55 protein-coding genes and 1 pseudogene are annotated in these 56857 nt (G+C 64.3%); 24 read left to right on the plus strand and 32 right to left on the minus strand.

The window, feature by feature from the left end; genetic code table 11:
- A partial coding sequence (locus tag JGU72_RS28975; RefSeq protein WP_307828652.1) for a carboxyl transferase domain-containing protein occupies positions 1-738 on the plus strand: 738 nt, incomplete at its 5' end.
- Between the two features lie 54 nt (positions 739-792).
- On the opposite strand, the gene JGU72_RS28980 is transcribed toward JGU72_RS28975, so the two are convergent.
- Together JGU72_RS28980 and JGU72_RS28985 are read right to left on the minus strand one after the other, a co-directional pair.
- A complete protein-coding gene (locus tag JGU72_RS28980) occupies positions 793-3309 on the minus strand; it encodes an ABC transporter permease (RefSeq protein ID WP_199687839.1) in 2517 nt (838 codons plus the stop codon).
- A 26-nt stretch (positions 3310-3335) separates the two neighbouring features.
- Positions 3336-4091, minus strand: a complete 756-nt coding sequence (locus tag JGU72_RS28985; protein WP_307828653.1) for an ABC transporter ATP-binding protein — start codon at positions 4089-4091, stop codon at positions 3336-3338.
- Positions 4092-4280: 189 nt separating this feature from the next.
- Here JGU72_RS28985 and JGU72_RS28990 point away from each other — a divergent pair, with 189 nt between their 5' ends.
- Positions 4281-5648 carry a DUF445 domain-containing protein gene (locus JGU72_RS28990; protein WP_199687772.1) on the plus strand — a complete coding sequence of 456 codons (1368 nt, stop codon included), beginning with the start codon at positions 4281-4283 and terminating at the stop codon, positions 5646-5648.
- Between the two features lie 108 nt (positions 5649-5756).
- Here JGU72_RS28990 and JGU72_RS28995 read toward each other — a convergent pair whose 3' ends face one another.
- Positions 5757-6947: a lipase family protein gene (locus JGU72_RS28995; protein ID WP_199687773.1), complete on the minus strand. Its 1191-nt coding sequence runs from the start codon at positions 6945-6947 to the stop codon at positions 5757-5759.
- Between the two features lie 157 nt (positions 6948-7104).
- On the opposite strand from JGU72_RS28995, the gene JGU72_RS29000 reads away from it, so the two are divergent.
- A complete protein-coding gene (locus JGU72_RS29000; RefSeq protein ID WP_199687774.1) occupies positions 7105-7875 on the plus strand; it encodes a deoxyribonuclease IV in 771 nt (256 codons plus the stop codon).
- On the opposite strand, the gene JGU72_RS29005 is transcribed toward JGU72_RS29000, so the two are convergent.
- Positions 7872-8102 carry a hypothetical protein gene (locus JGU72_RS29005; RefSeq protein WP_199687775.1) on the minus strand — a complete coding sequence of 77 codons (231 nt, stop codon included), beginning with the start codon at positions 8100-8102 and terminating at the stop codon, positions 7872-7874. The genes JGU72_RS29000 and JGU72_RS29005 overlap by 4 nt on opposite strands.
- Positions 8103-8376: 274 nt before the next feature.
- Between JGU72_RS29005 and JGU72_RS29010 the strand changes: the two genes are divergently transcribed.
- The gene (locus JGU72_RS29010) at positions 8377-8781 is read left to right on the plus strand and encodes a hypothetical protein (protein WP_199687776.1); all 405 of its coding nucleotides are present in this window, start codon (positions 8377-8379) and stop codon (positions 8779-8781) included.
- Between the two features lie 3 nt (positions 8782-8784).
- Here the strand turns inward: JGU72_RS29010 and JGU72_RS29015 are convergent, their stop codons facing one another.
- Positions 8785-9912, minus strand: a complete 1128-nt coding sequence (locus tag JGU72_RS29015) for an acyl-CoA dehydrogenase family protein (protein WP_199687777.1) — start codon at positions 9910-9912, stop codon at positions 8785-8787.
- A 9-nt stretch (positions 9913-9921) separates the two neighbouring features.
- A complete protein-coding gene (locus JGU72_RS29020; protein ID WP_199687778.1) occupies positions 9922-11097 on the minus strand; it encodes an acyl-CoA dehydrogenase family protein in 1176 nt (391 codons plus the stop codon).
- A gap of 96 nt (positions 11098-11193) precedes the next feature.
- Here JGU72_RS29020 and JGU72_RS29025 point away from each other — a divergent pair, with 96 nt between their 5' ends.
- The 4 genes from JGU72_RS29025 (at position 11194) to JGU72_RS29040 (ending at position 14425) form a co-directional block, all read left to right on the plus strand.
- Complete coding sequence (locus JGU72_RS29025) at positions 11194-11748, plus strand: histidine phosphatase family protein (protein ID WP_199687779.1); 555 nt, start codon at positions 11194-11196, stop codon at positions 11746-11748.
- Positions 11749-11763: 15 nt separating this feature from the next.
- Positions 11764-12252, plus strand: coding sequence for a RidA family protein (locus JGU72_RS29030; protein ID WP_199687780.1), 489 nt, complete (start codon positions 11764-11766; stop codon positions 12250-12252).
- A 41-nt stretch (positions 12253-12293) separates the two neighbouring features.
- Entirely contained in the window at positions 12294-12896 is a 603-nt protein-coding gene (locus tag JGU72_RS29035) for an AMIN-like domain-containing (lipo)protein (protein WP_199687781.1), read from the plus strand.
- A gap of 65 nt (positions 12897-12961) precedes the next feature.
- Complete coding sequence (locus JGU72_RS29040; RefSeq protein ID WP_199687782.1) at positions 12962-14425, plus strand: flavin-containing monooxygenase; 1464 nt, start codon at positions 12962-12964, stop codon at positions 14423-14425.
- A gap of 4 nt (positions 14426-14429) precedes the next feature.
- Here the strand turns inward: JGU72_RS29040 and JGU72_RS29045 are convergent, their stop codons facing one another.
- Positions 14430-16298 carry a DEAD/DEAH box helicase gene (locus JGU72_RS29045; protein WP_199687783.1) on the minus strand — a complete coding sequence of 623 codons (1869 nt, stop codon included), beginning with the start codon at positions 16296-16298 and terminating at the stop codon, positions 14430-14432.
- A 76-nt stretch (positions 16299-16374) separates the two neighbouring features.
- Between JGU72_RS29045 and JGU72_RS29050 the strand changes: the two genes are divergently transcribed.
- From JGU72_RS29050 to JGU72_RS29060, 3 genes are read left to right on the plus strand one after another with little or no spacing between them, the layout of a single operon-like run.
- Positions 16375-17160 (plus strand): carbon-nitrogen hydrolase family protein, encoded by a 786-nt coding sequence (locus tag JGU72_RS29050; protein WP_199687784.1) that lies wholly within the window; start codon positions 16375-16377, stop codon positions 17158-17160.
- A 54-nt stretch (positions 17161-17214) separates the two neighbouring features.
- On the plus strand, positions 17215-17886 hold the full coding sequence (locus JGU72_RS29055; protein ID WP_199687785.1) for a phosphoribosyltransferase: 672 nt from the start codon (positions 17215-17217) through the stop codon (positions 17884-17886).
- Positions 17887-17938: 52 nt separating this feature from the next.
- Positions 17939-19729: an AMP-dependent synthetase/ligase gene (locus JGU72_RS29060; protein WP_199687786.1), complete on the plus strand. Its 1791-nt coding sequence runs from the start codon at positions 17939-17941 to the stop codon at positions 19727-19729.
- Between the two features lie 451 nt (positions 19730-20180).
- On the opposite strand, the gene JGU72_RS29065 is transcribed toward JGU72_RS29060, so the two are convergent.
- Positions 20181-20549, minus strand: coding sequence for a DUF1304 domain-containing protein (locus JGU72_RS29065; RefSeq protein WP_199687787.1), 369 nt, complete (start codon positions 20547-20549; stop codon positions 20181-20183).
- Between the two features lie 113 nt (positions 20550-20662).
- Between JGU72_RS29065 and JGU72_RS29070 the strand changes: the two genes are divergently transcribed.
- The 4 genes from JGU72_RS29070 to JGU72_RS29085 all read left to right on the plus strand — a co-directional run bounded on the left by JGU72_RS29070 (position 20663) and on the right by JGU72_RS29085 (position 26856).
- A complete protein-coding gene (locus JGU72_RS29070; protein WP_374101172.1) occupies positions 20663-22060 on the plus strand; it encodes an acyl-CoA dehydrogenase family protein in 1398 nt (465 codons plus the stop codon).
- 44 nt (positions 22061-22104) lie between these two features.
- Positions 22105-23337: an acyl-CoA dehydrogenase family protein gene (locus JGU72_RS29075; RefSeq protein WP_199687789.1), complete on the plus strand. Its 1233-nt coding sequence runs from the start codon at positions 22105-22107 to the stop codon at positions 23335-23337.
- Between the two features lie 143 nt (positions 23338-23480).
- Complete coding sequence (locus tag JGU72_RS29080; protein ID WP_199687790.1) at positions 23481-25103, plus strand: AMP-binding protein; 1623 nt, start codon at positions 23481-23483, stop codon at positions 25101-25103.
- Between the two features lie 121 nt (positions 25104-25224).
- Positions 25225-26856, plus strand: coding sequence for an acyl-CoA synthetase (locus tag JGU72_RS29085; RefSeq protein ID WP_199687840.1), 1632 nt, complete (start codon positions 25225-25227; stop codon positions 26854-26856).
- A gap of 93 nt (positions 26857-26949) precedes the next feature.
- On the opposite strand, the gene JGU72_RS29090 is transcribed toward JGU72_RS29085, so the two are convergent.
- Genes JGU72_RS29090 through galT form a run of 3 tightly spaced genes read right to left on the minus strand, consistent with a single transcriptional unit; the run spans position 26950 to position 30738 of the window.
- On the minus strand, positions 26950-28587 hold the full coding sequence (locus tag JGU72_RS29090; protein ID WP_199687841.1) for a long-chain fatty acid--CoA ligase: 1638 nt from the start codon (positions 28585-28587) through the stop codon (positions 26950-26952).
- 52 nt (positions 28588-28639) lie between these two features.
- Entirely contained in the window at positions 28640-29728 is a 1089-nt protein-coding gene (galK, locus tag JGU72_RS29095) for a galactokinase (protein WP_199687791.1), read from the minus strand.
- Positions 29725-30738: a galactose-1-phosphate uridylyltransferase gene (galT, locus tag JGU72_RS29100; protein WP_199687792.1), complete on the minus strand. Its 1014-nt coding sequence runs from the start codon at positions 30736-30738 to the stop codon at positions 29725-29727. Before galT ends, galK begins: the two co-directional genes overlap by 4 nt.
- 183 nt (positions 30739-30921) lie before the next feature.
- On the opposite strand from galT, the gene JGU72_RS29105 reads away from it, so the two are divergent.
- Together JGU72_RS29105 and JGU72_RS29110 are read left to right on the plus strand one after the other, a co-directional pair.
- Positions 30922-31329, plus strand: a complete 408-nt coding sequence (locus tag JGU72_RS29105; RefSeq protein WP_307828654.1) for a PAS domain-containing protein — start codon at positions 30922-30924, stop codon at positions 31327-31329.
- Between the two features lie 197 nt (positions 31330-31526).
- Positions 31527-32690 carry a globin domain-containing protein gene (locus JGU72_RS29110; protein WP_199687793.1) on the plus strand — a complete coding sequence of 388 codons (1164 nt, stop codon included), beginning with the start codon at positions 31527-31529 and terminating at the stop codon, positions 32688-32690.
- Between the two features lie 6 nt (positions 32691-32696).
- Here the strand turns inward: JGU72_RS29110 and JGU72_RS29115 are convergent, their stop codons facing one another.
- On the minus strand, positions 32697-32894 hold the full coding sequence (locus tag JGU72_RS29115; RefSeq protein WP_199687794.1) for a PspC domain-containing protein: 198 nt from the start codon (positions 32892-32894) through the stop codon (positions 32697-32699).
- Positions 32895-32985: 91 nt separating this feature from the next.
- Between JGU72_RS29115 and JGU72_RS29120 the strand changes: the two genes are divergently transcribed.
- Positions 32986-34080, plus strand: coding sequence for an LLM class flavin-dependent oxidoreductase (locus JGU72_RS29120; RefSeq protein WP_199687795.1), 1095 nt, complete (start codon positions 32986-32988; stop codon positions 34078-34080).
- A gap of 9 nt (positions 34081-34089) precedes the next feature.
- On the opposite strand, the gene JGU72_RS29125 is transcribed toward JGU72_RS29120, so the two are convergent.
- From JGU72_RS29125 to JGU72_RS29170, 10 genes are all read right to left on the minus strand, one after another.
- Positions 34090-35046 carry a hypothetical protein gene (locus JGU72_RS29125; RefSeq protein WP_199687796.1) on the minus strand — a complete coding sequence of 319 codons (957 nt, stop codon included), beginning with the start codon at positions 35044-35046 and terminating at the stop codon, positions 34090-34092.
- Positions 35047-35054: 8 nt separating this feature from the next.
- The gene (locus JGU72_RS29130) at positions 35055-35711 is read right to left on the minus strand and encodes a nitroreductase family protein (RefSeq protein ID WP_199687797.1); all 657 of its coding nucleotides are present in this window, start codon (positions 35709-35711) and stop codon (positions 35055-35057) included.
- Positions 35711-37087 carry an FAD-binding oxidoreductase gene (locus JGU72_RS29135; RefSeq protein ID WP_199687843.1) on the minus strand — a complete coding sequence of 459 codons (1377 nt, stop codon included), beginning with the start codon at positions 37085-37087 and terminating at the stop codon, positions 35711-35713. Before JGU72_RS29135 ends, JGU72_RS29130 begins: the two co-directional genes overlap by 1 nt.
- Before the next feature lie 48 nt (positions 37088-37135).
- Positions 37136-38458 carry an iron uptake transporter deferrochelatase/peroxidase subunit gene (efeB, locus tag JGU72_RS29140; protein WP_199687798.1) on the minus strand — a complete coding sequence of 441 codons (1323 nt, stop codon included), beginning with the start codon at positions 38456-38458 and terminating at the stop codon, positions 37136-37138.
- Positions 38439-39569, minus strand: coding sequence for an iron uptake system protein EfeO (gene efeO / locus JGU72_RS29145; RefSeq protein ID WP_374101173.1), 1131 nt, complete (start codon positions 39567-39569; stop codon positions 38439-38441). The genes efeB and efeO overlap by 20 nt, the downstream gene beginning before the upstream one ends.
- 35 nt (positions 39570-39604) lie before the next feature.
- Entirely contained in the window at positions 39605-40498 is an 894-nt protein-coding gene (gene efeU / locus JGU72_RS29150) for an iron uptake transporter permease EfeU (RefSeq protein WP_374101171.1), read from the minus strand.
- A gap of 116 nt (positions 40499-40614) precedes the next feature.
- Entirely contained in the window at positions 40615-41688 is a 1074-nt protein-coding gene (locus JGU72_RS29155; RefSeq protein ID WP_199687801.1) for an NAD(P)H-dependent amine dehydrogenase family protein, read from the minus strand.
- A gap of 9 nt (positions 41689-41697) precedes the next feature.
- Positions 41698-42489: an SDR family oxidoreductase gene (locus tag JGU72_RS29160; protein WP_199687802.1), complete on the minus strand. Its 792-nt coding sequence runs from the start codon at positions 42487-42489 to the stop codon at positions 41698-41700.
- Between the two features lie 30 nt (positions 42490-42519).
- A complete protein-coding gene (locus JGU72_RS29165) occupies positions 42520-42936 on the minus strand; it encodes an MmcQ/YjbR family DNA-binding protein (RefSeq protein ID WP_199687803.1) in 417 nt (138 codons plus the stop codon).
- A complete protein-coding gene (locus JGU72_RS29170; protein ID WP_199687804.1) occupies positions 42926-43429 on the minus strand; it encodes an SRPBCC family protein in 504 nt (167 codons plus the stop codon). The genes JGU72_RS29165 and JGU72_RS29170 overlap by 11 nt, the downstream gene beginning before the upstream one ends.
- Before the next feature lie 94 nt (positions 43430-43523).
- On the opposite strand from JGU72_RS29170, the gene JGU72_RS29175 reads away from it, so the two are divergent.
- Both JGU72_RS29175 and JGU72_RS29180 read left to right on the plus strand, forming a co-directional pair.
- The gene (locus JGU72_RS29175; protein WP_199687805.1) at positions 43524-44498 is read left to right on the plus strand and encodes a patatin-like phospholipase family protein; all 975 of its coding nucleotides are present in this window, start codon (positions 43524-43526) and stop codon (positions 44496-44498) included.
- Positions 44488-44883, plus strand: coding sequence for a DUF1801 domain-containing protein (locus tag JGU72_RS29180; RefSeq protein ID WP_199687806.1), 396 nt, complete (start codon positions 44488-44490; stop codon positions 44881-44883). Before JGU72_RS29175 ends, JGU72_RS29180 begins: the two co-directional genes overlap by 11 nt.
- Here JGU72_RS29180 and JGU72_RS29185 read toward each other — a convergent pair.
- Genes JGU72_RS29185 through JGU72_RS29200 form a run of 4 tightly spaced genes read right to left on the minus strand, consistent with a single transcriptional unit; the run spans position 44866 to position 49198 of the window.
- A complete protein-coding gene (locus JGU72_RS29185) occupies positions 44866-45774 on the minus strand; it encodes an SDR family oxidoreductase (protein WP_199687807.1) in 909 nt (302 codons plus the stop codon). The genes JGU72_RS29180 and JGU72_RS29185 overlap by 18 nt on opposite strands.
- Positions 45771-47231: a flavin-containing monooxygenase gene (locus JGU72_RS29190; RefSeq protein ID WP_199687808.1), complete on the minus strand. Its 1461-nt coding sequence runs from the start codon at positions 47229-47231 to the stop codon at positions 45771-45773. The genes JGU72_RS29185 and JGU72_RS29190 overlap by 4 nt, the downstream gene beginning before the upstream one ends.
- Positions 47232-47243: 12 nt before the next feature.
- Entirely contained in the window at positions 47244-48317 is a 1074-nt protein-coding gene (locus JGU72_RS29195) for a PDR/VanB family oxidoreductase (RefSeq protein WP_199687809.1), read from the minus strand.
- On the minus strand, positions 48317-49198 hold the full coding sequence (locus JGU72_RS29200) for a metal-dependent hydrolase (protein ID WP_199687810.1): 882 nt from the start codon (positions 49196-49198) through the stop codon (positions 48317-48319). Before JGU72_RS29200 ends, JGU72_RS29195 begins: the two co-directional genes overlap by 1 nt.
- Positions 49199-49302: 104 nt before the next feature.
- On the opposite strand from JGU72_RS29200, the gene JGU72_RS29205 reads away from it, so the two are divergent.
- Positions 49303-49950, plus strand: a complete 648-nt coding sequence (locus tag JGU72_RS29205) for a TetR/AcrR family transcriptional regulator (RefSeq protein WP_307828655.1) — start codon at positions 49303-49305, stop codon at positions 49948-49950.
- A gap of 156 nt (positions 49951-50106) precedes the next feature.
- Here the strand turns inward: JGU72_RS29205 and JGU72_RS29210 are convergent, their stop codons facing one another.
- The 4 genes from JGU72_RS29210 to JGU72_RS29225 form a co-directional block, all read right to left on the minus strand.
- Positions 50107-51072, minus strand: a complete 966-nt coding sequence (locus JGU72_RS29210; protein WP_199687811.1) for an ABC transporter substrate-binding protein — start codon at positions 51070-51072, stop codon at positions 50107-50109.
- Between the two features lie 60 nt (positions 51073-51132).
- Entirely contained in the window at positions 51133-51876 is a 744-nt protein-coding gene (locus JGU72_RS29215) for an ABC transporter ATP-binding protein (RefSeq protein ID WP_199687812.1), read from the minus strand.
- A gap of 9 nt (positions 51877-51885) precedes the next feature.
- Complete coding sequence (locus JGU72_RS29220) at positions 51886-52707, minus strand: ABC transporter permease (RefSeq protein WP_199687813.1); 822 nt, start codon at positions 52705-52707, stop codon at positions 51886-51888.
- Positions 52708-52773: 66 nt separating this feature from the next.
- Positions 52774-54069 carry a glycosyltransferase gene (locus JGU72_RS29225; protein ID WP_199687814.1) on the minus strand — a complete coding sequence of 432 codons (1296 nt, stop codon included), beginning with the start codon at positions 54067-54069 and terminating at the stop codon, positions 52774-52776.
- Positions 54070-54136: 67 nt separating this feature from the next.
- Between JGU72_RS29225 and JGU72_RS29230 the strand changes: the two genes are divergently transcribed.
- Positions 54137-55075, plus strand: coding sequence for a serine/threonine-protein kinase (locus JGU72_RS29230; RefSeq protein ID WP_199687815.1), 939 nt, complete (start codon positions 54137-54139; stop codon positions 55073-55075).
- Between the two features lie 103 nt (positions 55076-55178).
- Entirely contained in the window at positions 55179-55361 is a 183-nt protein-coding gene (locus JGU72_RS29235) for a hypothetical protein (RefSeq protein ID WP_199687816.1), read from the plus strand.
- A gap of 177 nt (positions 55362-55538) precedes the next feature.
- Here JGU72_RS29235 and JGU72_RS31485 read toward each other — a convergent pair.
- Positions 55539-55691, minus strand: a pseudogene (locus JGU72_RS31485) (hypothetical protein); the annotation flags it as partial.
- 63 nt (positions 55692-55754) lie between these two features.
- Between JGU72_RS31485 and JGU72_RS29245 the strand changes: the two are divergent.
- On the plus strand, positions 55755-56213 hold the full coding sequence (locus tag JGU72_RS29245; protein ID WP_199687817.1) for an FCD domain-containing protein: 459 nt from the start codon (positions 55755-55757) through the stop codon (positions 56211-56213).
- Here the strand turns inward: JGU72_RS29245 and JGU72_RS29250 are convergent.
- Entirely contained in the window at positions 56203-56784 is a 582-nt protein-coding gene (locus tag JGU72_RS29250; RefSeq protein ID WP_199687818.1) for a helix-turn-helix domain-containing protein, read from the minus strand. The genes JGU72_RS29245 and JGU72_RS29250 overlap by 11 nt on opposite strands.
- Positions 56785-56857 lie beyond the last annotated feature (73 nt).

Genomic DNA, 56857 nt, shown 5'->3' on the forward strand with positions numbered 1-56857 from the left:
GACGCCCACCTCGCCGGCTACCCCGTCACCGTCATCGGCATCGAATCCCGCACCATCAACCGCAAAGGCTGGTTCCCCGCCGACGGCCCCGACCTCTGGACCTCGGGCACCCTGTTCCCCAACAGCTCGAAGAAAACCGCCCGCGCCATCAACGCCGCCTCCGGCAACCGCCCCGTCGTCGTCTTGGCGAACCTGTCCGGATTCGACGGCTCCCCGGAATCACTGCGCAACATCCAACTCGAATACGGCGCCGAAATCGGCCGCGCCATCGTCAACTTCGACGGCCCGATCGTGTTCTGCGTGATCTCCCGCTACCACGGCGGCGCCTTCGTCGTCTTCTCCGGAGCACTCAACGACAACATGGAAGTCCTCGCCATCGAAGGCTCCTTCGCCTCCGTCATCGGCGGCGCCCCCGCCGCCGCAGTCGTGTTCTCCCGCGACGTCAACAACCGCACCGCCGCCCACCCCACCGTCCGCGGACTGGAAGAAAAACTCGCCGCATCCAAAGACGACGCCGAACGCGCCCACCTACGCGTAGAACTCTCCGCCGCCCGCGCCGCAGTCCGCTCGGAAAAACTCGGCGAAGTCGCCCAAGAATTCGAAGCCGTCCACAACATCGACCGCGCCCTCGAAGTCGGCTCCGTCCACCGCATCGTCCCCGCCGCAGAACTACGCCCCGGCATCGTCGCCGCCATCGAACGCGGCATGAAACGGACCCTGGATCGCCTCGGCAACTGACCGACCAAGCACGCCGAAAAGGCTCGGCCCTGCACCGCAGGGCCGAGCCTTTCGCTATACGTCGACGATCGCTTCCAGCGGCCTGGTGCGCGCCGCACGGACGGCGGGCCACAGTGCCGCTAGAACACCTACCACCGCCGAGCCGATCAACATCGCAACCACCTGGCCCCAGGGAACCGATATCTCACCGAGGCCCTCGTCGCGCAGTGTCCTGATGAACCCGGTGCCGAGTCCGAGTCCGAGGATTACACCCACAATCGCGCCGAACACGGCGATCAGCACCGACTCCAGGTAGATGATCCGCCGCACCTGTGAGCGCGCCATCCCGACCGCTCGCAGCATGCCGATCTCGCGGCGCCGCTCGACGACCGACAGTGCGAGCGTATTGACGATGCCGAGGACGGCGATGACGATCGCGAGCGCGAGGAGCCCGTAGAGCACGGCCAGGAGCGTGTCGATCTGCTTGCCCTGTTCACCCTTGAACTGCTCACGATCCATGACTTCGACGATCTTGGCCGGATCGGTGGCCTTCTCGAGGTTCGTACGCAGAGTCTCGAGATCGGTGCCCGCAGTGGCTTTGACCAGGACCAGGAAGTCGGGCGGTGGCGGTTGCGACGACAACGCCTGGTACGACCGCTCGGAGACCAACCAGTTTCCGAGCAACGGCGAATCTTCGTAGATGCCGGTGACTTCGACCGGCACTTCCTTGCCGTCGAAACTGGTCAGGCGGATGGTCTCGCCGACTGTCCAGCCTTTCTTGTCGGACTCGGTCTTCGACACGAGCATGCCGTTGTCGGGTACCTGCTCGCTTCCTTCGACCATGTCGATCCGCAGCACTGGATCGATCGGCCCGCTGAAGGCAACTCCGTTGCCTGCGAGGTCGTCGTCCACTTTCGCGAGCACGAAATGCAAGCTCACCGCGAGGTCGACGCCCGGAACCGTTTGCACGGCGGCCGCAGCGCCGGCCGGCACGCCGATCATCTGCGGACCGGTCAACACGAAGTCGGCTTTGACTCCCTTGTCGACCAAGGTGTCGACGCTGGCCTTCGCCGAAGCACCGAACATCGCGATTGCGGACACGAGCATCAAGCCGATCGTCAGCGCGAAAGCCGTTGCGGCGGTACGGCGCGGATTGCGTACCGCATTGTTTCGGGCCAGTCGCCCAATTGGGCCGAACGGTGCAGCCACGACCGCACCGAGTCCGCCCACGATCGGGCGAGACAACGACGGCGCTGCCAGCATTACTGCGAGAACCAGCGCAACCGCGCCGGCACCGACCGTGGACGCGGCGGGACCACCGGTCGATTGCGCGCCGAGCACGACCGCCACGATGCCGACCACGCCGAGGACGCTGCCGATGATCGTGCGGACCCGCAATGAGTCGCCGGTCGACGCAAACTCTTCGCGCATCGCCTCGACCGGTGGAATCTTCGCGGCACGACGCGCCGGCGCGTACGCACTCAACACGGTGACGACCACGCCGACGACGAAGGCCACCACGACAGTTCGCGGCTCGAGCTGCAACTTGCCGGTCGGCAATCCGACATCGAAGTTGTTCAGCAGGTTTCGGAGCCCGTAGGCGAGCGCAATCCCTGCCCCGAGTCCGAGAACGCTTCCGATCAGACCGACAATCAGTGCCTCGAGCACAACCGATCGGCCGACCTGCTGGCGACTTGCGCCGACCGCGCGAAGCAGAGCGAGCTCACGCAACCGCTGCGCCACGATCATCGAGAAGGTGTTGTAGATGATGAATGTGCCGACCAGCAAAGCGATCCCGCCGAAGGCGAGCAAGAAGTAGTTGATGAAGCTCAGTGCCTGCTCGATCTGAGATTTCGCGTCCTCGCGGACCTCGTCGCCGTTCTGCACCTTCAGGTCGGGAAAAGCTTCCTGAATCCGGTCCCGCAGCACGTTGTCCCCGACGCCGTTGCCTGCCACGTCGATCCACGCCACGTGGGATCCGTCGGTGAACAACTCGCGGGCCTGGTCCTGACTGAACAGTGCGCCGATGTATCCGCCCGTATCCGTCGGCGTCGAGTAGATCCCGGTCAGCGTCACGTCGATCGGGTTGATGCCCATGCGTGGCACGACGATCTTGACCCGGTCCCCGACCTTCATCCCCGCTTTCTCTGCCGCGCCCTCGTTCAGCCCGATCTCGCCCTCCTTCGCGGGCGGGGTGCCCTCGATGAAGGTTTGCGGCTTCTCCAGTGCCTCATCGGGCGGCAGGTACGACTGCCCGATGCTCGGCGCACCCCCGGTTTTGACGACGTCGAGGTTCTTGTCCAGCAGGACCAGAACACCGCTGACGCTCGGCGCAACCGCACGGACGCCGTCGATCTCGCGAATCTTGTCGACGTCTCCGAGCGGGACACCGCTGGACTGCAGCTCCTCCGGGCTCACCCGGACGTCGACGCCCTGCGCGACCTCGGAGAAGATTCCGTCGAAGGTCTTCTGCAACGTGTCGGTGAAAACGAACGACCCGGTGACGAACGCAGTGCCGAGGACAACAGAGAGCAACGTCAGGACAAGGCGAACCTTGTGCGCCGCAAGATTGCGCAATGACACTTTGCGCATCGGCGACGAAAAGACATTCGCCACCGTCAGACCGTTTCCAGCGACTTCATGCGGTCGAGCACCGATTCGGCTGTGGGCCCGCGCAATTCGTCGACGATCTTGCCGTCTGCGAGGAACACGACTCGATCGGCGTACGCCGCCGCCCGCGGGTCGTGGGTCACGATCACCACTGTCTGATGAAACTCGTCGACGGACGCCCGCAGAATCGACAACACCTCGCCGGACGAATGCGAGTCGAGGTTACCGGTCGGCTCGTCCCCGAAAATGATCTCGGGCTGACCCGCGAGTGCACGCGCGCAGGCCACGCGTTGCTGCTGACCACCGGACAGCTCCCCCGGCCGGTGCGTCAGCCGATCCTTGATACCGAGTCGGGTCAGTACGGTGTCGAGCCATTCCGCATCGGCCTTACGACCCGCGATATCGAGTGGCAGCGTGATGTTTTCGAGCGCCGTCAAGGTCGGCACCAGGTTGAACGCCTGAAATACGAAACCGACGCGGTCGCGTCGCAACTTCGTCATCTGCTTGTCGGACAGCGTCGTCAACTCTGTATCGCCGATCAGTACCGAACCCGATGTCGCGGTGTCCAGCCCCGCCAGGCAGTGCATCAACGTCGACTTTCCGGACCCGGACGGCCCCATGATCGCAGTGAACTCGCCCTTCACGAAGTCCGCCGATACTCCGTCGAGAGCCCGGACCTGCGTGTCGCCCGAACCGTACGTCTTGACGACGTCGATCGCGCGGGCAGCCAACGTGTGCGCATGTACATCCGTGGTGACAGTCACGCGCTCCATAGTGTCCGGTTTCCGCGAGCAGTGCCATCGGGGATGACCCTGATTACCCACGTTTTCAGGACAGCACCCAGCCATCAACGGCATGATCTTCATCGTGTAGCCGATACCGACGGTCACGTGGACTACTCGATGCGTTCACAGCGGTGAAACGATCGGCTTCAACTGCACCAAGGAGCGTGGATGGATACTTTGTCGGCGGGGTTCTTCGGTCTCCTGGACTGGGAGGAGATGACCGGTCAGTCGAAGTTCTGGGTAGACATGATCAGCATTCCGATCTTCAGCGCGGTCGCGGGTGTGATCACCAACTGGACCGGCGTGATCATGCTTTTCGCCCCGGTTCGATTCACCGGTTTCTACGTACCGGGGCTGAAGACGGCGTACGCGTTCTTCCCCCGCAAGGTGCAGATTCTGCCGACGTTCGCACCCGGCGGAATCCTCGGATTCCAGGGCTTCATTCCAGCTCGAGCCGAGAAGATGGCCAGCCTGATCACCGACAACGCCGTGTCCAAAATCGGTACGGCACAAGACTTCTTCTACGAGATGGATCCAGAAAGTATCGCTGACCAGGTCGCGAGGGTGGCCCGTCCACAGCTGCCCGCGATGGTTGCGGGGATCATGGAGCGCGAGCACCCCGAACTCTGGGAAGACATGCCGCAGCCTGCTCGCGATCTACTGATCAAGCGGGTGGATTCCGAACTGCCGTCGCTGACGCGCAGTGCTTTCGAATTCATCGGTGCCAACTTCAACGAACTGATCAGCATCAAGCTGATGGTCGTCGGGTTCCTGCGGCGACGTCCCGAACTGCTCAAGGACATCGTCTACGGCCTCGGCGCGCCGGAGTTGCGCTTCATGGTGCGGGTCGGGCTCCTCGGCTTCCCGTTCGGAATCATTCTTGCGCTGTGGCTGTCGTGGCTGCATTACTCGCACCCACCGGTCGTGACGATTCTGCCGTCGTGGCTGTGGGTGCTGATCGGTGCCGCGCTCGTCGGCATCATCGTGAACGTCATTGCGATCAAGGTGGTCTTCGAGCCGGCGTCGCCGCAACCGTGGTACAAGTTCCTCTGGAAGCACGCGAAGTTCGCGAAGCGCCAGCACGAGGCTGCTGCAGACTTCGGTCACGCCATCGCCTACCAGGTCGTCACCATCGACGTCATTGCCAACGAACTGCTCGACGGACCGCGCGGCGACAAGACCCGCAAGGTCATCGAGGTGTTCCTCAAGGCGGAAATCGATCGCAACCTCGGGCCGCTGAAGACCATCACGCGCCTCGCGCTCGGCGGCAAGGAGTTCGACACACTCCAGTCCGCCGCGGGCAAGAGCCTCGCCACAGAGTTCAAGCCGTGGCTCGTGAAGGACGAGGAGTTCGCGAAGTCGACGTCAGCGAAGATCGACAAGCTTGCGACACAGAAGTTGCGCGAGCTACCACCGGACGAGTTCGTCGAGATGCTCTACACCGCCATCGAGCAGGACGCCTGGCTGCTCTACCTACACGGCGGGTTGCTGGGCATCGTCGTGGGCGCGATACACATCCTCGTATTCGGGGCCTAGCGAGTAGGTCTACTGACGGAAAGGCGTTCCAGCCCCGGAATCCGGGGCCGGAACGCCTTTTTGTTGCACGGTATGCAGGGGCCCGACCGAGCGGAGCGTGCCGATAACTCAGCAGGCGCGCGGGGGTGGTTCTCCGCGGAATCGTGCTTCGACGTAGTTCCATGCCTCTGGGAAGCCGAGGGCCGCGCAGGTCATGTGTTCGGAGATGTCCCAGGGCCGGAAGACCAGGGTGGCTCCGGCGTCGCAATAGCGGCGCGCCACGTCGTTGACGGCGCCGAACGGTGTGAGGCCGTCGTACATTCCGTGCCAGATCAGCATGGGCACGGTCGGGACGTCTCTGAAGTACTTCAGGCTGTTTTCGCGTAGTACCGACATCGCGGCGGAGCTGGTCATGAGGTCTCTGCGCGCTGCCAGTTGTTCGGCGCTGCGGAACAGGCCGTGGAAGATCAGGAAGCGGCGGCACTCGTTCGCCATGAACGAGCGCAGGAACAGGCCCTCGTCGTTCAGCTGGGACGTGATGGGCAGCTGGTCGGGATACTCCCGCTCCAAGCCCATCGCTGCCGCGAATGCGAGACCGAAGCCTGGGTGCGGCGCAAAGCCGAGCCCGCGTGCCATCTCTTCGAGGTCGGCCGGAATGCCGCCTGCCACAACACCGTCGAGCTTCAACTCGGGCGCATAGGTTGGCTGCAACGCTGCCGCCCAGGCACTGGCCATGCCACCTCCGGAGTAGCCGGCGAGAACGACCGGGACGTTCTGGAGGCCGAGTTCGTTGACCTTCTTGACCGCGCGAACGCTGTCGAGTGTGACCATGCCGCCGAGCTTCGCCGCGCCGTAGGCGCCCGTCGGACCGAGGTGGTCGGGAATCGACAGCGCCCACCCACGGCCGATCGGCAGGTACATGCCGGGCGCGTCGTTGAGCTCTGCGTTGAACAGGGACCGCGACGGATTGCATTTCACACCAAGCGAATTGATGATCGCCTGGTAGGAGACCAACGGTGGGTTGGCGATCCCGATCGGCATCAGCACCGTCGTCATACCCATGATGGGGTTGCCCTGGGAGTTGGTCGACCGGAAGGCGACGTGATAGCCCTCGGTGCCCGCGTACCAGAAGGTGTCGATCCGCCGAACGCGGACCACGTCCCCCGGGCTGTAGTTGCCGATGTCAGCCGGGGCGTGGAAGAACGGATCGGGATCCTCCATGGGATACAGAGGTTCCGATCCGGCCGGTCCCGGCGACAGGAATCCTGCAAAAAGTAAGGCGCACAGCAGCGTAATCAGCGCCTTCGAACCATGCCGCATGTAACCGACTCCCTAGATCCCCATCCCGAATGGGGTGACCTTGTACGAAGGTCGCGACAAAATCGTTATCTAGTTCACAAACTCGGCAAAACCAGCCGACCAGTTCGTTTTTGGTCCGCTCGCACACTCTGTCGGAGCCCCTCGATAGGCTGAAAACATGCGTATAGGAGCACACGTCCGCCTGGATAGCGACCCGATCGGATTCGGGGAACGGCTGGGCGCCGATCTGATTCAGATGTTCGTGATCGACCCGCAGGGCTGGGAGAAACCCAAGCCGCATGCACAGACCGAGCAGATTCTCGCGAGTCCGATCGATGTCGTCGTGCACTCGTCGTATCAGATCAACGTCGCCAGCCTGAACAACCGCCTACGGATGCCATCACGGCAAGCTGTCGCCGCGCAGGCAAAGGCAGCGGCCGATCTCGGCGCTATCGGTCTTGTCGTACACGGCGGCCACGTCGGCAAGGACAGCGAGATCGCGACGGGCATCGACAACTGGCGGAAGCTGTTCGAACGCCAGGAAGAAAAGGGCGGCTTCCCGGTACCGATTCTGATCGAGAACACAGCGGGCGGCGATCATGCGATGGCTCGCTACTTCGACTCCATCGCGAAGTTGTGGGATGCGGTCGGCGACTTCGGCGCAGGCTTCTGCCTGGATACCTGCCATGCGTGGGCGGGCGGCGAGGACCTCGTCGGAATTGTCGAACGGGTGAAGGCAATCACGGGCCGCATCGACCTCGTGCACCTCAACAGTTCTCGCGACGAGTTCAATTCGGCGCGCGACCGACACGCGAACTTCTCCGACGGCACCATCGATCCGGAACTGCTCGCGGAGGTATGCCGCACCGCGGACGCTCCGGTCATCCTGGAGACGCCCGCCGAAGGACTCGCCGACGACCTCGCGTACTTGCGCGAAACGGTCGGCTAGCGCGGGACGCTGAGCGTGCCGGCCATAACGCGGCGCGGCGCGTCCATCGGATCGAGCCGGCCGAGCGCCTCTGCACGGACTTTGAGAAGAACAAGTCCGGAAGTAGACGCGAAGATCAGCCCGAGAACAGCAAGTTCGGCACGCAGATCAGCAATGCCGAGGACAGCGACGACGATTCCGGCGAAAAAGACAGACCAGCACGTGGTCTTGGAACGGGTGGACCCCATGACCAATGCTCCTTCACATCAGACGATCAGTTCGGCCGGCTTGGTTTTCCACGCTCGACCGTGTGGGTGAACATTCTCAGTGGTTAACTTTCGTCACACACGTTACGTCCGCGCTGGGACTTTGCCGCGCCGACACGACACGCCGCATTTTTGTCGATACCGTTCCGATACCTCGCTGGCCCCCTCGTCGTGATATTTGAGCCTCACCAGCCCCGACCGGCGTCGAGGACACGTTTAAAGTGGGTCAACTCGAGATCAGGAACGGAACTCTGCAATGTTCGGAAACTGGCGCGCCGTGGCGGGTCTGGTCGCCGCGGTGCTCGCAGTCGCGGCAGGCATGATCCTCATCAACGCATGCGGACTCGGCGACGCCGACGAAAAAGTCGTGCCTCCCCAGATCAGGCCCGCAACGTCGATCTCCGGAACCGGGGTGTCCTCGGGATCCCTCACGCCGGCCTTCACAGTGCCGCCGTCACCGACCTGGCAGATCGCGCCGGAAACGACGCCTCGGACAATCCCGGAAACGACGACGCGCACGTCCACCACGAGGACGACGACCACGCGAACAACACGCGGGACGACGACGTCCAGCGAGGACGGTTTCTCGGAGCCCGAATCCGAGCGCGACGACTTGACGACGTCGCGCCCGGCGCGGCCTACCGAATCCGAGACGCCCTAATTACTACAGCTCGACCATCTTGTAGTCGCCGATTTGTGCGCTCAGCACGCGAACGTGGTCGTCGGACCCGCCCCACGTGTGCTCGATCGCCGTCAGACGGCTGACGTAGTGCCCGACCGGATACTCGGCCGTCATGCCGATTCCGCCGTGCAACTGGATCGCTTCCTGACCGATGTGCCTGGCCGACCGGCCGATCTGCAGCTTTGCGCGCGAGGCGATGATCGGATCGACGGTTCCGTCGGCGAGTGACATGTTCGCGTAAAGGCTCATGCTGCGCGCCAGTTCGAGCGACACGTACATGTCCGCCGCGCGTTGCGTCAGCGTCTGGAACTTCGACAGCGGCACCCCGAACTGCTTGCGCGCCTTGAGGTACTCGGTCGTCAACCGCAGGGCCTCTTCCATAGCGCCGACCGCCTCGGCCCCGAGAGCGGCTTGCGCACCGATGATTGCTGCCTGAATATGCGCGCTGGCGTCCACTGCATCGCCGAGGGGTTCGGCTGCGGCGTTGTCGAACTCGAGTTGCGCGCCCCTGAGTCCGTCGTGGGTTGCGTAGGTCCGCCGCGTCACTCCTGCTGCGCTGGGATCGACGAGGAACAGTCCGACACCACCGTCCGGCAGGGTCGCGCTGACGACGAGCGTGTCGGCACAGTCGCCGCGCAGGACCGGGTTCTTGCGACCGCTCAGCGACCACGAGTCACCTTGCTGTGCCGCAGTAGTCGCAACCTCGGTCGACGGCCACCGCGTTCCCGGCTCGGCATGGGCGAACGCGAGCAGCGTGCGTCCCTCCGCAACCTCACCGAGCAGCTTGGCGCGCTGATCGGCGGATCCCGCTGCGGCGACCAGCCCACCGGGCAGAAGCACTGCATCGAGCAGCGGCTCCGGTGCCAACCGCCGGCCGACCTCCTGAAGGACGGTCATCGTCTCGATCGGCCCGGCACCCATCCCGCCGTCCTCTTCGCTGAAGCTCAGCCCCAGCAGACCGATCTCGGCAAGCTTGCCCCAGACGTCGCGCGACCAGCCGAGCTCTGTCGCCGTGACCTTGTTGCGCTTCTCCGCGTCGTAGTTACGCGAAAGCACTTCCCGCGTCGTGTCGCGTAGCAGTTCTTGCTCTTCGGTGAGTTCGAAATCCATTGCTGCGCCTCACAGTCCGAGAATCGTGGAGGAAATGATGGTCCGCTGAACCTCGTTGGATCCGCCGTAGATCGAGGTCTTCCGGTAGTTCAGGTAGTGCGGTGCCGACAGCTGCGCCCACTCGGGCGAGGCGATCTGGTCGCCCGCGTCGACCGGCAACGAGTCCGGACCTGCCAGGTCGATCAGCAGCTCGGTCGCCGCCTGCTGCAACTCTGAGCCCCGCATTTTCAGGACCGACGACGCCGGGTTCGGCTTCCCGTCCGCAGAGCCCGCGACGACGCGCAACTGCGTCAATTCCAGTGCGAGCAGCTCGTTTTCGACCTCGGTGAGGCGAGCTGCGAAGAGCGGATCGTCGAGTACCGTCCCGCTTCCGGCCTTGATCTGGCCCGCGAACTCCTTCGCCTGCGCAAGGCGCACCTTGGTACGACCGACGCCGGTGATGCCCGTTCTTTCGTTGCCCAGCAAGAACTTTGCGTAGGACCAACCCTGATTCTCTTCGCCGACAAGGTTTTCCGCAGGCACCCGGACGTCCTCGAAGAACACCTCGTTGACCTCGTAGCTACCGTCGACGAGTTTGATCGGCCGCACCGTCAGTCCGGGGGTCGTCATGTCGATGAGCAGGAACGAGATGCCGGCCTGCTTCTTGGCGGCAGTTGGATCCGTCCGCACCAGGCAGAAGATCCAGTCGCCGTACTGGCCGAGCGTCGTCCACGTCTTCTGACCGTTGACCACGTAGGTGTCGCCGTCGCGGACCGCAGTGGTCCGCAGCGATGCGAGATCAGAACCGGCCTCCGGCTCCGAAAAGCCTTGCGACCACCAGATATCGAGATTCGCGGTGGCAGGAAGGAAACGCTCTTTGATTTCCTGCGAGCCGAAGTGCGCGATGACCGGACCCACCATGCTGGCGTTGAACGTCAACGGCTCGGGTACCGATGCGAGTTGCATCTCGTCGAGCCAGATGTGGTGCTGCGTCGGAGTCCAGTCCTTGCCACCCCATTCGACCGGCCAGTTCGGCACCGCGAGCCCGTTCGCATGGAGAATGCGGTGACTCGTTACCCAGTCTTCCTTGTCGAGTTCGACTCCGCGCCGGACCTTGTCACGTACCTCCGCGGGGATCTCTGTCGCATAGAACTGACGCAGATCGTCGCGGAACGCGATCTCGTCATCTGTGAGTGCAAGCTTCATGCTCTTCCTTTGGACTGGTCTCCACTTGGAGAAACTGCCGCGGCTGTCACTGCTGCGCTAACGTCACATCACTATGACACGAGGCAGGTGCGGGCCATGACGTACATCGCACTTGTTCGCCACGGCGAAACCGATTGGAATATGCACGGCAGGCTGCAGGGCTCGTCGGACATCCCGCTGAACGGCACCGGGCGGGCGCAGGCGCGCGAAGCGGCGCACCGACTCGCGGGCCGCGAGTGGCACTCGATCATCAGTTCTCCGCTCTCGCGCGCCAACGAAACGGCCCAGATCATCGGCGCCGAACTCGGCCTCGACGAGCCGAAGACCTTCCCCGACCTCGTCGAGCGCCACTACGGTGAGGCCGAGGGGCTGACCGACTGGGAGGCTTACAACGAGTGGCCCCACGGGTGGTACCCCGGGCTGGAGCCGCGGGCGTCGGTTGCCGAGCGCGGCCTCCGCACGATCGTCGAGCTTGCGCACGACAACCCGGACGACGCGATCATCGTGGTGTCGCACGGCGGTGTCATCCGGGCGATACTCGATGTAGTGCACACCCGGCGGTCCCCACGAATTCTCAACGCGGCGGTCAGCACGTTGACCGTCGACGCCAACGGCTGGCAGGTCCACACCATCAACAACGTCTCGGTCTGAGAACGGGAGTCGGCGATGCACATCGAAGAGAAGTTGCGCGAACTGGGCATCGCGCTGCCGCCTGCACCAGAGGCGCCCCCCGGCTTCCAGTTCGCGTTCGAGTGGGTGCGCGTGCGCGGGAACCGGGCATACGTGTCCGGGCATTCCGCACAGCAACCGGACGGATCGCTCGCCGGACCGTTCGGCAAAGTGCCATCCGAGGTGTCCGTGGATTCAGCATGCGACGCCGCCCGCGCCACGGCACTGTCGATGCTGGGCAGCCTGCAGCGCGAACTGGGCGATCTGGACCGGATCGAGGCCTGGCTGTCGGTGAGCGGAATGGTGAACGCCGACAGCGGTTTCCCTCAAACGACCGTGGTCATCAACGGGTTCAGCGACCTGATCCTCTGCATTTTCGGGCCGGTCGTGGGCGCGCACGCGCGGAGCGCGGTCGGTCTGGCTGCGTTGCCGATGAACAACGCGGTCGTCATATCGGCAGAGGTCGAGATCTCTCCCGCATCGTGAGGTCCACAGCCTCGTGACCTAACCGACGTACCATCGGCCACATGAGCCACATTTCTCGCTACGTGACCGCCGGTGCCGCCGCCGCGATGCTGATGGTGCTGACCACCGCCTGTGGCGACGACCAACGAACTGGTTCGAGCCCGGTCTCCGTCTCAGCGGTGGCAACCAACGGGTCCAGCGCAACGACCCCCGAAAGCGAACCACCGCCCACCGACGCGATTGCGAAAACCGGCGAGCCGTCACGTGACTCGGCGGTCACCGTCACGGACCTGCGAATCGGTCATCACGACGGCTACGACAGGGTGGTCTACGAGTTCGGCGGGAAAGGTACGCCCGGCTTTCACGTGAAGTATGTCGAGAAGGCCGTGCAGGACGCGAGCGGCAAGGACCTTCCCGTTCAGGGCCGATCGATTCTCGAAGTGCTGATCCCCGGCTCTGCATACCCGTTCGATAGCGGCGTCGAGGAATACAGCGGTCCGGACCCACTGACCGAGCCGACTGCTACTGCGGTCGCAGAGGTCCAACTTGCGACTCTGTTCGAGGGCGTCACCCAGTCGTTCATCGGCGTCGAGTCCGACAAACCGCCGTTTCGGGTCGAAGTCCTGTCCAACCCGACCCGCCTGGTCGTCGACGTCGCCAACTGAGTCGTTCCCAACGCGGCTCGCAGTGCCTACCGTTGGGCTATGACAACGAAGTCACAGGCGTCCTCATGACCCGCGAACCTGCAGTCGCCGTCGTCGGGGCAGGGATGTCGGGCATGTGCATGGCGATCAAACTTCTCGAAGCCGGTATCACCGACGTGACGATCTACGAGAAGTCGCACGACGTCGGCGGGACCTGGCGCGACAACACCTACCCCGGGTTGAGTTGCGATGTGCCGTCGCGCTTCTACCAGTACACGTTCGCGGCGAATCCGAATTGGACGCACCTCTTTTCACCCGGTCCAGAGATCCAGAAGTACTTCTCCGGCATTGCCGACCGCTTCGACTTGCGCAGCCGAATCCGGTTCCGCACCGAGATCGTCGAGGCGCGATTCGACGCCGACCGCTGGCACTTGCGAACCAGTCGCGGCACCGAGCACGTCGTCGATTTCCTCGTCTCGGCGACAGGGATTCTGCGCGAACTCCGCTATCCGAAGATCACGGGCCTCGCCGACTTCGGCGGTCCGACGATGCACTCGGCACGCTGGGACCACAGCGTGGAAACGACTGGCAAACGCGTCGCTGTGATCGGCACCGGGTCCACCGGAGTGCAGATCGTTTGCGGCCTCGCGGAGGAGGTCGGGCGGCTGGAACTGTTTCAGCGCAGCGCTCAGTGGATCCTGCCGACGCCGAACCCGGCCTACACCCCGCTCGCCGGGCCACTGCATCGCCGAATTCCCCTGATGAACCGGATCGGTTACCGAACTCATCGCGAGGTGATCGAGTTCTTCTCGAAGGCGCTGGTGAAGCCGGGCTGGCACCGGACCGTGCTCACCAAGATCTGCGAAGCGAATCTGCGGTCCGTCCGCGATCCCGAACTGCGTCGCAAGCTCACACCGGATCACCTGCCGATGTGTCGGCGCCTGATCGTTTCCGGCGGCTTCTACCGCGCAATCCAGCGCGAGAACGTCGACCTCGTCACCGAGGCCATCGACCACATCGAACAGCGTGGGATCGTCACCGAAGACGGCCGCCTGCACGAGGTCGACGTCATCGTGCTCGCAACGGGTTTCGACGCCCACGCGTACATGCGCCCGATGAATCTGATCGGACGAGACGGCATCACCATCGACGACGCCTGGGAAGGCGGGCCCAGAGCGCGCCTCACGGTTGCGATCCCGGGCTTCCCGAACTTCTTCATGATCATGGGGCCGCACAGCCCGGTCGGCAATTACTCCCTCGTCGCCATCGCCGAAACCCAGTGCAAGCACATCGTCCGGTGGATCGAGAAATGGCGTGCGGGCACATTCGATTCCGTCGCACCCACGCCCGAGGCGACGGCCGGCTTCAACGCCGAGATGCGCGCGGCGCTACCGAACACCGTATGGGCGACCGGATGCACAAGCTGGTACCTCGGCAAAGACGGACTACCCGAACTCTGGCCGTGGGCACCCGACGTGCATCGCGATCGCCTGCTGGCGCCGCCGGACCTCGACGACTACGAGCTGAGGACAACGCAACCCGCGAAATAGACCGCTAGTAGCGGTCGTCCTTGCGGTCGCGGTCCTTGCGCTTCGGGAACTTGCCGCCCGCCCGGTCTTCGCGACCCGCACGCGGACGCGCACCCATCGGCGGTCCGTGATCCTTCTGCAGCTGGATCAGAACTCCGCTGATGCGAGTGCTGCGCAACGCCTCGAGCGTCTCGCTCGACAGTTGCGCAGGAAGCTCGACAAGGCTGTGGTCAGGTCGGATGCTGATGTGCCCGAAGTCGCTGCGGCGCAGGCCGCCTTCGTTGGCGATGGCGCCGACAATCGCACCCGGAACCACGTGGTGCCGTTTGCCGACACTGATTCGGTAGGTCGCGAGTTCCGCTCCGGTCTTCCGATGCGTCGACGGACCACCCTCGAACTTCCGGTCGTCGAATTTCCGGTCGTCGAACTTGTCGTCGAACTTACGAGGCGGGCGCTCACGCTTCGGTCCGTCGTCGCGGGACCGTTTCTCGTATGCCGGGGCGGGCGCCTCAGGCGGCATCAAGAAGTTCTCGCCGTCGCGCGACTGCACAGCCAGCGCCGCGGCGATATCTGCGAGCGGAATGTCGTGTTCGCGTTCGTAGTCTTCGACCAGTTTGCGGAACAGCGAGAGGTTTGCCGAACCGAGGCTCTCGGTGATCGAATCGCCGAACTTCGCGACGCGCTGTGCGTTGACGTCCTCGACGCTGGGCAGCTGCATCTCGGTCAGCGGCTGGCGGGTGGCGCGCTCGATCGCTTTCAGAAGGTGGCGTTCACGTGGTGCGACGAACAGCAGCGCCTCACCGGTGCGGCCCGCTCGACCGGTGCGGCCGATGCGGTGCACATACGACTCGGTGTCGTGCGGGATGTCGTAGTTGACGACGTGCGAGATGCGGTCGACGTCGAGGCCACGTGCGGCCACGTCCGTTGCGACCAAGATGTCGAGCGCCCCCGACTTGAGTTGACCGATCGTGCGCTCGCGCTGCGCCTGCACGATGTCGCCGTTGATCGCTGCGGCCGAGAATCCGCGCGAACGCAGCTTCTCCGCGAGTTCTTCGGTCGCCTGCTTGGTGCGGACGAAGATGATCATGCCCTCGAACGACTCGACCTCGAGGATCCGCGTCAACGCGTCGAGTTTGCGCTGATGGGAAACCTGCACCCACCGCTGCGAAATGTTGGACGCGGTCGTCGTTTTCGACTTGACGCTGATCTCGACGGGCTGATTCAGATATTGCTTGCTGATCTTGCGGATAGCAGGCGGCATGGTTGCTGAGAAGAGCGCAACCTGCTTCGACTTGGGAGTGTCGGCGAGAATGCGCTCGACGTCCTCCTGGAAGCCCATCTTGAGCATTTCGTCGGCCTCGTCGAGGACCAGGTACTTGAGCTCGGAGATGTCGAGGGTGTTCTTCTCGAGGTGATCGATGACACGTCCAGGTGTGCCGACGACCACGTGCGCACCGCGGCGCAGACCCGACAATTGGACGCCGTAGGCCTGACCGCCGTAGATCGGAAGAACGTGCAGCCCGGGAATATGCGACGCATATTTTCCGAAGGCCTCTGCAACCTGAATCGCGAGTTCACGCGTCGGCGCGAGGACGAGAGCCTGCGGTTTGCGGGCCGTGACGTCGACACCCATGAGGATCGGGATTGCAAATGCAGCCGTCTTGCCGGTACCCGTCTGGGCAAGTCCCACAACGTCTTTGCCCGCAAGTAGCGGTGGAATGGTTGCAGCCTGGATCGGCGAAGGAGTTTCGTATCCGACGTCGGAAATAGCTGCCAGTACGCGATCGTCCACACCGAGATCGGTGAACGACTGTGTTTCGGTTTCTCTAGCCTGTTCGGCTGGCGCTTCTTGCAACGGTTCCGTACCGCTGTTCTCGCCCTGGTTCTCACTCATTGTGACCTGGAGTTTACTGCCTGAATGCGGGGTTTTTCTCCAGCAGTCGCAATCCCGCGCAAGATAGCGTGTTTGTGTGGACATCGAAGTAGCGGTTGCGCAATTCGCGCCGGGTACCGACAAAGACGCCAATCTCGAACAGATTCGTGAACACGCGGGATCGGCCGCGCGACGCGGTGCCCGCGTCCTGGTGGTTCCCGAGTACTCCATGTTCACCGCGCCGAAGCTGGACCACCGCGTCGTCGAAGCCGCGGAACCGCTGACCGGTTCGTTCGTCGGGACACTCGGCGAGATTGCCGCCGGAAACGATCTGATCGTCGTTGCAGGCATTGCGGAAGCGGTGCCCGGAGAGGATCGCGTTTCCAACACTCTCGTCGCGGTCGGCACCGACGGCGTCCTCGCGACCTATCGAAAGCTGCATCTCTACGACGCCTTCGGGTTCAAGGAATCCGACGTCGTGCGGCCGGGCGAGATCGTCGAACCCGAGACGTTCACCATCGCCGACGTCACCTTCGGTATGCAGACCTGTTACGACGTCCGGTTCCCCGAAGTGACGCGCAGGGTCGTCGACGCCGGCGCCCACGTGTTGGTGCTGCCTGCCCAGTGGGTACCCGGACCGCTCAAGGAAGACCACTGGACCACCCTCGTCCGAGCGCGCGCGATCGAGAACACGATCTACGTCGCCGCCGCCGATCAGGCCGCACCGTCCGGCGCCGGGAACAGCATGATCGTGGATCCGATGGGTGTGCTGCTCTGTGCGCTCGGCGAACGAACAGGCGTCGGAACGGCGACGGTGTCGACCAGCCGCATCGACGAGGTCCGCCGGAAGAACCCCGCCCTGGAACTGCGCCGCTTCCGCTGAGCGCCTGAGTTTGCGCTGTTCAGCGCACAGCTGGCGGGAGTAGCGTCGACAGTGATGAAGTACGTCGATCGCGCCCAAGCCGGTCGCGCGCTTGCGAAGTCACTCGACTACCTGCGCGGGACGCATCCATTGGTGCTCGGGCTCCCCCGCGGCGGCGTTCCGGTCGCCCGCGCGATCGCCGACCTACTGGACGGCGACGTCGACATTCTCCTCGTCCGCAAGCTCGGTGTTCCGTGGCAACCCGAACTCGCGATGGGCGCAATCACCGAGGGCGGAATTCGAGTGGTCAACGAGGACGTCGTCGAGCAGACGCGCGTCACGCGAGAGCAGTTCGACGAGATAGAGGCCGCAGAAAAGGTCGAGCTTGAACGTCGAACCGCAACATGGCGAGGCGTACGGCCGCCGATTCCACTGCGCAACCGCGTTGTCGTGATCACCGACGACGGCGTAGCCACCGGCGCCACGGCGGCGGCCGCCTGCATGATGGCGCGCACGCAAGGTCCGCGCCGACTCGTCCTCGCCGTTCCGGTCGGTCCACCAGGGGCGCTACATCGCCTCGGATCGGTCGCCGACGAGGTAGTTTGTCCGTATTCACCCGACGACCTCGGCGGGGTCGGCGGCGTGTATCTCGATTTCCATCAACTCGAGGACGACGAGGTGACAACCCTGCTCGAGACCTCGACTGCGCCCGTCAGCGATACACCTATTCATCCAGCTCGAACGTAAATGTGATCCAATGCATGTCTACTGACTAGTAACCCCCGGAGGGACCATCTCAATGCGTGAGTTCGAGGTACCGGCGACCTATACGATCCCCGATGACGCGTCCATGGCGAACACCGTGTTCCAGCATGCCAAGGAATCGCCCAACTTCGTGCCGTTCAAGATTCCGGTCGCCGGGGGCGGCTGGACGGACGTGACATCCGCACAGTTCGCGGAGAAGGTCACCGCGGTGGCCAAGGGCCTGATCGCCTCGGGCGTCGAAGCCGGCGACCGGGTCGCGATCATGGCGACCACCCGTTTCGAGTGGGTCCTGCTGGACTACGCAATTTGGACCGCGGGCGGTTGCACGGTCGCCATCTACGAGTCCTCGGCTGCCGAGCAGGCGAAGTGGATTCTCGAAGACTCGGGCACGGTACTCATCGTCGTCGAGGCCCCTCGCCACTTCGACACCGTCGCCGAAGTCGCCGACTCGCTGCCCGACCTCCGGGAGACCCTGCAGATCGATTCGGGCGCTATCGACGAGCTGATCTCGCGCGGCAAGGAGGTCAGCGACGAAACCGTCGAGTCGCGCCGTGCGAAGGTCACCGCTTCCTCACCCGCCACGCTCATCTACACCTCCGGCACCACGGGCCGCCCCAAGGGTGTGCAGCTCACGCACAGCAACCTCTACGCCGAGTCGGCGGCGGTGCGAATCGCGTTGAAGAACCTCTTCACCGAGGGCAACAAGACGCTGATGTTCCTCCCCCTGGCTCACGTCTTCGCGCGTGCGATTTCGGTCGGCGCGCTCGACGCGAAGGTCACGATCGCTCACACCTCCGACTGGTCGACGCTCGTCGAACAGTTCGGCGCGTTCCAGCCGGACTTCATCCTCTCGGTGCCCCGCGTGTTCGAGAAGGTGTTCAACTCCGCCAAGCAGAAGGCGCACGACGGCGGCAAGGGCAAGATCTTCGACGCTGCAGCAGCGACCGCGATCGCATGGAGCGAAGCTCAGGACACGGGCGGCGCCGGCATCGGCCTCAAGGTCAAGCACGCCGTCTTCGACAAGCTGGTCTACTCGAAGCTGAAGGCCGCTCTCGGTGGTCAGTGCAAGGGCGCAGTTTCCGGCGGCGGACCGCTCGGCGCGCGCCTCGGCCACTTCTTCCGCGGTGTCGGCGTGACCATCTACGAGGGCTACGGCCTCACCGAGACGAGCGCGGCCGTCACTGTGAACACTCCCGACAACATCAAGGTCGGCAGCGTCGGACAACCCATCGGCGGACACGGCGCAAAGGTTGCCGACGACGGCGAGCTGCTCGTGCGCGGTCCCGTGGTGTTCAGCGGCTACTGGAAGAACGACGAAGCTACGGCCGAATCGTTCGTCGACGGGTGGTTCAGGACCGGCGACCTCGGCGCGATCGACGAGAACGGCTTCATCGCCATCACCGGCCGCAAGAAGGAACTCATCGTCACCGCGGCGGGCAAGAACGTCTCCCCGGCCCAGCTCGAGGACTCCCTGCGCGCGCACCCGCTGATCAGCCAGACGATGGTCGTCGGAGACGGTCAGCCGTTCATCGGTGCATTGATCACGCTCGACCCCGAGTCCCTGCCCGGCTGGAAGGAACGCAATGGCCTGCCCGCCGACACGTCGGTCGCGGACCTCGCCAAGAACCCCGACCTCATCGCCGAGATCGAGGCCGCGGTAGCCGAGACCAACAAGAAGGTCTCGAAAGCCGAGCAGATCAAGAAGATCCGCATTCTCGACGTCGACTGGACCCAAGAAGGCGGCGAGCTGACCCCGAAGATGTCCCTCAAGCGCAACATCGTCCTCAAGCAGTACGCGGGCGAGGTCGAGGCGATCTACTCGTAGGTCTCTGTGGTCGACCGAACGCACCCCGGGTTTTCCCGGGGTGCGTTTGTCGTTTGTGGCTGACGGGGATCGTCGGGTGTCGGATGGCGAACAGGCGCTCGGCCAACCACCTGCTGGGCGAGGACGACCAGAAGGCTCGCCACACCGGCGCGTCCCTCACCCGATGCTCGTGATCACCACACCCGGGATCCGCACCCGGCGCGTCGCACGACGACACGCCGGACCCCTGTCAGCCGCACCCTCTTTCGGGATCCGCACCCCGACTCGCCGACCGACACGCCGGGACCTCCCCTAAAAGGGGTGCGGCTGGCGTGGATCGCCCGTTCGCGTGTCGAACAGGCGCTCGGCCAACCACCTGCTCGGCGAGACCGACCAGAAGGCTCGCCACACCGGCGCGTCCCTCACCCGATGCTCGTGATCACCACACCCGGCACCACCCGCCTCTACAAAGTCACAACACCCCCGCCAGAACCAGAGCAATGGCCGGCGTAATCCCCTGCATCACGGCGGCACGGTAGTACTGCTTCCCACCCACGGCGAGGACCAACGCGGCGCCGACGATGCTCGCGCAGGCGAAGATGACGATCGCGTACCCGGCGTCGTTGTGCATGATCAGGCCGACGGCGATGCCGATGGCGAGGAACAGGTTGTAGAAGCCTTGGTTGAACGCCATCGGGCGCAAAACGTCTGCGTTGGCCTGGCTTTCGACCGCGAAGCGCTTCCACACTTTCGGTTGGCTCCAGAGCACGCTCTCCATCGCGAAGATGAATACGTGCAGAGCAGCCGCGATCGCGGCGAACACCTGAGCAATGACCGGCATGTGATCAGGGTCTCACACACATAACTTCGTACCCGGCTTTTCGCTCGGCTCTCGACGGCGTACCTTACTCTGGAGTAAGATAGACACCGACCACTGATCGACACCCAGAAATGGTGATCATGAGCAAGCAAAGCGCAACGCAGCGTAGGCCCCGCGACACGTCGTCGGTGAGCCTGAAGAACAACCCGAAACGCGACTGGATGGGCGCCGCGATGCGGGCCCTCACGACGGTCACCGGATCCGAGCTTGCCGAGAAGTACAAGCTTCGTAAGCCGATCGAGCGCGTGACCTACGAAGGCACCAAGACCGGCTTCCGCACCCTCGGTGCCGCGACTCGCGCCTTCGAGCGGGTCTCCGGTAACGGCAAGCCCAAGCGCCTCGACGAGAACTCGTCGAAGGGCAAGGACTTCTTCGACATCACGCCCGACGACGAGCAGAAGATGATCGTCGACACGGTGAAGGAATTCGCCGAGGAGATCCTGCGTCCCGCAGCACACGACGCCGACCACGCCGCAAAGGCGCCGGCGGACCTCCTCAGCCGGGTCGCCGAGCTCGGCATCACCCTGATCAACGTTCCCGAGGAGCTGGAAGGCGCTGCCACCGAACGTGGCGCGGTCACCAACTCGCTCGTCGCCGAGGCGCTCGCGCATGGCGACATGGGCCTCGCACTGCCGATTCTCGCGCCGAGCGGTGTCACCGTCGCGCTGACGCAGTGGGGCACCGACACGCAGCAGAAGACCTACCTCCCCGCGTTCACCGGTGAGAGCGTTCCCGCCGCGGCGGTTGTCGTATCCGAGCCGCGCGCGCTGTTCGATCCGTTCGCGTTGCAGACCAAGGCAGTTCGTTCGCCGAGCGGCTACAAGCTGACCGGCGTGAAGAGCCTCGTTCCGGCTGCTGCCGATGCTGAGCTGTTCATCATCGCCGCAGCTCTCGATGGCCGGCCGACCTTCTTCATCGTCGAAGCCGCCAGCAAGGGCCTCGTCGTCGAAGCGGACCCGAGCATGGGTCTGCGCGCCGCAGGCCTCGGCCGCCTGATCCTGAACGACGTCGCGGCTCCCGAGTCGGCAATTCTCGGCGACGGTGACGCAGACCAGCGGGAGAACGAGTACGCGGACGCAGTCCGGCTCGCGCGCCTCGGCTGGGCATCGCTCGCGGTCGGCACCGGCCAGGCCGTGCTCGACTACGTCATTCCGTACGTCAACGAGCGCGAAGCATTCGGCGAGCCGATCAGCAACCGCCAGGCCGTGGCCTTCATGGTTGCCAACATGGCCATCGAACTCGACGGCTTGCGGCTGATCACGCTGCGCGGCGCTTCCCGCGCAGAGCAGGGACTTTCCTTCGCCCGCGAAGCAGCGCTCGCGCGCCGTTTCGCAGCGGAAAAGGGCATGCAGATCGGGCTGGACGGTGTTCAGCTGCTCGGCGGCCACGGCTACACGCAGGAACATCCGGTGGAGCGCTGGTACCGCGATCTTCGAGCCATCGGCGTTGCCGAGGGTGTCGTCCTCATCTAATTCTGCCCACCTGAAGACGCTTTCGGCGCAAAGGAATCCCGAACATGATCAACCTCGAAATCCCGAAGAAACTCAAATTCTCATCGAATCAGGCACATCAGGTCGGCTCGCAGCTCTTCCGGCCGATCTCGCGCAAGTACGACAAGGCTGAGCATGAGTACCCGGTCGAACTCGACACGATGGCCGCCATGATCGAAGGTCTCGCCGACTCCGGCACCCAGAAGATCGGTGGCGCGGCCGGCGGTCGCGAAGAAGACTCCGAGGACGACAAGAAGCACGCCACCGAGCTGCTCGGCAACTCCAACGGTGGCAACATGTCCGCGCTGTTGAACGCGCTCGAGACCTCGTGGGGCGACGTCGGCCTCATGCTGTCGATCCCGTACCAGGGCCTCGGCAACGCGGCGATCGCGGCCGTCGCCACCGATGAGCAGCTGCAGCGCTTCGGCAAGGTGTGGGCCGCAATGGCCATCACCGAGCCCAGCTTCGGCTCCGACTCGGCGGCCGTCACCACCACTGCCGTCCTCGACGGTGACGAGTGGGTGCTCAACGGCGAGAAGATCTTCGTGACCGCCGGTGATCGCTGCACGCACATCGTCGTCTGGGCATCGGTCGACAAGAGCCTCGGTCGCGCCGCGATCAAGTCCTTCGTCGTGCCGCGTGACGCACCGGGCCTGAGTGTGCCGCGCCTCGAACACAAGCTCGGAATCAAGGCTTCGGATACGGCCGTCGTCGTGCTGCAGGACTGCCGCATCCCAGCCGACAACATCCTCGGCAGCCCGGAAGTGAACGTGCAGAAGGGCTTTGCCGGCGTCATGCAGACGTTCGACAACACGCGTCCGCTCGTTGCCGGCATGGCCGTCGGTGTCGGTCGCGCCGCACTCGAAGAGCTGCGCCGCATTCTCGAAGAGTCCGGCATCGAGATCGACTATGACACGCCTGCCTACAACCAGCACGCCGCGGCCGCGGAATTCCTGCGGCTCGAGGCGGATTGGGAAGCGGCATACCTGCTTTCGCTGCGCGCAGCGTGGATGGCCGACAACAAGAAGCCGAACTCCACCGAGGCCTCGATGTCGAAGGCCAAGGCCGGCCGCATGGGCACCGACGTGACCCTGAAGGCGGTCGAGCTCGCCGGCGCCATCGGATACTCGGAGCACACGCTGCTCGAGAAGTGGGCCCGGGATTCGAAGATTCTCGACATCTTCGAGGGCACCCAGCAGATCCAGCAACTCATCGTCGCCCGCCGGATTCTCGGCAAGACAAGTGCCGAACTGAAGTAGGTCCGTTCCACCTTCGAAGCCCCCTGCATGAGCACGCGCAGGGGGCTTTGTTGCGCTGCAATGCAATTCACAATTCTGCGCTCGGCCTCGACCGGATCGGACTAGCGTGGTTGCACTTCCTCTCACGACCGAAAGCACCGACGATGCTGCTTCGCGACACAGTCACAGCCCTCACCGATGGTGTGGGTGCGCTGCATGCGATGGCGCGCGCTGGACTGATTCCGCTGTTGCGCCCGGACCAGGTCGTCCGGACGGCGATGGCCGTCGACGAACTCGGACCCATCGCAGGGGCGATCCACGGTCACAGAGTCAACGGCGTCGACCGAATCGCCGTGATCGACGACCACGGCGCCCTCACCTTCCAGCAACTCGACCTGATGTCGAACGCGCTCGCCCGCGCCTGGGTCGACGAAGGGCACAGCGCGTCGTCCGTGTTCGGCCTGATCTGCCGTAACCACCGCGGACTCTTCCTAACCGTCTGCGCAACAGCCAAATTGGGCGCCCGCGTCGTCCTGCTCAACACCGGATCGGCCCCACCGCAACTCGCAGCCATAGCCGCACGCGAGGAGATCACGGCGTACGTCTACGACGCCGAGTTCGGCGCGACGACGAGCGCATTCGCCGACGTTGCCCGGTACGTCAGTTGGTCGGATCACGGCGACGAGCCCGAGGATCGGACCCTGACCAAGCTGATCGATGGCCGCTCGACCGACCCCGTCGACAGACCTGCCGAACCCGGCATCGCGATTCAATTGACGAGCGGAACGACCGGAACACCCAAAGGTGTACCGCGCAGCCATGTTTCGCCGCTCGCTGCCGCGCAGATCCTCGACCGCATTCCGTTGCGTGCAGAGCAGACGATCGTGGTCGCCGCCCCTGCCTTTCATGCGACAGGGCTCGGCTTCAGCGGCCTCGGACTTGCGCTGCGCAGCACGCTGGTCATGACTCGCAAGTTCGACGCCGAGCACACGCTTGCACTGGTCGCCGAGCACCGCGCAGACACGTTGATCCTCGTGCCGACCATGCTGCAACGCATCCTGGATCTCGGCCAGGACACAATCGCGAGCTACGACACGTCGAATTTGAAGGTGGTTCTCACTGCAGGGTCGGCGTTGTCGCCCGACCTCTGTCGGCGGACTGCGGAGTACCTGGGCGACGTCCTCTACAACCTCTACGGGTCGACGGAAGTCGCGGTCGTAACCGTCGCAACCCCGAAGGACCTGGAACGGTCGCCGGGCACGGCCGGCTCCACTCCCATAACGTGCCGAGTCGCGCTCTACGACGACAACGGCAAGAAGATCCACCGCGCCGGAGTCACCGGTCGGATATTTGCCGCGAACGGCGCGAGCTTCACCGGATACACCGACGGCCTGGACAAGGAGCGCATCGACGGTCTGCTCTCGACCGGCGACAGCGGCCACTTCGACAAGCGCGGCATGCTGTTCGTCGAAGGTCGCGACGACGACATGATCGTGTCCGGCGGGGAGAACGTGCACCCGGTCGAGGTCGAGAATCTGCTGGCCGATCGCGCAGACGTACTCGAGGTCGGCGTCATCGGTGTTCCCGACGACCACTTCGGTCAACGACTGCGGGCGTTCGTCGTACCGACGCCTGATTCGACGCCGGACGCGCAAGAGATTCGCAACTACGTGAAGGCTCGGCTTGCGCGCCACATGGTCCCGCGCGACGTGGTGTTTCTCGAAGACCTTCCCCGCAATGCGACCGGTAAATTACTGCGGTCAGCTTTGGCCGAAATCCGCAACTAGCGGGTATTCCCGCACTGCTAGTCTGCGATTGCAGATTTATTTCCTATGACGACGCGGTCATCGTCTGCGTGACGTTGGGCCGCGGGAGGCTGGTCTCGTGGATCTTTCGTCGCCCAAACCCATGGATACTGCCCGCAAGGTCGGCGATCTCGCGAAGGGCGTCGACGTTCTGCGCCGCCGGAAGTTGTTCAATCCGCTGCGCCCCGACGAGGCGGTCCGATCGAGCCTCGATGTTATGAAGTTCGGCCCCTTCGCGGGCGTCGTCATGCACGGTGCGCACCGTCATCCGAACCAGACCGCGATCGTCGACGAACTCGGCTCGCTGACGTTCAAAGACCTCGACGAGCAGTCGAACGCGCTCGCTCGCGGCCTGGCCGCCGAAGGTATCGAAGCCGGCACCGTGATCGCTGCACTGTGTCGCGATCACCGCGGTCTGGTGCTCGCAATGTTGGCTGCCGGCAAGGTCGGTGCGCGGCTGGTCATGATGAACACCGGCTTTGCCAAGCCACAGTTCGCCGACGTCAGCAAGCGCGAAAACGTCAAGGCAGTGCTGCACGACGCCGAATTCGTCGACCTCCTGAGCGCGATCCCGCGTTCGACCCCGCGCTACCTCACCTGGATCGACGATTCCGACAGCGCCGATCCGACCGCGAAGACAATCTACGAACTGCTCTCGGGCCAGTCGCGTGCCAAGATCTCGGCGCCCAAGAAGCCCGGCGGCATGATCATCCTGACCAGTGGCACCACTGGAACTCCGAAAGGCGCTCCCCGCGATCGGGTTTCGCCGTTGCAGTCCGCACAGTTCCTCGATCGGGTACCCCTGCCGAACAACGAGACCATGTACATGGCGGCGCCAATCTTCCACGGCACCGGACTGTCGCAGTTCACGATCGGTCTTGCTCTCGGAAACCGCGTGTGCTTCCAGCGAAAGTTCAATCCCGAAAAGACCCTTGCCGGCATCGCCAACACGAAGGCCACGTCCCTCGTCGTCGTGCCGACGATGCTGCAGCGCATGATCGACCTCGGACCCGACGTACTCGCGAAGTACGACACGTCCTCCCTGAAGGTGATCTTCGCGGCAGGTTCGTCGCTCTCGCCGGACCTCTGCAAGCGGACCACTGACATCTTCGGCGACGTGCTGTACAACCTCTACGGCTCGACCGAGGTCGCCGTCGCTACCGTCGCGACACCCGAAGACCTGCGCACGGCGCCTGGCACGGTCGGCAAGCCGCCGGTCGGCTGCCGCGTGCAGTTGTACGACGCCGACCGCAACAAGGTGAACACGCCGCACACGATCGGCACGATCTTCGTATCCAGCGGTCTGAGCTTCGCGGGATACACCGACGGCCGGAACAAGGAAGTCGTCGACGGGATGATGTCGAGCGGCGATGTCGGGCACTTCGACGAGAACGGTCTGTGGTTCGTCGACGGCCGTGACGACGACATGATCGTGTCGGGCGGCGAAAATGTCTACCCGCTCGAGGTCGAAAACCTACTGGCCGACCGGTCCGACGTGCACGAAGCAGCGGTGGTCGGCGTCGACGATCCCGACTTCGGAAAGCGCTTGCGCGCCTTCATCGTTCCTAGCCCGGACGCGGCGCGCGACGAGAAGGAGATCAAGGACTACGTCAAGAACAACCTGGCGCGGTACAAGGTCCCCCGCGAGGTTATCTTCCTCGACGAGCTCCCCCGCAACGCAACCGGAAAGTTGCTGCGCAAGCAGCTCGTCGATATGGACATCGAAGGCGCGTAGGCGCCACCCGCCGAGTGTGCAGATATCGTCGCATTCTCCGTGAATCGCGGCCGATAAGTGCACACTCGGCGGGGCTGGGGCGAGCCGAACCGCCTAGCCCAGGGTTTTCACGTCGAGGCTGCCCTCGCCGTACTTAGCTCGCAGTACCTTCTTGTCGAACTTGCCGACGCTGGTCTTCGGAACCTCGTCGATGAACGTCCACCGTTCGGGTAGCTGCCACTTCGCGATCTTGTCCGTGAGGAAGTCGCGCAGTTCTTCGGCATCGGCGGTCGCGTCCGGCCGCAGGACCACGCTGACCAGCGGCCGCTCGTCCCACTTCTCGTCGGGCACACCGATCACCGCGGCCTCCGCGACGGCGGGATGCGACATGACGATGTTCTCCAGATCGACCGACGAAATCCATTCGCCGCCGGACTTGATGACGTCCTTACTGCGGTCGACCAGCGTCAGGTAGCCCTTCGGGGTGATCTTGCCGACGTCACCGGTACGCAGCCAGCCGTCGTCGAACTTGTCGGGATCGACCTCGCCGCCGTCGGGCGAGTAGTAGCTGCCCGTGATCCACGGACCACGTACCTGCAGTTCACCGAGGGCTTCGCCGTCGTTGGCCACCACGCTGCCGCCGTCGTCGACCAACCGCGCCTGCACGCCGACCGGGAATCTGCCCTGGCTGTAGCGGTAGGACCACTCCTCCTCGCCGGTGGTGCCTGCGGGCGCCCACGCGACGCTGCCGAGCGGCGACGTTTCCGTCATGCCCCACGCATGCAGGATGTCGACGTTGTAGCGGTCCTTGAAGGCGTGCATCAACGACGGCGGAACCGCGGACCCGCCGACGACCACGTTGCGCAGGTGGCTGATGTCCTGCGGGTTCGCGTCGAGGTGTGCGAGCAGCCCGATCCAGACGGTCGGGACGGCCGCCGCGAACGTCGGCTTCTCCGTCGCGAGGATCTTCGCGATCGGCTCGGGCTGCAGGAAGCGGTCCGGCATGATCAGCGACGCACCGCACATCAGTGCGGCATGCGGCAGGCCCCACGACATGGCGTGGAACATCGGCACGATAGCCAGGGTGTGGTCAGCGTCGGAGAGCGCCATTCCGTTGGTCGCCGTGACCTGCGCCGAGTGCAGCCACATCGAACGGTGGGAGTACATGACGCCCTTGGGGTCACCTGTCGTGCCCGAGGTGTAGCACGCCGCCGCAGCAGCCCGCTCGTCGATATCGGGCCAGGTGAAGGTGTCTTCCTGCTCGTCGAGAAGCTGGGTGTAATCGTGCACCTCGACACCCGCCGGAGCCTCGAGCGCGGACGCATCGCCGTTTGCCACGATCACGTGGCGGACCGTCTTCAGCGACGGCAGGTACTTTCCGAGCAGTGGGATCAGAGTGCCGTCGACGATGACAACCTTGTCCTCGGCGTGGTTCGCAACGAAGATCAACTGCTCTGGAAACAGCCGAATGTTCAGCGTGTGCAGTACTGCGCCCATTGCGGGCACCGCCGCGTACGCGACCAGGTGCTCGTTGTTGTTCCACATGAAAGTCGCAACTCGGTCGCCTTCGCCGACGCCCAGCGCCTCGAGCGCGTTCGCCAACCGGGCAGCCTGCCGGCCGACCTCGCCGTAACTCATCCGGCGCAGTTCCGATCCGGTCCAGGTGGAAACCTCGGCCTCCGAATGGAATGTCGATCCGTATCTCAGAACCGTCGCCAGTGACAGTGGCTCGTCCTGCATGGTGCTCAACAACATTTAGGTATCCGCTCCTTCAATCGTGACGATGACCACAAATATGCCCCATTTATCCGAGTCGCCGCGCACCGGTCACCGCTGTGACGGCGAAGACGGCCGGCGCCGGATAATCGGCGCGCGCGAAGGCCTCCGCGATTTCCGCCTCGACCGCCGACCGGACAGCCGAGTCGACGAGCGCAATCGCGCTGCCGCCGAAGCCACCGCCCATCATTCGAGCGCCGAATGCGCCGACCTCGAGCGCTGCGTCCACGGCGGCGTCCAACTCGGGCGTCGACACTTCGAAATCGTCGCGCAGCGAACAGTGGCTTTCGGTCAGCACCGGACCGATCGCGCGGATATCGCTCCCCGACCGCAGGATCTCGGCAGCGGCGACCACACGCGCATTGTCGGTGATCACATGGCGTGCCCGTCTGCGGAGCACGTCGTCGTCGATCGCGTCGGCGCTGGTCGCCGCACGAAGAGTGCGCACCCCGAGCAGACGCGCCGCCGCCTCGCACTGACCACGCCGCTCGGCATAACCGCCGTCGGCCAATTCGTGCCGCGTGCGGGTATCGATCACCAGCAGCTCGACGCCGGAACCCGCGAGCGCGAACGGCACGTACTCGTGCTCGCCCGTTGCGAAATCGAGGAACAGCGCGTGGTCGGCCTTGCTGAGGATCGCCGCCGACTGATCGAGTTTGCCGGTTGGTGCACCGACGTAGTCGTTCTCGGCAGCGCTGGCCAGATCGATGAGGTCGGCGTCGGAAATGTCGAGATCGGCAAGGTCACGAACCGCCGTCGCGACTGCGCACTCCACCGCCGCCGACGACGAAAGTCCTGCGCCGGGCGGAATGTCGCTCTCGATGTGCAGCGTCAGCCCGGGCACATCGTGACCGCGTTCCACAAACTCGTGCACCACACCGAGTGCGTAGCGCGACCACTGAGGAACTGTCGCCGTCTTCAGTTCTGCGATCGATGCACGAACCGTCTCTCCCGGATACAGCCCCGACTCGACAACGACGAACCTGTCGTCGCGAATGCTCGCCGTGCACCGGACGACATAGGAGATGGCGATCGGAAGTGCATATCCGGCGTTGTAGTCGGTGTGTTCGCCGACGATGTTCGCGCGGCCGGGCGCGACCCACACGCCGTCGTTCATCCGAGTGCCCGCAGTCGCGTCGCGACGTCTTCGGGTGTTGTGTCGCTGATGAAAACTCCCATTCCCGATTCTGAACCCGCTAGGTACTTGAGCTTGCCTTCGGCTCGCCGAACCGAGAAGAGCTGCAGGTGCAGCCACCAGTCGTTGCGGCGATCGCGCGGTGCCTGATTCCACGCGGCGACGTACGGGACGGAGTCGTCGACGATCCGGACGAACCTGCGGAGGACGTCGAGATACAGGTGCGCGAAATCCGCCCGCTGCTCGTCGTCGAGGTCGGGGATATCCGCGACGCGGCGCAGCGGAAAGAACTGTACTTCGAAAGGCCAGCGCGCCGCGGCCGGCACGAACGCAACCCAGTGGGCGCTTTCGGAAACGACCCGCGAACCCGCCTGCCGCTCGTCGTCGATGAGGTCGGCAACGAGGCTTCGCCCCCGCTCGGACGCGTATCGCGCGGTGTTCGCCGAAATCTTCTCCGCCCGCGGTGTCACGAACGGATAGCCATAGATCTGACCGTGCGGATGCGTGAGCGTGACGCCGATTTCAGCACCGTGGTTCTCGAAACAGAACACCTGCGCGACGCCGTCGCGCGCGCTCAGCGCTGCCGTCCGGTCCGCCCACACATCGACGACCAGCTTGACGCGATCCAGTTCCAGGTCGACGAAGGCCGCGTCGTGGTCACTGGTGAAACACACGACCTCACAACTTCCGGCAAACGCGGGGAACCGATTCTCGAACGTCACGACCTCGTAGTCCGATTCCGGAATCTCCGTCGCTCGGTCCGGTGCCGACGGGCAGAGCGGGCACAGGTCCGCAGTCGGGAGATGGGTCCGCGTCTGCCTGTGTGCCGCGAGGACGACCCACTCTCCAAGCAACGGATCGAACCGCACGTCCGATCGGGTAGCGGCGATCGACAGCGAACGTGTGTCGAAGGCATGCCGTTCGGGTATGAGCGATGTGTCGAAGTAGATGATCTGCCGGCCGTCGGCAAGCGTTCGGACTGTCCGCCTCACGATCGAACCAGGCAGGAATGCGCGTTCGGTGGCTTCGCCGGCGTCAGGTGATGTAACAAGTAGTAAGGATGGCCTGATTTAGCTGCTGAACTGCTGCATTCTTCAATAAGCGTCGTTAATTCTTCAGTAAGAGTCGTGAGTACTGCCCACACGGCACCACAGTAGCCAAGAGACGAGTAGACGGTGACTGAACGGCGAGGACCACAGCCCGATACACCCGACGGATACCTAGCGAAGTTGCCCGCCTTGGTTCTGCTCGATCGAATGCCCGTCGCAACCATCGCCGTGGCGTACGACGGGACCATCGTCTACGCAAATCCCGCGTGCGAGAAACTGCTGGGCTACGCGGCGAGCGAACTGGTCGGCGAACCGGTCGACATCGTGCTCCACGACAAGCCGCCGGACCGCACCCCCGGCGGTGGACTCATCTGCGGGCACCCGGGGCGGTTGCTGACCCTCATCCACGCCGACGGATCACCGATCCGGACAGTTGCAAGCGAATCCGTTCTGCTGCGCAGAGACGATCCGATGGCGCTCGTCTTCTTTCATGACGTCACCGACCAACTCTGGATGTTCGGGGACAAGACCTAGCATCGGGTACCGCAAATAGCCAACGGACTTGCGGGTTTGTTACTCCGATAACGTATCGTTAAGGTCACAAATGTGTCACACTCGTACGTGAGTGTGGCGCTTGCCACACTCACGGGTCTTGCGCCGGTGAACGTCCTGGGGATGGCGTCGCCATAGCAATCCAGGCGGGTGTTCGATGCGGAACGGGGTTTCGACAAATGGATTCACAGACGATCTCGCTGGTCCGGACTACCTTCAAGGCAGTCGCGGCCGTCGACGACGGTCCTGAGCGACTGACGAGTTCGTTTTATTCGATCTTGTTCACCGACTACCCGGAAGCGCGCGACTTCTTCCCCGCCGCAATGGAGACCCAGCGCGACCGGCTCGTACGCGCGCTGGCCTACGTCGTCGACCGGCTGGAGGACCCCGACAATCTCCTCCCATTCCTCGCACAGCTGGGCCGTGACCATCGCAAATACGGCACGACGGCAGAGCATTACACAGCCGTCGGGGTGTCGCTGCTGAAGGCGTTGCAGAACTTCGCCGGTCACGAGATCTGGACCGACGACGTCGATCGCGCGTGGAACGAAGCACTCGGCGTAGTTGCCTCGACCATGATCGGTGCCGCCGACGCGGACGAAAATCCCGCGGTCTGGGGCGGAACCGTTATCGAGCACCGCAACGTGCTGCGCAATCTGGCGGTCGTCCGCCTTCAGCTCAACGAACCGATGGACTACCGGGCGGGTCAGTACGTCAGCGTTCAGGTCCCGTCCCGGCCACGGATGTGGCGTTATATGTCACCGGCGAATCCGCCCAACAAGGACGGCATCATCGAGTTCCACATTCGTGGCGTGACCGGCGGTTGGGTCAGCCCGTCCATGGTCAGCCATACGCGGATCGGCGAGCAGTGGTTGCTCGGCGCGCCGCTCGGAGCGCTCGGCATTCCCGCGAATCCCGCTCGTGACCTTGTGATGATCGGCTGCGGCACCGGCATCGCTCCGCTGCGCGCACAGGTGCTCGAACTCGCCGAGTGGACGACGAGCCGCCGGGTCCACCTGTTCGTCGGCGGCCACCACCCGTGCGATCTCTACGACCTCGAGTTGCTTTGGGAACTGTCCCTGGACAACCCATGGCTGACGGTCACACCTGTCACCGAGAACGAAGATAACCCGTGGTGGCATGTCGACGACTACAGCAACGCCCCGGCGGGAATGTCGACTCGTCTCACCGGCCAGATCGGCAAGGTCGTTGCAAGCCTCGGCTCGTGGGAGGACCGCGACATTCAGATCGCAGGTGCGCCCTCGATGATTCAGACGACGAAGTTCCGCCTGATGGCAGGCGGAACACCGGTGCAGAACATTCGGCACGACCCGCTGTACTGATCCTGCTCAGAATTCGCGCTGCGGGATGACGACCCACAGCGCCAGGTAGACGAGGAACTGCGGTCCCGGGAGCAGGCACGAGGCGATGAACCCGATACGGACGGCCTGCGGGCTCCAGCCCATGTAATCGGCGATACCTGCGCAGACGCCACCGATCATCTTGTCCTGGCGGGACCGGGTGAGTTGTTTGACGGGGGCGGTCATCGAGATCTCCTTGGGTGTGCGCATCGACCGTGTGCCGATCGCGTGACTCCACGATCCCGCGCAGCGGTGCCTTCGCACATCGGGTGGAATGATGACTTCGACCCTGAACTTTCCGGTGCCGGTCTCAGGGTCTACCCCGATTGCAGGAACAAGCGCGCCCCTCTCGGTGGTTGTCAGCAAGGTGAAGGTTCCGTTCTCCGTCCTGGATTTGTCCCCCGTCGGCACCGATTCGAGCGTCGGCGAAGCGTTGAATGCAACGCTTTCCCTGGCGAAGGAAGTCGAGGCGCTGGGCTACCACCGCTTCTGGTTGGCTGAACACCATTCGATGCCCGGAATCGCCAGCGCGGCACCGGCGATCATGATCGGACAGGTTGCTGCGGCAACAGAACGAATGCGGGTCGGCTCCGGCGGCGTCATGTTGCCCAACCACGCACCACTCGTCGTCGCCGAACAATTCGGCACCCTCGACGCGCTGTTTCCCGGGCGTATCGATCTCGGTATCGGTCGCGCACCCGGCACCGACCAGGTGACTGCGCATGCCTTGCGCCGGCAGGCGGATCCCCTCAGCGAGGACGACTTCCCGCAACAACTGTTGCAACTCCGCGCATTCGTCGACGGCGGATTCCCCGACAATCACCCCTACCGCGCAATAACTGCGGTACCAGGGCGAGGTGCGGAGTTCGCAGTCTGGCTGCTGGGGTCGAGCACGTACAGCGCTCAGGTCGCGGGTCTGCTCGGCCTGCCGTTCGCGTTCGCCCGCCACTTCTCACCTGCGCAGACGATGCCCGCGCTACGCACCTACCGCGATGCCTTCCGGCCATCGGAGGTCCTCGACGAGCCGTACGCGATGGTCACCGTGTCGGTCGTCGCCGCCGAATCCGACGAGCGCGCAGAGTACCTGGCGGCACCGCTCAAGCTCACGATGGCGCGACTGCGTGCAGGCAAACCGGGCCGCTTCCCGAGCCCCGAGGAAGCCGCGGCGAACCCGCTGACGCCCGAGCAGGAAGCGATTGTCCGGCCCTCGGCCGCGGGCTACATCGTCGGCGGGCCGGCCACCGTCCGTCGCGAGTTGGCCGAGTTGCTCGAGCTCACCGACGCGAGCGAAATCATGGTGTCCACGCTGATGAGCTCGGTCGACGACCGGATTCGGTCCTACAAGATCGTCCGCGACGCCGCGCCGGCCTGACCGCGCGAGTCAGTCCTCGTAGGGTTGTAACTCGACGTCGATCGCGGCCTCGGCGCCGCCGATTTCGTAAGCGCCGCAGTGCGTGTGCAACAACGATGGCGATGCACCGCGCACAGTCATCGTCGCGATCGAACAGTTGGCTACCTCGTGCCCGTGCCCGCCGGGGTCCGAATAACGCCAGCCGACGAAATGCGCGGGCGGCGCGACAACGTCGACCTCGATCTTGCCGAGCGTGATCAGTGCGCCGTCAGTCCGCTCGACGATCTTCGTCGACCGCAGCGCTCCGAGTCCGCCGACACGTTCGCGCATGCCGTCGACCGACAACATGCCGTTGGCAATCCACGGCGTCACGATCGGACCCACCCGGACCTTGCCGATCACGACATCGAGCCACGCCTCGGGATTCTCACCGAACCCGCTCGCGCGCAACCAGATCCAGCGCTCCGCATGCTGGGTGCCCCAGTTGTGCCCGATCGTGCCGCGCCAGCCCTCGACATCGACCACGTGTCCGGCGGCCGTGAACGAACCCGACAGGCGCAGCGACGGCGCCGCGCTGGTCGACTTGGTGCGCGGGAGCGGCGCCGAATACATCCAATCGAACGGGTAGTGCCGCATCGGCTCGGCACGGTCGTGGAACCGCACGTCCCAGGTCGCGGCAATGGTGTCCGCGTTCATGCTCCCCGTTGCACCGGAAAGACCCATGCTGCAGGCGCTTCCGATCACCACTGCGCCGGCCGTACCGACTCTCACGTCCTCGGTCGTGAGCTTTCCCGCGCGCACGGCGTCGGGGGTGAAGTACGTGAACCACACAGACGCCCGGGGCGGCTTGCCCGGTGCCTTGTGGATCGTGTGCCGAATCCACAGGGCCGCTTGCTCGGTCGGGTGATACGCCGTGAGATAGACGCTCTCGTAGTGCGGTCGTGCGAGCGCAACGTCGGGGAACCGCGGCGCGAGAACGTCGTTCATGAGATCGCCTACCAGCGATCCACGTGCAGCACGGATTCGATCGATTGGCGCGGTGCGGGTTTGAAGGTCTCGCCGGTGAAGTACGCGGTCGGGATCAGCGCGGCCTGGTGGTAACCGGCGGGAATGCCGAGCAGTTCGGCGACTTCGGCCTCTCGTTCGAGATGCAGGGTGGTCCAGGCCGTGCCGAGGCCGCGCGCTCGCGCCGCGAGCGCGTAGCTCCAGGCCGCAGGAAGCAGCGAACCCCACAAGCCCGCCTGGTTACCCGCCCACAGAGTCTTGCCGGCCTTGATGCACGGAATCACCAGCGCAGGCACATCGCCCATGTGCTTGCCGAGCCAGGCGACGCTGTCACCGACGCGTTGCTGCACGGGCGCACGATCCGGATCGTCGGCGAACAACTTCGCCGCCGAGGCATTCGACTTCAGATAGCCGTCGACCTGTTCTCCGTACAGCGTGCCGACTTGCGCCCGCACGGCAGGATCGGTCACCACGATCCATTGCCACGCTTGCCGATTCGACCCGGACGGCGCCTGGAGAGCGATCTGCAGGCACTCCTTGATCAGGTCGAGCGGAACGTCGCGCGTGAGGTCGAGCCGCTTGCGGACCGTGCGAGTCGTGGTCAGCAATTCGTCGGGACTCAGGTCGAAGACCGGATACGAAGACATCAGAGAATCACTCCTGGGTTCAAGATGTTTTCCGGGTCGAGCGCGTGCTTGATCTTGCGGGTGAGTTCCATGACCTCCGGTCCGACATAGTCCGGCAGCCACGCTTTCTTGAGTCGGCCGACGCCGTGTTCGCCGGTGATCGTTCCACCCAATTCGATTGCGAGGTCCATGATCTCGCCGAACGCGAGGTGCGCCCGCTCGGTCATGTCTGCGTCGTCGGCGTTGTAGACGATCAAAGGATGTGTGTTGCCGTCACCGGCGTGAGCGATCACGGACACCGTCACCTCACGCTTGATCGCAATGTCGGCGATGCCGTTGACCAGGGCAGCGAGTTGCGGCACCGGTACGCCGACGTCTTCGAGCAGCAGACTGCCCTTCAATTCGACGGCCGGAATCGCGAACCGCCTTGCTGCCGTGAACATCTCACCCTCGGCCGCGTCGTCGGTGCTGAAGACCTCGGTCGCGTTGTTGGTACGGCAGGCCTCCGCCATCACCTCGGCCTCGTGCGCCGCGTACGGTCCCGGCGCGTCCGAACGAGCCACCAGAAGCGCCGCCGCGTTTCGGTCGAGACCCATCTTCATCTCGTCCTCGACCGCGTTGATGGCGACCGAATCCATGAACTCCAGCATCGACGGCCGCAGCAACCGGGTGATGGCGAGGATCGCGTCGGCCGCGTCCTGCAACGATCCGAACGAGGCGACGACGGTACTTTGCGGCGGTTGCGCGGGGATGAGCCGCAGGGTGATCTCCGTGATCACGCCGAGGGTTCCCTCACTGCCCACGAACAGCTTCGTAAGCGAGAGGCCCGCAACATCTTTCAGTCGCGGACCGCCGAGCCGAACGGCGGTGCCGTCCGCCAGCACGACCAGCAGGCCCAGGATGTAATCCGTCGTGACGCCGTACTTCACGCAACAGAGCCCGCCGGCGTTGGTCGCAGCGTTGCCGCCGATCGTGCAGATCTCGAACGAGGACGGGTCGGGCGGGTACCAGAGCCCGTGCGCGGCAACCGCCTTCTTCACCTCCGCGTTGAAGAGGCCAGGCTGCACCACGGCGGTCCGGGTGACCGCGTCGATGGTGATCTGCTTCATCCGCTCGGTCGTCAACACGATGCCGCCGTTCACAGCGGTGGCACCACCGGAGAGGCCGGAACCGGCACCGCGAGGCGTGACGGGGACACCGTGCGCCGTGGCCCAGCGCATGACCGCCTGGACGTCTGCCGTCGACGTCGCTCGCACCACAGCAAGCGGAACGCCGGCATCGGGATCGCGGGCGTAGTCCTGGCGGTAGCTTTCGGTCAGGTCCCGGTCGGTGATGACGGAGCCTTCGGGCAATTGCGAGACGAGCGCGGCTAGCCGTTCGTCCTCGATCGTCGACATAAGTGTCACGATAGGTCCTCGCCGCTGGATCGCGACGAGGACCGTCTCCTAGCGGTCGGTGGGCGACACCGGCGGCGGCGCGGCACCGAACAGTGTCGATCCCCAATATGCGCCATCGTGTAGACCGGGTGGCACCACGAACACGGCCGACGCGACGTGCTGGATGTACTCGTTCAACGAGTCCGACCGCGCCAACTGCAACTGCATGGGCACGAACTGCTCCAGCGGATTCCGGCAGAACGCAATGAAGAACAACCCCGCATCGAGGTGCCCGAAACCGTCGGATCCATCGGTGAAGTTGTAGCCCCGGCGCAACAGCTTTATCCCGTTCAACGACTCGTGCGACGCCAACCGAATATGGGCATCCTTCGCCACGATCGGACCGCCCGGCCCCTGCGACTGCAGGTCCACGACATCGAACTCGTCCGCGCCGCCGAACGGTGCACCGTTGCCCTTGAAGCGCCCGATGACCCGTTCCTGCTCGTTGAGGGTCGTCCGGTCCCACGATTCGATCAGCATCCGGATCCGCCGCGTCACCATATAGGTCCCACCGGCAAGCCACTCCTGGTCGTCGGCAGGATCGACCCACACGAACTGGTCGACCGCGACGTCGTCCTCGGCCTTGATGTTGTTGGTGCCGTCCTTGAAACCCATCAGGTTGCGCGGCGTCACCTGCGCTTGCGACGTCGACGACGTCCGGCCGAAACCCAGCTGCGACCACTTCACCGCGACCGTTCCGACACCCAGCCGGGCCAGGTTGCGGACCGCGTGCACCGCAACCTGCGGATCGTTCGAGCACGCCTGAATCGCGATGTCGCCACCGCTGCGCGCCGGATCGAGGTTGTCGCCCGGGAAGTGCTGCAGATTGGCCAGCGCCACAGGCTTCTTCGAGTAGATGCCGAACCGGTCGTTCTCCGCGGTGCCGAACAGTGATGGACCGAACCCGATCGTCAACGTCAACTGACTGGGCGTCAGATCGAGCGCTTCGCCGGTATCGCTCGGCGGCGCGTACTGCGCACCGCCGAAAGCACCGTCGGGAAACGTCTCGGCACCGGCCGTCATCCGGGCCGCTACATCGGTCCAGGTTTGCAGCAACCGGACCAGGTCGTCGCGGGAATCGGTCGTCACGTCGAACGCGACGAAATGCATGCGATCCTGCGCCGGGGTGACGATGCCGGACTGGTGTTCGCCGTAGAACCCGACGACGTCGTCGAGGGTCGACTCATGCTCAGGCGCGGTTACCCGACCTGCGACCGCCCCGGCGCCGACCAATGCGGCGCCGGCTCCCAACGCGCCGAACAGCCCGCGGCGGCTGAGGCCGCCGCGGGTCGGCTCGGTCGTTTCTTCGGTACTACTTTCCTGCGATGGCACCTTGCACCTGACTTACCTCGGCGAGGAGAGCGTCGATCTTCTTCGACAGCTCCTGCCGCTGGGGTTCGGTGACAGTGTCGTAGGACACGAACACGTCGCCGTTACGGTACTTTTCGAGCTCCACTTCGAGATCGGCAAAGCGCTCGTCGATCTTGGTGCCGAGCTCCGGATTCTTCTCGTCGAGAATCGGGCGGACCGCGGACACCGCCGCCTGAGACCCTTCGACGTTCGCCTTGAAGTCCCACAGGTCGGTATGCGAGAAGAAGTCTTCCTCACCGGTGATCTTGGTCCGCGCAACCTCCTCGAGCAGTTCGCTCGCGCCACCCGCGGTCTGGATCGGATCGAACTCGAAGTCGGGCGCGTTCACTTCATCGGCGAGGTCCTGGACGTCGCGCGTCAACAGGTCCGCAATCTCGTTCGTGTCCGGCTGCAAGCCCTGTGCCCACAGGTCCTTCTCGAGCCTGTGGAAGCCGGTCCAGCGCTGCCCCGGCTCGACGTCGGGCTCACGCAGGTCGAGCAGTGGATCGAGGTCGCCGAAGCTCTCCGCGACCGGCTCGATCCGCTCGTAGTAGGTGCGCGCAATCGGGAACTGCGCCTTCGCTGCCTCGATATCGCCCGCCTTCACTGCGGCGACGAACACCCCGGTGGTGTCCTGCAATGCGACGATCTGGCTGAGCACGTACCGCTTGTAACCGGCCGACGCCTCGGCGAGCTGGCTGCCTTCCTCCGGCGCGGACTGAGCCTCACCGGTGACCTTGAAATCCTTCCGGATGCCGTCGCCGACCATGCCCGGCTTGCACGCGGTCTGGTAGGTGCCCGGATCGGGCAGCGACACGATCAGCTGACGGGTCAGCCCGGGACCGATGTTCTCGACCTCACCCATCACCCGGTCGCCCTCGGCGTAGACGTAGAACTCGGTCACCTTCGTGCCGTTGTTCGTCACCTGGAAGGTGGAATTACCGGTCTCCGCCGAGTCGGTGGCGACGTCGCACGCGGAGTCGGTAGCGGTCACCTTGATGTCGCTCGCGCTCGACTCCGACTTCTCGGTACAGCCGGAAAGCGCAAGCGGGACGGCAGCAACGACGGCGAGCACGCAAGTCGATCTAGCGATAGAAGGCAATGTCGGGCCTTTCGAGTGACGGATGGCTATGAGGATTCGAGCGCTGGTTGCGAAACCGGCGCAGCGACGGGCTTCGGCTTGGTGGGACGAAAGAACAGTGCGAGAACGACGACGACGTAGAGCACCCAGGCGACCACTTGTGCGACCGTCGGATCGGGCCGGAAGTTGAAGATTCCCGCCGCGACCGTTCCGTACCAACTCGACGCGTCGAACGATGCGGTGATATCGAACGCCTTGTCGGACAGGCCCGGAAACACGCCACCGGTTTGCAGCGCGCGTATGCCGTAGGACAGGATCCCGGCCGCGACGACGATCAAGAACACACCCGTGTACTTGAAGAACTTCGCGAAGTCGATCCGAATTGCCCCGAGGTACAACAACACCGAGAGCACGGCGGCCAGTGCGACACCGAGGAGCAGGCCGATCAACGGCCAACTGCTCCCGCCTGTGTTTTCGGCGTAGCCGACCATCAGCAGCGCCGTCTCGACACCTTCGCGCCCGACCGCGAAGAATGCGAGAGACAGCACGGCGAGGGGGCCGACCGAGAGCGCCTTCTGCATGCCGGCACGCAGCTCACCGGAGATGGAACGGGCCGCAACCCGCATCCACAGCACCATCGCGCTCACGATCACAACCGCGACGAGCGACGCGATACCGGCGATTATTTCCGCCGTGAGACCGGTGACCGTGGACGTCCCGTAGTGGATCGCGAAGAAGATCGCCCCAACCATCGCGATCGCGCTGAACACGCCGAGCCACACCCATTTCAGGGCGTCACGACGATCCGATTTGATCAGGAACGCAACAAGGATCATTACGACGATGCCGCATTCGAGCCCTTCGCGGACGCCGATGAGCCCACTCCCGAACAGTTGAGTGCCGATCGACGGCACGCCGGCATCGGCAGCGTGGTAGAGCACTCGTAAATTCTCCCTCAGTGAGGAACGCCTTACCATAGCTAGGCAAGGCGATCCTTGGTCGGCTTCGAGGAATCTACACCCGCCGACGCGTCAAGTGCAGATCCTTTACCTGCGGATTACCTACCGACCATCCCGCGGCCCGTGACGAGCGGCAGATCGACGAGGGTCAGAATCCCCGACCGCGCTTCGACAACCGCGGGAACAGCGTTGACGATCCGCATCGCTGTTCCGACCAGTGTCGCGTGATTGTGGTCGCCGTTGGGACTCGACGGCGAAATGTCCACGTGGTAACTGGGTTCGCCGGTGATTTCGAGGCGGTACGAGCCGGACCCCTCGGCGGGCTCGGGCCAATCCGGCGCCTGATCTGCGCGCGTCCTGGTCACGTGTTCCAGGACGACGAGCACCCGATCACCGACGATCCCACTGACCTGGAATCGGAGCGCGGCAGCCGTGCCCGCGGCGATCGTGCCGGACGCTATGTCGAATTCCTCGGCAGCAGCGATTCTTTCGTAGTTTTCGGTGACACGGTCGAGCTCCACACCCAGGCCCGCTGCGATCTGCCTGACCACGCTCCCCCATGCGAGCGACAGCACGCCGGGCTGCAGCAGTAGCGGCGTTTCGTCCATGGGCTTGCCGAATCCCATGATGTCGAACATGACGGCACGGTTGTCATAGGTCGCGTAGTCGATGATCTCCATACAGCGGACTTGTTCGATGCTCCGGCAGGTACCTGTCAGTGCCAGCGGCAGCAGGTCGTTCGCGAAGCCAGGGTCGATCCCGTTGACCCACAACGACGAACCGCCTTGGACCGCGGCGTCCTCCAGGGTTTTGATCATGTCGTCGGGCAGCACGCCGTACGGATACTGGAGGAAGACCGGCGCGCTTGCGACGACGTTGATCCCGGCGGCGAGAATTCGGCGCAAATCCTCCAGAGCTTCGACTATCCGGTTGTCGGTCATCGCCGTGTACACGATGCAGTCGGGCCGCAATGCGAACAAGGCATCGGCGTCGGACGTGGCGATCACGCCCGTCAACTCGTCCAGACCGGCGAGAACTCCCGCATCGGCGCCGGCCTTCCCCGGACCGGACACCCAGAGCCCGACCAACTCGAGAGCAGGATTCGCGAGAATCCCGGCGAGGGCATGTTTTCCGACGTTGCCCGTGCTCCATTGCACGACGCGATAAGCCATGAATTGCTCCTACATATCGGGAATAGGGATATCCAGATTGGGCGAGATCAACCCGCCGTCGACCTCGATCACCTTGCCGGTCAGGTAACTTCCCGCCGGCGACGCGAGGAACAACGCCGTCGCGGCGATGTCGTCGGTCGTGCCGAGTCGCCGCAGCGGCGTTGCCCGTTCGAGCTGACCGCGAATCTCGGGATTGGCGGCAACCGCTTCCAGCGCCGAGGTCACGATGGAACCCGGCGCAATCGCATTGACGCGGATCTTCGGGCACAGGTCCATCGCCGCCAGTCGCGTGTAGTGCGCGAGCGCGGCCTTTGCCGTCCCGTACGCAGCGAACGCGCGGCCGGGCAGTCGGCCCATGGTCGACGTGACGTTGATGATGGAACCGCCGCCCGCCGTCTCGAGCAGCAAAGGAACGGCTGCAACGACGAGCGCGTGCGCATTCGACACGTTGAACGCGAAGGCACGCGACAGCGCGTTCGGAGAGGTATCCAGCAGCGGTCGTGGCAACGCACCGCCGACGTTGTTGACGACGATGTCGAGCCTGCCGAACTGGTCGACGGCTGCTCGAGCCAGTGCCGCCGTTGCCTCGGCGTCACTGAGATCAGCCGCGACAACATCGGCACGGCGCCCGGTCGCACGAACCTGATCGGCGACCTCATCGAGCTGGCTCTGCGTCCGCGCCGCGATGACGACGTCCGCGCCCGCCTCCGCGAATGCGATCGCTATCGCCGCACCGAGGCCGCGCCCCGCGCCCGTCACCACAGCGACTTGATCGTCGAGACGGAACCGATCGAGAATCATCGTTGACTCCTTGGGGGTTCGGGCCTGAATTCAGAACGTCGGCCGCTTGACACGTTCGACGAGCATCTTCGGAGCAAGGACGCAGTAGCTCTCCGTCAGCAGTTCGCCGACTTCGTCCCAGTCGACGTCCTCGTCCAGCACCATTCCGACGACGTTCGGCCCCCATTGTGGCCGGAAGTAGGGATGGCCGGCAGCACTCAGCGCTTCCAGTTCTGGACCGCTCGCACGGAAGGTCAGCACGAGAATCGGTTCTTCGGCCGACGCGGCACGCGCGTATGCGGGCGGCCAGTCACCGTCGACCATCAAGACGTGAGCGAACGTGTGCTTGCGCACGCGCCATCGGGTGCCGACCCAGGCGTTCTCTTCGTAGGCCTCCGGCAATCCGAGGCACAGGCGGCGAAGGCGGGAAACGACCTCGACCGGAACCTCTTCCGCGTCAGCCGCCACTTTCCAGCTCCGATTTGAGTTTGCGAAGCGTCCGGCGAATATTGCCCTTCTGAAACTTCGCGAAGCTCGAGGTGCCCGTTGCCGCGCGGTCGAACGCCGCCGCGACCAGATCCGGCATCTGCCGTTCGTCGACCCACGTTTCATGCACGCGCGTACCGTTCTCGATCGGCTCGAACCGGTACTCCCAGCGTGCGATATTCACCCGCGCCAGCCGTTTTCCGTAACCCCATTCGCGCGCACTGAAGACGAATTCCTTGCCCGGTTCGGCCGCCAGTACCACACAGCGAGTGTTCCAGCGCATGAGTCCGCGCTTGTTCGAACCGATGAACTTCATACCGACGAACGGCTCGTGACCGCCGGGCTCGGGAACCTCGGCACCGATGTTCTCCGGACTCCACCGCGGCATCTGCGTCACATCGCTGACCGCCTTGTATACGACGTCAGGCGAAACGGCGATGTCGATGCTGTCGGAGACTCTCATTGTCCGGGACATATCGGTCACGTTACCCACTTCGCTGGTTGAAACGGCCACGACCTCCGGGGGCGCGGTGCGATCGCGCAATCCTAGGCCCGCATAACATTGCGCGATGAGTGAACGAACACGAGTAGCGCTCGCGCTGGGTAGTGGCGGCGCGCGTGGCTACGCCCACATCGGTGCGATCGACGAGCTGCAAAGCAGGGGCTACGAGATTGCGGGTGTCGCCGGCTCTTCGATGGGTGCGCTGGTGGGCGGGTTGTTCGCAGCCGGCAAGCTCGACGAATTCGCGGATTGGGCACGGACGCTCAGCCAGCTCGACGTCATTCGCCTCCTGGACCCCTCGATAGCAGAACTGGGGACGATCCGGGCCGAGAAGATCCTCGACCGCATCCGCGACATGTTGGGCGATATCGAGATCGAGGATCTGCCGATCCCGTTCATCGCGGTCGCGACCGATCTCGCCGCAGGCAGGTCCGTCTGGTACCTCCGGGGTCCCGTCGACGCCGCCATTCGCGCGTCGATCGCGATTCCGGGCGTGATCGCGCCCACGGTGACGACGGGCCGCGTCATTGCCGATGGCGGCATTCTCGACCCGCTGCCGATCGTTGCGACGACCGGCTTCGACGCCGACCTCACCATCGGCGTGAGCCTCAGCAGCGACGTCGTCGATCTCGACGATTGGGCGCCGATGAAGGAGACCGTGTCCGAACCCGGAGCGATCGAAGACTTCGTCGAGCGGTTGCGCCGCGGCGCCGACCAGTGGACCGGACCTATGAGCTCCGTCATTACGCGATTCGGTACGCGCGCCGACGAACCCGCCGATACCGAAGAGGTGCTACCCAAACTCGGTAGGTTCGAGGTGATGAACCGGTCGCTGGAAGTGATGCAGTCCGCGCTGGCGCGCTTCCAACGCGCCGGCCACCCACCCGATGTGCTCATCGAAGTTCCTCGCACCGCCTGCCGAGTGCTGGATTTCCACCGTGCCGAAGAGATGATCGAGGTCGGCCGGGAGTCTGCCGCAAAAGCCCTCGATAGAGCCGGGCTCACCGGCGTGGAAAAGGTGGATGCCGACGATGCCGTATGAGATCGACCCACGAGTCGACACCTACATCGACGCACTTCCCGACTGGCAGCGAGACATCTGCCGTGAGGTTCGCGAACTCGTCCACGCAGCGGACCCCGAGGTCGTGGAGACGATCAAGCGAACTGTCCAGCCCTATTTCGTTCTACAGGGCAATATCTGCGCACTGCTGGCCGCGAAGGACCACGTGAACGTCTTTCTGTACGACGGCGGCATCGTGCCCGATCCCGAACACATCATCACGGCGGGCCACGACAACAAGACAGCTCGCACGGTCGCCTTCCGTAGGGACGAGCCGATAAACGCGCCGGCGCTGACCGCGATGTTGCGGCAGATCATCGCGAACAACCGAGCGGGCGGCTGGCGAAAGTTAAAGCGCGACCTGTGATCTGCGCGCTTCCACCCGGTGGACGAGCGTCCTGACCTTCTCGTCGTCCGCCAGCTGCCGGTCCAGGACGATGTTGATCGCGCCGCGCAGCAACGAGTATGGTTCCCAGACGCTCGGTGCAATCGTGCGCGCCGACCGGTTCGCGATACCGTCGGCGATAGTCGACGCAGCCTCGTTCGCGGTGATGCGCTTGCTCAGCGGCCAGGGCAGCATCTCGCCGACTTCTCTACCCATGTCGTCCTCGTCGAGCATGTCGTGCGTCATCTTCGTTTCGACGATGCCGAAGTAGGCAACGCCGGCACTCGCACCGTGGGCGGCGAGTTCCACGCGCAGGGCGCGACCGAGCTGTTCCACGCCGGCTTTGCTCACCATGTACGGCGACCCACCCATTCCGGGAGCGAAAGCGGCACACGACGACACGACGACGACGTGCCCCTTCGCCGCGACGACGTCGTCGAGCGCTGGGTGGACGGTGTTGAAGACACCGGTCAGATTGACTCCGATCACCCGGTCGAAGTCTGCAGGGTCCATGGTCCGTACGGTCGCCGGTTCCGGAGTGACGCCGGCGTTGGCGACAACGACGTCGAGGTGCCCGAACTTGTTGCGCACGTATGCAACTGCGTCGCGCATCGCCTCCCGATCGGTAACGTTCGCCTGCACGGCGTACACCCGCTCACCAAGTGCGTCGGCAGCGGCGGTCACCGTGTCTTCGTCGATGTCGACCAGCACCACGATGGCACCGCGAGACTGCAGAATCTCGCCGAGTGCAAGACCTATCCCCTGCCCACCACCGGTGATGAGCACGACCTTGCCGTCGACATCCAAGCTCGCGTTGGACCTCAGGGCTTTGGGTACCGCCGCGAAAACGCGGGCGAGCGATGTCAGGTTCATCGCGTGCTCATTTCATAGGATTCGGAGTCGAACTCTGCGGTCCGTCGTTTGTACTCGAAACTCCAGTTCGGGTACAGCCCGGCGTTGTGTTTGCCGTCCGGTGTTTGGTAGTAGCTGCGGCAGCCGCCGGTGACCCACGTCGAATCCCTGCTGCGCTCGGCGACATCGGCAAGAAACGCCTCCTGGACGTCGGCGCGTACGTCGACTCGCCGTATGTTCCTGTCCCGCATGGTTTTCAGCGCACCCACGATATAGCCGACCTGCGCTTCGATCATGAAGATGGCGGACTGATTACCCGCTGCACCGAACGGACCGAGCGTGCTGAAGAAGTTCGGGAATCCGGCGTTCGCCGCGCCGAGATAGCTCTGCGGTCGGACGCGGTACTTCTCGCCGATCGATTCGCCGTCGGCCCCGAAGACGCGGTCGAATATCTGCGGCGGCATGCCGAAACCGGTGCCCCAGATGATCGTGTCGACCGGATGCTCCGTGCCGTCGTTCGTGACGATCGATCGCTCGCGAATCTCTGCGATTCCAGCGGTCACGACCTCGACGTTCGGTTGCGCCAACGCCGGGAAGTAGGCGTCGGAGAAGATTGCGCGCTTGCACCCGATCACGTAGCCGGGTGTCAGCTTTCGGCGGAGTTCGGGGTCGCGAACCTGACGCAGCAGTTGCAAGCGGCCCATCAGTTCGAACGGGTGGCGGAAACGCTTGTCGACGAATCCCACTAGGCCGAAGCCTTCGATCCCGGTGTAGTAGGCCCCTCTGATTGCCTTGCCCACCAGCGGAATCCGTTTGAGCAACGCCCGTTCGACGGCGAGCGTCCCGCGGTCCATACGCGGCACGATCCAGGGCGCCGAGCGCTGAAACACCGTGAGCTGCCCGACCTTCGGCTGGATCTCCGGAATGAACTGCACCGCCGATGCGCCGGTTCCGATCACCGCGACGCGTTCCCCCGTCAGGTCGTGCTCGTGATCCCAATGCAGCGAATGGAACTGAGCTCCAGCGAAGTTCTCGATCCCGGCAAGCTTGGGAATCTGGCCCTCGGAGAACGGACCGATTGCAGAGACGAGTACGTCGGCGGTGTACGCGCCTTGCGATGTCGAGATTCGCCACACGCTCTCGGTCTCGTCCCAGCTAGCTTCACGCAAGTCGGTGTTGTATCGAAAGCGTTGCACAACATCGAATTTCGCGGCGACTGATTGGAGGTAGGCCAAGATCTCGGGCTGGGTGCCATAGGTGCGGGTCCAGTCGGGGTTCGGCGCAAACGAGTAGCAGTACAGGGGTGACGGTACGTCGCATGCGCAGCCCGGATAGGTGTTCGCGCGCCACGTTCCGCCGAGGTCATCGGCACGTTCGAGGACAACGAAATCGTCGAAGCCTGCGTCTTGCAACTTGACTGCCATCGCAATGCCGGCAAAACCTGCACCGACGACGACAACACGGAAATGTTCGGTCATGGTGTTTCTCTCTCAGAGATCTAGGACAAGCGGTCCGACAGATCTGGACACACAGATCAGCATCGAAGTTTCCCGGTCGGCGGCGCGCAGCGACTGGTCGCGATGTTCGACCTCGCCCGACAGCACGCGGACTTTGCAGGTGCCGCAAAAGCCTTGCTGGCACGAATACTTCACGCCCGGCAGTGCACGCCGGATGGCCGACAGCGCGGATTCGTCGGACGCCACCGGGATCGTGATCCCGGTGCGTTGCAGCGTCACATCGAACGGCTTTCCGTCCTTGACGGGCAATGCCGAGAATCGCTCGGTGTGCAGTGACGCGGTGGGGTTTTCAGCCGTCAACAACGCGCGCGCCGGTTCCATCAATGGTGGCGGCCCGCAGATGTATACCGCAGTGCCCGGCTTGGCCGCCGAGACGATCGACGCGATATTCGGCATTCCGAATCGGTCGTCGGGCCGTATGTCCAGCACACCTCCCCCGCGCGTTGCGAGTTCGTCACGAAACGGCATGGTCGCCAAGCTACGTCCGAGATACACCAGACGCCAGGGCTTTCCACCGCGCTCCGCCGCGTGCACCATCGGGAAAATCGGCGTGATGCCGATCCCGCCCGCGACGAAAAGGTACGACGGTGCATCGATCAGCTGGAATGCGTTGCGGGGTCCGCGGACGTGAATCGTGTTGCCTGCGCGCAATTTCTCGTGCACCTCGCGTGAGCCGCCACCGCCGTCGCGTATGTGCCTGACAGCGATTCGGTACGAGCTGCGGTCGGCCGGGTCGCCGCAGAGTGAGTATTGGCGTTGCTTCCCCGATGGCAGAAAGACATCGAGGTGCGCCCCGGGCAGCCAACTCGGCAGCGGTGCGCCGTTCGGGTCTTTCAGCGTGAGGCTGACGACGTCGTCGGCCTCGACCTGCACGAGGTCGATGGTCAGCTTCATGTCGAAGCCACTGCGCCGCACAGGATTCGAACGTGAGAGCAAGGGCGCAGTTCTACCGGAAATGAACAGCCGCTTGTAGGCGTCGAATACGGATCCGATGACGTGCAGACCCGCGGACGGCGTGAACTCACGCTCTGTTGCGGCGGTCACCATCAGCTCTCACCTGCGCGAGCCGCCGGCGACTGCGCAAGGTAGCGGATGGCGTTGTCCATGGGTCCGAGCTGCGACGGATGAAACCCCGGGCGCAAGTAGCGCGGGATCTCGGTGAAGAACGTCGTGAAGCTGGGGATCGTGCCCTGCCAGGTGGCCCGCGCGAACTGCCAGGGCCAGAATCGGCCCTTGGCCGCCGTCGGATCCTTGCGGAACAGATAGTCGGCGGAAACGATGAACAGCGCCAACAGCGCGGGGCTGGTGATCAGCGCTCCGCGAGCTTTACGCGCGTAACTGCCGTCGACGTGCATGTACGCGTCGAAGACAACACTGCGGTGCTCGACCTCCTCCGCACCGTGCCACCGAATCAGGTCCAGCATCGCTGGATGCATGCCCTTCTTCTCGAGCTGGTCCTGCGTGAGTAGCCATTCGCCGATAACGGCGGTGTAGTGCTCCATCGCCGCGAAGAGGGCGAGCCGCTCGCACAGCCATTCGTGCTTCGCGCGGCCGCTCAGGCCGTGATCGCCAAGGATGCGGTCGACCAGCCAGGCCATCGCGTCCACCATCGGACCGACGTCGAGACCGAGTTTCTCGAGGTGGTTTCGAGCCAACTCGTGCGAACTCGCGTGCATCGCTTCTTGGCCGACGAAACCGGCAACCTCTTCGCGAAGCCGCTCGTCGTCGATGAGCGGCAGTGCTTCGGCGAGGCAGTCTGCCATCGCGCGCTCACCTTCGGGCAACACCAAATGCATCACGTTGATGATGTGCGTGGCGAAAGGTTCGCCCGGAATGTAATGCATGGGAACGGAATCGAAATCGAAAGTGACGTTGCGCGCGTTGATCGCGTGCGCCTGATCGTCGTATTTGGCCTTTACTTCAGCCACGGTTGCCTCCTCGTTGAAACGTGCCGTGACCCGAGACTACATGTTGACATCGCGTGCGGTCAACATCATGCGATGTCAACATCTGTGCGGGTAAGGTCGTGCACGTGACGGCATCATCGGAAACGACCAAGCGCAAATGGAAAGGCGTCGAGCCAGAAGATCGCGCCGCGGCACGCCGAGCCCAGTTGATCGAGGCATGCACAGACCTCATGGGCACTGTCGGCGTCGCCGAAATTTCGATGCGCGGAGTATGCCGCGAGGCCGGACTCACCGAGCGATACTTCTACGAGAGCTTCTCGAACCTCGACGAACTACTGCTCACAGCGCTGGAGACGGTGGTACTCGAGGCTCGTGACCATATTCTGGCGGCGGTCGCGACAGCGCCAGAAACACGACCGGAACTGGTCCGGCACGTCGTCGCCGCGTTCAGCGACCACTTGATCGAGGACGGGCGCCGAGGCCGGATCATGTTCGTCGAATCGCTCGCGACGCCGACCCTCGCAGACCGCGGCATTGCCCTGATCACGGAGTTCACCGGTCCGATCGCGGCCACGATCGCCGCCGACGGCTTCGCTACCACGCACCCGGACGATGTCGATCTGGACCTGAACTCGCTGGCAATCTTCGGCGCCATGGCATTTCAGTACCGCCCGTTCCTCGACGGGACATTGACTCTCGAACGTGTGCGCTTCGACGAGCACCTGGCGCAGGTCATCGAGCAGATCGCGGTGGTGCGGTCGGCCGGGCAGTAACGCCCTGTTTTCCGTTGAGTCACACCCCGACTCGGGAGTCGCACCGACTTTATGGCCCCAAAATCGGTGCAGATACAGAAAAGTGGTGCGGCGCAACAGAAAACCGGCGTGCCGTCATACGACACGCCGGTAGTCCTGGTCGGGCACTACATCACGTCAGTCCGCAAACTGCTTGTCGACGAACGCCGCGAAGTCCACCTTGCCCGGGATCGCGTTGGCTTCGGTGAAGGCGTCGGCGATCTCCTGCTCGGACTCGATGATCTGGTCGTTGAGGACGGTCGGCTGCTTGATCGACCGGGTCCAGGTGACGCGTGAGGCGTCGAGGCTGATCGCGGTCAGTTCCGCGTACTTCGCCGACCACAACTCGAGGTTGTCCGAAGACCACTTGGTTGCAGCCGCGTACCTGGTGAAGAAGTCCTTGATCGCGGCGGCCTTGCCCGGATCCTCGACGGACCCCGCGGACGCAACCCAGAAGTTGTAGCCGTTCGCGGCCTGGTCCGCGGAGGCGATCGACTTGGCGCCGACCTCCTGTTCGGCGATCGCGGTGTATGGATCCCACACGGCCCAAGCATCCACCGCGCCGTCGCGGAACGAGGCGTACCCGTCGGCCGGTGCGAGGTAAACCGGTTCGACGTCGCTCAGCGAGAGCCCCGCCTTGTCCAGTTGGAGAAGGAGATTCGCGTTTGCCGAGCTACCCTTCGTGACCGCGACCTTCTTGCCCTTCAGGTCCGCGACCGACCGGATGGGCGAATCCTTGCCGACCAGCAGCGCATCGCCCTTGCCTGTCGCTTCCAGCGCTCCGATGATCTTGATATCTGCATTGGCTGCGGCACCGAAGATCACTGGCGTATTGCCGGTTTGAGCCAAGTCGATCCCGCCCGCGCTGGCCGCCTCCACCAGCGGCGGACCCGCCGTGAAGGTGGAGAACTCGAGCTTGTACGGCAGGTTGTCGAGCTGACCCGACGCCCGCAACAGAACCTCGATCGAAATCGCCTTCTGGTCACCGACTTTCAGGGTGACGGTCGACAGATCCACGGGTCCGTCGGACTTGGCCGACGGCGAATCGTCCGTGCCGCACGCGGTGAGAACAAGCGTTGCGACGGCAAGGACTGCGAGGCTCAACCTCGATCGTGACGAGCGGATTCTCACGTTTTAGCTTTCTCTCGGTTCATCTCTGGGGTTCTACTTCTGAGTGGCCGGCTCGGATACGCCGAGCAGGTGCAGCAGTCTCGCCGCATATACGGCGCCATCTGGCGACGAATGCGCGCGGGGGCGAGGCAGATCGATGACGACGTCTTCGACGATGCGGCCCCCGTCGAGTACGACGACGCGATCGGCAAGAGTCACCGCCTCGGCAACGTCGTGCGTGACGAGCAGAACGCCGAATCCACGTTCCGCGAACAGCCCGAGAAGCAGGTCGTGCATTGCGAGCCGGGTCAGCGCGTCGAGCGCCCCGAACGGCTCGTCGAGCAGCAACAACGTCGGTTCGGCGACCAGCGCACGGGCAAGTGCGGCCCGCTGGGCTTCACCGCCGGACAGCGTCAGCGGCCAACCGTCGGCCCGGCCTTCGAGCCCGACCTCCGCGAGCACGGCCCGCGCTTTCGCCTCCGTTGCCGCGCGATTACGTCGACTCGGACTGCCGAGCGCGACATTGCGAACCACCGACAACCACGGCACCAGACGCGGTTCTTGGAAGGCGAGGGTCGGATGCCCGTCGACCGATACACGCCCGCTGTCCGCTTTCGACAGACCGGCCAGAATCCGAAGCAGCGTCGACTTGCCCGAGCCGCTACGCCCCACAAGGGCGACCACCTCGCCCCGGTTGATATCGAGGTCGATCCCGTCGAGCACGACTCTGTCGCCGAAACTCTTCCCCAGCGCGGATATTCGCGCCGCAGCGGCGGGCTTGTGCAGTGTGGATGTCATGGTTCTCCTTCAGCGCGACGGAGTCGGTTGCCAACGCAGTGCCCGCGCCTCGAAGAAGCGCACGATGGAATCGGTGATCAGCCCGAGCAGGCTGTACAGCAGTAGGCCGAAGATCACGATGTCTGTCCGCAAGAACTCGCGAGCGTTGTTGACGATGAACCCGAGGCCGGCGCTGGCGTTGATCTGCTCGGCGACAACGAGTGAAAGCCATGCGATACCGAGGCTTTGGCGCACCCCGACGAGAATCTGAGGTAGCGCGCCCGGAATGACAAGTGTGCGAAGCCGCTCGATCCGCCCCAGTCGCAGCGCATCCCCGAGTTCGAGCAGTTTGGGGTCGAGGTGCCGGACACCGGCGTAGGTGTTGAGATACAGCGGAAAGAGCACACCGAGCGCAATCAGGTAGACCTTCGGTTCCTCGCCGATGCCGAACCAGATGATGAACAGGGGAATCAGCCCGAACAGCGGAATCGTCCGCAGCATCTGCAGCGGCGGATCGACAGTGTATTCACCGAACCGGCTTGTGCCCGCGAGAATTCCGAGCCCGATGCCCAACGCCGCACCCAGCAGGAATCCGAAAAGCGCACGCTCCCCCGAAACCCACAGGGCGTCGCCCAGCGCGCCCGATTGATAGACCTCGAGCCCCGCTTCGAAAACCACTGACGGCGCCGGCAGCTTGCGTTCGGACACCAGCCCGAGCTGACTCGCCGCCTGCCACGCCACCAACAGGCCGACCGGCACAAGCGCGCGCAGGACACCGGGCCGGCGCAGCAGCGGTGTCGAACGTTCGCGCCCAGGCAACGGTTTCGAGACGCGAGTGCTCTCGACGGACATCGGACTCCTATCTTGTCGATTGCTCCAAATCCTGCGCGAATCGGAGCAATCGGACGAGATTTAGAATCAGCGCGACGTCATCTCGCGGTGCCTCGAGACTTGTTCGATCAGGACGACGCAGGTTCCGACGGTGTCGAGTTGCTCGACCTCTCGCTGAATCCGCTTCGCACGCATCCGGTATCGGTCGTCGGAAAGTACGGTGCGGACCGCATCGCGAATCTGGTCGGCCGACGGGCGGTGGGTGTGCAGGTCGACGCCGACCCCACTCCATTCGATGCGAGCGGCGATATCGGGCTTGTCCTCGGTCGCACCTGCGATCACCAGCGGAACACCGTTGGCCAGCGCGAACTGGACGCCGCCGTACCCGCCGTTGGTGACCATGACGTCACAACGCGGCAGCAGCGCACCGAAGGGAACGAACGCTTCCACCCGGGCATTCGCAGGAACGGGCATGGTCAACCCCGCCGTCCCGGCGCCGCCGGTCGCGATGACCGTGACGTTCTCTGTTGCCAGACCTTCGAGTGCCGGGCCGATGAGGTCCGTGAGGTCGGTCGCGATCGTCCCCTGATTCACCAGCACGACGGGGCGGGACTCATCGAGGTCGGCCCACCATTCCGGCAGGTCGCGATCAGCCGACAGTTCCGGCAGCAGCGGGCCGACGAAGTGCACCTGAGCTGGGAGGTCGGTGCGCGGGAATTCGAACGAGGCGGTGCTGCCCTGCAGGTACAGATCCGGTGACGCGCACAGATCGAACACGGAACTCCTGGTCGGCGGCAACCCGATTCGAGCACGGACCTGCTGGTAATGCCGGTGCACGTCGCCGAACAGCACGCGCGGTACGAGTGGCAGCAGCAGCCGGTTCTGCCAGCGCGCCAATACCGACCCCGGCTTCTTGCCCGATCCGATCGGTGGTACGTCGCGGCTCGGTATGGGCAGGATCGAGATCCCGTAGGTGACGAATTTCGGACCCCCGAGTTCGTGCAGCAACGCTGCGGCCATGAGGCCTGGGTCTGCGAGAACAACGTCGACCGGCGACTCGGCTGCGATGCGCTGCAGGTCGCGCAGTTGCCCGGGCACTTCATCGAGGAACAGGTGTTTGAGGTCGAACTTCAGACCGGCGAGGCGGGTCAGTCCGACGCGCTCGGGGAAGAGCGAATCCGGCGTCGCCCCGAGCGGGTCGGTCGCTTCGACGATCGGTTCGAAGGTGGCACCGGTGGCTTCGACCGCTTTTCGGTGCAGTTGCCCGGTGTACCAACGGACGGAGTGCCCCCGCTCGATCAGTGCGCGCGCGATCGGGAGCGCGGGGTTCACATGGCCGGCGATGGGCGTGCTGGCGATCAGGACGCGCAGTGGAGTTGTCATGCACACCCGTACGCGTGTCGGTCGCCGTTGGTTCACACGAGCAGGCCCCGCTGCGCATACTGATTCGATGACGGAGTTCGAAGCCGGCGTCTTCGGCGCCACTCGGACCCTTACGCTTCCCGCGTTGCTGGCGCCCGGTGATCGATTCGCAGACTTCGTCGTCCGCCGCCGACTCGGGCGCGGCGGTAGCAGCGAGGTGTATCTCGTCGACGACCCGGACGGTCGCGCGGTCGCGTTGAAGATCCTCGGCCTCGAATCGGTTCGCACGGAATTGGCGCAGGAGCGGTTCCGGCACGAGTTCGACATCGCGCGAAACCTGCGGCACCCCAACATCGTAGCGATGTTTTCCCACGGCTCCGAGGAAGGCCGCTTGTGGATGACGATGCAGTACGTGAACGGAAGCGCCGCTTCCACACTCGTTCCGGGACAACACGAGATACCCGATCTGGCCCGACTGCTGGACGTGCTGCGGCGAATAGCGGCAGGTCTGGACTATGCACACGGAGAGAACGTGCTGCATGGCGACGTCAAGCCGTCGAACATGTTGGTAGGCAGAGACGATCCCGCGCTCGTCGTTCTCACCGACTTCGGCATCGCGCGCGCGCTCGACGAACCTGCGCCCTCGCACGCCCGTCGAATACTCGGCTCGATCCCGTATGCGGCGCCGGAAGTCCTTACTGCACAACAGCTTTATCCGTCGACCGACCAGTACGGCCTGGCCTGTTCGATCGTCGAATTCCTCACCGGACGAACGCCTTTCCCGCGATCCAACAAGTTCGCGATCGCGTACGCGCATCGCTCCACTCCCCCGCCGCAACTTTCGCGGCGCAGGTCCTGGATCCCGCGCGCCGTCGATACGATCGTGGGTACAGCGCTCGCGAAGGATCCGCTTGCGCGCTACGCGAGTTGCGGCGAACTAGTGAAGGCGCTGACGGACGCCCTGCCCGATGCGCAGCCGACCCCACCACCGCGCAGCATCAGGCGGCGCTTGCGCCGAATGCTCTGACGGTTGCTCAACGGCGACGGTTGCTAAACGACGACGGTTGCTAAACGACGCTGTGCGGTATTCACTGGTGTGCATCCGGTGTACTTCGTTAAGAGGTGGGCAGATGGCGCGCACAGAGTATCCAGCCAAGACACCCTTGATCGGCATGTTCATGGTGTTTGCCGCGATGGCGATCGTTGCGGTCACGGCGTATCAGCACCTCGGATGGCTCTCGATCATCGGCTACGGGATCGCAGCCGTTGTCGCGATCTTCGGTTTCACGTTCACATTCCGAGATCTGTCGTAGTCGGATCCGGCTAGCGGCGACGCGAACCCGTCGCCTCGGAGAACAGTGCCGCACGGGCGGCTGGCGACGCCGAAAGTGCCTTTTCCCGTGTGGGTTTCGGCGAGACCGCGCGGTGCTCGACCGTAGCGCCTCCCTGATCACGGACCGACTGACGCCGTAGCGTGTCGCCAGCGCCGCTTCGGCCGGACGTTTTGTTCCGAGCGGACGCTTTACGGACTCGATGTTGCCGCGCAGGTCGGCGAGCACAGCCTCCGCGGCACCCTTGCGGACGGTTTCGGCAACCTGTCGGCTCAGCTGTCCGACAGGTTCATCTGGCCAACATTCGCGCACGGCTCGACCGTCGTCGAATATTGCCTATTGACTTGAGCTTATGCCGAGGGTGACTATTAACCCGTGAATTTGTCTGACAGGCGGACAGCCAGTCAGTCGGACGGCATCGGTCGAAGCACTAACCCGATCGATCTGTTCGACGAATGGGCGCAGATCGCAGTTGCCGCAGCAGCACACGCGGCGGCGCGAGCGACGACCGAACAGGTCAGGTCGCTGCAGGTACTCGGGCTCGAACTCAGCATCGAATGGGACGCGCCGGCCTGGGAAAGCGTCGCCGAAGCATGGCGCGCAGGCATATTCGAGGCGGGCGGCGACTATTCCAGCGATGCCAGGGCCACCGCTCTCTGGGACCGGGCAACCTCCGCCGCAGACCTCCCGACTGCCCTGTGGTCACGACGCGGGCCGATGGAACGCACGATCGGCGACGTAGTCTTCGCGGTCGAACGCCGGTCGCCCGCCGTCGCGGAGCACAGCATGCGCGACCACATCGAGACTCTCCGTGCAGCCCTGTTCAGCGCGTAGTGGCGACCGCGCAGTCACCCTGCCGCGCGGACACTACAACGCAGTCGGATTCGACTGCAGTCCATTCGAATTCCAGCCCAGCCGCGACGACGACGCTGTCACCCTCGACCAGGCGATGGATTCGCGGCTCGCCGGTCGCCGTGATCGAAAGTTCGACGTTCCCCGCCGCGACGTACAAGACGCAGTCGTGCGCATGCACTTGCGCGCCGACGCCGGATCCGGCGCGCCTGCGAGTCTCGGTAACTTCGATCGGGCCACCTGGCGCGACGAGCGAGCGGTCGGCAGCCGCGAACGATTCCGGCGCAGGGCTGACATGCACAACTCGGCCGGCATCCGCTTCCGCCACAACGTCACTGGTCGCGCAGTCGAGCGCTGCTGCGATCTGGGACAACGAGCGCAGCGACGGGTTCGCCCGGTTGTTTTCGACCTGACTCAGGAACGGGATGGACAGGCCACTGCGCTCGGCAAGCTGGGTCAGTGTCAACGATCGCCGCCGCCTGATTGTCCGGATTGCCCGCCCCAGTTGTGGTTTGACTGGAGCTAGGGGGCTTTGGGACGCCGTGTCATTCATTCTTTACGCGCGCCCCCTTCCCTAGCCGGGCAACTCGGATTACCGTCGTCAAAAGTGTAACGCTGTCAAACAT

It is taken from the genome of Antrihabitans auranticaus (assembly GCF_016481275.1).
In the GTDB taxonomy this organism is placed as follows: domain Bacteria; phylum Actinomycetota; class Actinomycetes; order Mycobacteriales; family Mycobacteriaceae; genus Antrihabitans.

What these genes read in the sequence shown, in the direction of transcription:
- JGU72_RS29035 (WP_199687781.1), top strand. Translation starts at nt 12,294, where the DNA reads ATGAGCCACATTTCTCGCTACGTGACCGCCGGTGCCGCCGCCGCGATG.
- JGU72_RS29120 (WP_199687795.1), top strand. Translation starts at nt 32,986, where the DNA reads ATGACTTCGACCCTGAACTTTCCGGTGCCGGTCTCAGGGTCTACCCCG.
- JGU72_RS29110 (WP_199687793.1), top strand. Translation starts at nt 31,527, where the DNA reads ATGGATTCACAGACGATCTCGCTGGTCCGGACTACCTTCAAGGCAGTC.
- JGU72_RS29160 (WP_199687802.1), bottom strand. Translation starts at nt 42,489, where the DNA reads ATGATTCTCGATCGGTTCCGTCTCGACGATCAAGTCGCTGTGGTGACG.
- JGU72_RS29055 (WP_199687785.1), top strand. Translation starts at nt 17,215, where the DNA reads ATGAAGTACGTCGATCGCGCCCAAGCCGGTCGCGCGCTTGCGAAGTCA.
- JGU72_RS29220 (WP_199687813.1), bottom strand. Translation starts at nt 52,707, where the DNA reads ATGTCCGTCGAGAGCACTCGCGTCTCGAAACCGTTGCCTGGGCGCGAA.
- JGU72_RS29010 (WP_199687776.1), top strand. Translation starts at nt 8,377, where the DNA reads ATGTTCGGAAACTGGCGCGCCGTGGCGGGTCTGGTCGCCGCGGTGCTC.
- JGU72_RS29085 (WP_199687840.1), top strand. Translation starts at nt 25,225, where the DNA reads ATGGATACTGCCCGCAAGGTCGGCGATCTCGCGAAGGGCGTCGACGTT.
- JGU72_RS29025 (WP_199687779.1), top strand. Translation starts at nt 11,194, where the DNA reads ATGACGTACATCGCACTTGTTCGCCACGGCGAAACCGATTGGAATATG.
- JGU72_RS29170 (WP_199687804.1), bottom strand. Translation starts at nt 43,429, where the DNA reads ATGTCCCGGACAATGAGAGTCTCCGACAGCATCGACATCGCCGTTTCG.
- JGU72_RS29115 (WP_199687794.1), bottom strand. Translation starts at nt 32,894, where the DNA reads ATGACCGCCCCCGTCAAACAACTCACCCGGTCCCGCCAGGACAAGATG.
- galK (WP_199687791.1), bottom strand. Translation starts at nt 29,728, where the DNA reads ATGAACGACGGCGTGTGGGTCGCGCCCGGCCGCGCGAACATCGTCGGC.
- JGU72_RS29000 (WP_199687774.1), top strand. Translation starts at nt 7,105, where the DNA reads ATGCGTATAGGAGCACACGTCCGCCTGGATAGCGACCCGATCGGATTC.
- JGU72_RS29180 (WP_199687806.1), top strand. Translation starts at nt 44,488, where the DNA reads ATGCCGTATGAGATCGACCCACGAGTCGACACCTACATCGACGCACTT.
- JGU72_RS29175 (WP_199687805.1), top strand. Translation starts at nt 43,524, where the DNA reads ATGAGTGAACGAACACGAGTAGCGCTCGCGCTGGGTAGTGGCGGCGCG.
- JGU72_RS28995 (WP_199687773.1), bottom strand. Translation starts at nt 6,947, where the DNA reads ATGCGGCATGGTTCGAAGGCGCTGATTACGCTGCTGTGCGCCTTACTT.
- JGU72_RS29250 (WP_199687818.1), bottom strand. Translation starts at nt 56,784, where the DNA reads ATGAATGACACGGCGTCCCAAAGCCCCCTAGCTCCAGTCAAACCACAA.
- JGU72_RS29230 (WP_199687815.1), top strand. Translation starts at nt 54,137, where the DNA reads ATGACGGAGTTCGAAGCCGGCGTCTTCGGCGCCACTCGGACCCTTACG.
- JGU72_RS29235 (WP_199687816.1), top strand. Translation starts at nt 55,179, where the DNA reads ATGGCGCGCACAGAGTATCCAGCCAAGACACCCTTGATCGGCATGTTC.
- JGU72_RS29040 (WP_199687782.1), top strand. Translation starts at nt 12,962, where the DNA reads ATGACCCGCGAACCTGCAGTCGCCGTCGTCGGGGCAGGGATGTCGGGC.
- JGU72_RS29185 (WP_199687807.1), bottom strand. Translation starts at nt 45,774, where the DNA reads ATGAACCTGACATCGCTCGCCCGCGTTTTCGCGGCGGTACCCAAAGCC.
- JGU72_RS29080 (WP_199687790.1), top strand. Translation starts at nt 23,481, where the DNA reads ATGCTGCTTCGCGACACAGTCACAGCCCTCACCGATGGTGTGGGTGCG.
- JGU72_RS28980 (WP_199687839.1), bottom strand. Translation starts at nt 3,309, where the DNA reads ATGCGCAAAGTGTCATTGCGCAATCTTGCGGCGCACAAGGTTCGCCTT.
- JGU72_RS29130 (WP_199687797.1), bottom strand. Translation starts at nt 35,711, where the DNA reads ATGTCTTCGTATCCGGTCTTCGACCTGAGTCCCGACGAATTGCTGACC.
- JGU72_RS29215 (WP_199687812.1), bottom strand. Translation starts at nt 51,876, where the DNA reads ATGACATCCACACTGCACAAGCCCGCCGCTGCGGCGCGAATATCCGCG.
- JGU72_RS29195 (WP_199687809.1), bottom strand. Translation starts at nt 48,317, where the DNA reads ATGGTGACCGCCGCAACAGAGCGTGAGTTCACGCCGTCCGCGGGTCTG.
- JGU72_RS29075 (WP_199687789.1), top strand. Translation starts at nt 22,105, where the DNA reads ATGATCAACCTCGAAATCCCGAAGAAACTCAAATTCTCATCGAATCAG.
- JGU72_RS29005 (WP_199687775.1), bottom strand. Translation starts at nt 8,102, where the DNA reads ATGGGGTCCACCCGTTCCAAGACCACGTGCTGGTCTGTCTTTTTCGCC.
- JGU72_RS28990 (WP_199687772.1), top strand. Translation starts at nt 4,281, where the DNA reads ATGGATACTTTGTCGGCGGGGTTCTTCGGTCTCCTGGACTGGGAGGAG.
- JGU72_RS29060 (WP_199687786.1), top strand. Translation starts at nt 17,939, where the DNA reads ATGCGTGAGTTCGAGGTACCGGCGACCTATACGATCCCCGATGACGCG.
- JGU72_RS29065 (WP_199687787.1), bottom strand. Translation starts at nt 20,549, where the DNA reads ATGCCGGTCATTGCTCAGGTGTTCGCCGCGATCGCGGCTGCTCTGCAC.
- JGU72_RS29030 (WP_199687780.1), top strand. Translation starts at nt 11,764, where the DNA reads ATGCACATCGAAGAGAAGTTGCGCGAACTGGGCATCGCGCTGCCGCCT.
- JGU72_RS29020 (WP_199687778.1), bottom strand. Translation starts at nt 11,097, where the DNA reads ATGAAGCTTGCACTCACAGATGACGAGATCGCGTTCCGCGACGATCTG.
- JGU72_RS29190 (WP_199687808.1), bottom strand. Translation starts at nt 47,231, where the DNA reads ATGACCGAACATTTCCGTGTTGTCGTCGTCGGTGCAGGTTTTGCCGGC.
- JGU72_RS29125 (WP_199687796.1), bottom strand. Translation starts at nt 35,046, where the DNA reads ATGAACGACGTTCTCGCGCCGCGGTTCCCCGACGTTGCGCTCGCACGA.
- JGU72_RS29045 (WP_199687783.1), bottom strand. Translation starts at nt 16,298, where the DNA reads ATGAGTGAGAACCAGGGCGAGAACAGCGGTACGGAACCGTTGCAAGAA.
- JGU72_RS29225 (WP_199687814.1), bottom strand. Translation starts at nt 54,069, where the DNA reads ATGACAACTCCACTGCGCGTCCTGATCGCCAGCACGCCCATCGCCGGC.
- JGU72_RS29155 (WP_199687801.1), bottom strand. Translation starts at nt 41,688, where the DNA reads ATGGCTTATCGCGTCGTGCAATGGAGCACGGGCAACGTCGGAAAACAT.
- JGU72_RS29135 (WP_199687843.1), bottom strand. Translation starts at nt 37,087, where the DNA reads ATGTCGACGATCGAGGACGAACGGCTAGCCGCGCTCGTCTCGCAATTG.
- JGU72_RS29015 (WP_199687777.1), bottom strand. Translation starts at nt 9,912, where the DNA reads ATGGATTTCGAACTCACCGAAGAGCAAGAACTGCTACGCGACACGACG.